This window comes from Pseudomonas sp. Sample_11, assembly GCF_004307505.1.
Lineage (GTDB): Bacteria > Pseudomonadota > Gammaproteobacteria > Pseudomonadales > Pseudomonadaceae > Aquipseudomonas > Aquipseudomonas atacamensis.
Map to the genome: position 1 here is coordinate 57672 of NZ_RCOD01000064.1, position 46230 is coordinate 103901.

Below are 46230 nucleotides of genomic sequence, written 5' to 3' on the forward strand. Positions count from 1 at the left end.
CGGCGCCGCCGTCTCAACCGGCTCCATCTCCAGGTCGACAAAAAAATCATCCGGCAGATGCTCAGCCCGCACCGGTTGTTCCTCGGCCATGGCCAGCGCTACCTGCATCACGCTGCTGACCTGACGCAAATTCCCCGGCCACGGGTGCTTTTCAAACAGCTCCAATACCTCCGGGCTCAGCCCCGCCCATTGCGTCGGCTCGCGATGTTGCTCCCACAGCCGTTTGAACAGCGCCTGCTTGTCACTGCGTTCGCGTAACGGCGGCAGCTCCAGGGTCAGGCCGCCGATGCGGTAGTACAAGTCTTCGCGAAAGCGGCCCAGTTGTACCTGCTCGCGCAACGATCGGTTAGTCGCGGAAATGATCCGCAAGTCCACCGGAAACAACTCGCTGCTGCCCACCGGCTGCACGCAGCGCTCCTGCAACACGCGCAACAAACGCGCCTGAGTTGGCAGCGGCATGTCACCGATCTCGTCGAGAAACAGCGTGCCTTTGTCGGCCTTGCGGATCAGGCCGATGCTGCCTTTCTGGTTGGCCCCGGTGAACGCGCCTTTCTCGTAACCGAACAACTCGGACTCGACCAGTTCAGCGGGGATCGCTGCGCAGTTCACCGCGATGAATGCCTGTTTTTGCCGTGAGCTGGCCTGATGCAAGGCTTTGACGAAGACTTCCTTGCCGACGCCGGTTTCACCGTGAATCAGTAGCGGAATGTCTTTTTCCAGCAAGCGCTCGGCCTGGCGCACGGCTTTTTCCACGCGACTGTCGCCGAAATGCAGCGTATTGAGGCTGATCGCGCTGGCTGGCGCAGGCTTGTCCTCGGCGACAAATACCCGCGCCTGCACCGGCGCCTGTTTCGGCCGTTTCAGCAAGCACTGGAAACGGTTGCGTCCAGAGGTCTGCAAGGCAAACGGCAGACCCTCGGGCTGGTTGATCAACTCCAGCAGCGACACCTTGAACAGGCTTTCAACGCTGACGCGGGACAAACGCACACCGAGCAAATTGTCGGCGCGGCGATTGGCCGACAGCACCTGTCCGCTCTCATCGAAAATCAACAACCCGGCCCACTGGCTGTCGAGGTTGTTCAACCCGGTGTTGAAGGTCAGTTGAAAATGCTGGCCATGGAACAGGTTGAGGATCAGCCGGTTCTCCACGGTCTGGCTCATCATCTTGACCATGCCCAGGGTGTGCGAGGGCGGCAGGTAGCTGTCGCTGGAGACATCGAGCACGGCGATGACCTTGCGCTCGGCGTCGAAAATCGGCGCGGCGGAGCCGGTCATGAAGCGGTTGGCCTTGAGAAAGTGTTCGTCGTGTTCGATGTGCACCGCCTGCTCACAGGCCAGTGCGGTGCCGATCGCGTTGGTACCGCTGCTGCGCTCCATCCAGCTCGCCCCGGCCTGAAAGCCCCGGGCCAGATTCGGCTCGATAAAGCGCTGTGTGCCCCACGAGGTCAGCACCTGGCCCTGATTGTCGGCGAGCATGATCAGGCAGTTGGAGTTGCTGAGGATGTTTTCGTAGTAGGGCAGGACTTCCTGATGCGTGGTCTGCACCAGCGAATGATGGCTGTCGAGCAACCGCGCAATGCCGGCGGCGGGCAGTTGATCGAAGGCCGGGGCGCTCTGGTGGTCGAGGCCGAACGCGCGGCAACGTTGCCAGGAGGTCTGGACGATCGTGTCGTGGGACAGCGGCGAAGCAGGTGCGGCCATGGGGGCGAGCCTCTGAGTGCAGCGATTTTATTATTGTTATGAACCCGATCTTCAAAACTCCACAAACCCCCTGTGGGAGCGAGCCTGCTCGCGAAAGCGTCGGTTCAGTCAATGGATTCATTGAATGACACACCGCTTTCGCGAGCAGGCTCGCTCCCACAGGGGATCCATTTGCATTGAGGATTGGGCAAAAGCGTGCATAGAGTGTTGTTCACTATTGTTCATTGTCAATCACTCCGACTGTTCAAAAGTGTTCAGCTGTGAACGCCATTTCCCCGCGTAATAACGATTTTTACGGAAAATCAACCACTTGCCACTTTTGGCACGAATGTCGCTCTGTTGCTCCGGTCGCTTGACTCCAAAAATAATAAAGGCCGAGCCATGTCACTCACCCTGGAGCACGTCAGCCGTACCGTCGAGGGCCAGATCTGGATCGACGATGCGTGCCTGAAATTCGAACCCGGATCCTTCAACGTTCTGCTCGGGCGCACGCTGTCCGGCAAGACCAGCCTCATGCGCCTGATGGCCGGCCTCGACAAGCCCGACAGCGGCCGCGTGCTGATGAACGGCGTCGACGTCACCCAGCGCCCGGTGCGGCTGCGCAACGTGTCGATGGTCTATCAGCAGTTCATCAATTACCCGACCATGACCGTGTTCGAGAACATCGCCTCGCCATTGCGTCAGGCCGGCATCTCGAAAGAGATCATCCACAGCAAGGTGCAGGAAACCGCACGCATGCTGCGCATCGAGAAGTTCTTGCAGCGCTATCCGCTGGAGCTCTCCGGTGGGCAGCAGCAGCGCACGGCCATGGCCCGCGCACTGGTCAAGGACGCCGAACTGATCCTCTTCGACGAGCCGCTGGTCAACCTTGACTACAAGCTGCGCGAAGAGCTGCGTCAGGAAATGCGCGAGCTGTTCAAGGCCCGCCACACCATCGCCATCTACGCCACCACCGAACCCAACGAAGCGCTGGCGCTCGGCGGCACCACGACCATTCTTCACGAAGGCCGGGTGATTCAGAGTGGCCAGTCGACTTCGGTGTACCACCAGCCGCAAACCGTGTTGGCGGCGGAATTGTTCTCCGAACCACCGATCAACCTGATGCCAGGACGCATTGCCGGCAACGAAGTCAGCTTCGCCAATTTTGTGCACTTCCCGCTGAACGTCGATCTGCGCCCGGTGGGCGAGGGTGAGTTCCGCTTCGGCGTGCGCCCAAGTCATATCTCGCTGGTGCCGAGCAACGATGACGACCTCGAACTGGCGGTGACCGTCGAGGTCGCCGAAATCAGCGGCTCGGAAACCTTCCTGCATGTGCGCAACGAGCATTTCCTGCTGGTGCTGCACTTGCCGGGTGTTCACGAATACGACGTCGATGCGCCGATCCGCATCTATATCCCGACCCATAAACTGTTCGTTTTCGATGCGCAGGGCCGTCTGGTGCAAGCACCGGGCCGGCGTGTCGCGAGGGTTGCCTGATGGCCGAAATCCGTTTGCAACACCTCGCCCACAGCTACAGCAAAACCCCGAGCGGCGCCGAGGATTATGCGATCCGCGAGATGGATCACGTCTGGGAGCAGGGCGGCGCCTATGCTTTGCTCGGCCCGTCCGGTTGCGGCAAGTCGACCTTGCTCAACATCATTTCCGGCCTGCTCAGCCCGTCCCAGGGCCATGTGTTGTTTGACGGCAAAGCGGTCAATGACCTCACGCCGGAGAAGCGCAACATCGCCCAGGTTTTCCAGTTTCCGGTGGTCTACGACACCATGACCGTGTTCGACAACCTCGCTTTCCCGCTGCGAAACCAGGGCATGGCCGAGGCGAAAGTGCACAGCAAGGTGCAGGAAATTGCCGAAGTGCTCGATCTGCAGAATCTGCTGAGCAAAAAAGCGCGCAATCTCACCGCCGACGAAAAGCAGAAAGTCTCCATGGGCCGTGGTCTGGTGCGCGATGACGTCTCGGCGATCCTCTTCGATGAGCCGCTGACGGTGATCGACCCGCACTTGAAGTGGAAACTGCGGCGCAAGCTCAAGCAGATCCACGAGCAGTTCAATATCACTATGGTCTACGTCACCCACGATCAACTGGAAGCTTCGACGTTCGCCGACAAGATCGCGGTGATGTACGGCGGCCAGATCGTCCAGTTCGGCACGCCTCGGGAATTGTTCGAGCGCCCCAGCCACACCTTTGTCGGCTATTTCATCGGCAGCCCCGGCATGAACCTGATCGAGGTACAGCCGCAGCCCGGTGGCGTCGGTTTCGCCTCGACGCACCTGCCGTTATCCGACGCCTTGCAGCGCCATATCGAACACGGCCAGTGGAAAAATCTCAAGGTCGGCATCCGCCCCGAATTCATTCATGTGTGGGACGAGCCGTTTGACGATGCGATGCAGGCCAAAGTCGTACACGTCGAAGACCTCGGCACCTACAAGATCATGACCCTCAACCTCGACGGCGCGCCGTTGAAGGTGCGCCTGGCTGAAGACAAACCGGTGCCGCAGGGCACCGCGTACATCAGTTTTCCGGCGCAATGGCTGATGGTCTATGCCGACGAATTTCTCCTGGAAGTCAGCGACGAGGAGGTGCAGCCATGAACAAGGTGCAGAACAACAAGGCCTGGTGGCTGGTGTTGCCGGTGTTCCTGCTGGTGGCGTTCAGTGCGGTGATCCCGATGATGACCGTGGTCAACTATTCGGTGCAGGACATCTTCGACCAGTCCAGCCGCTACTTCGTCGGTGCCGATTGGTACAAACAAGTGTTGCTCGATTCGCGTCTGCACGACTCGCTGCTGCGCCAGTTCATCTATTCGGCCTGCGTGCTGCTGATCGAAATCCCGCTGGGCATCGCCGTCGCGCTGACCATGCCGACCAAGGGCCGCTGGTCCTCGGTGGTGCTGATCATTCTGGCGATTCCGCTGCTGATTCCGTGGAACGTGGTCGGCACCATCTGGCAGATCTTCGGCCGCGCCGATATCGGCCTGCTCGGTTCCAGCCTCAACGCGATGGGCATCAGTTACAACTACGCGGCCAACACCATGGACGCCTGGGTGACGGTGCTGGTGATGGACGTCTGGCACTGGACTTCGCTCGTCGCGCTGCTGTGTTTCTCCGGTTTGCGAGCAATTCCCGACGTCTATTACCAGGCGGCGCGGATCGACCGCGCCTCGGCCTGGGCGGTGTTCCGCCACATTCAATTGCCCAAGTTGAAAAGCGTGTTGCTGATCGCGGTGATGCTGCGCTTCATGGACAGTTTCATGATCTACACCGAGCCGTTCGTGCTCACCGGTGGCGGGCCGGGCAATGCCACGACGTTCTTGAGTCAGACGTTGACGCAGATGGCTGTAGGGCAATTCGACCTCGGTCCGGCAGCGGCGTTTTCGCTGGTGTACTTCCTGATCATCCTGTTGGTGTCGTGGCTGTTCTATACCGCCATGACGCACTCCGACGCCAACCGCTGAGGCCCGGCCATGAGCAAGAAAAAGCTTATTCCGTTGCTGGTCTACATCCTGTTCCTGCTGGTGCCGATCTACTGGCTGCTGAACATGTCGTTCAAGAGCAACACCGAAATCCTCGGCGGCCTGACACTTTTCCCACAGGAATTCACGCTGGCGAACTACAAGGTGATCTTCACTGATCCGAGCTGGTACACCGGCTATCTGAACTCGCTGTATTACGTCAGCCTCAACACGGTGATTTCCCTGAGCGTGGCGTTACCGGCGGCTTACGCGTTTTCACGCTATCGTTTCCTCGGCGACAAACACTTGTTCTTCTGGCTGCTGACCAATCGCATGGCGCCGCCGGCGGTGTTCTTGCTGCCGTTCTTCCAGTTGTATTCGTCGATCGGCCTTTTCGACACGCATATCGCCGTGGCTTTGGCGCACTGCCTGTTCAACGTGCCGCTGGCGGTGTGGATTCTCGAAGGCTTCATGTCCGGCGTGCCCAAGGAGATCGACGAAACGGCCTACATCGACGGCTACAGTTTCCCCAAGTTTTTCGTGAAGATTTTCATCCCGTTGATCGGCTCCGGTATCGGCGTCACGGCGTTTTTCTGCTTCATGTTTTCCTGGGTCGAACTGCTGCTGGCGCGCACGCTGACCTCGGTCAACGCCAAGCCGATTGCGGCGGTGATGACGCGCACGGTGTCGGCGTCGGGGATCGATTGGGGCGTGCTGGCAGCGGCGGGGGTGTTGACCATCCTGCCGGGCATGCTGGTGATCTGGTTTGTACGCAACCACGTGGCCAAGGGCTTTGCCCTCGGTCGAGTCTGAGGAGCTGATGATGGAATGGATGAGCTGGACGACACCGACCGCCGCGTTCTTCATCGGCATCGGTCTGATTCTGGTGGGCATGACCACCTGGGAATTGCGCTCGCCGAGCATTCTGCGGCGCGGGTTTCTGCCGATTGCCACCACCCGTGGCGATCGCTTGTTTATCGGTCTTCTCGGCAGCGCCTACCTGCATTTGCTGGTAATCGGCGTCACCGACTGGAGCATCTGGGTGGCGTCCGCGTTGTCCCTGGTGTGGCTGTTGGCTGTGATGCGTTGGGGCTAGTCGAATCGTTCGGCAACGCGGCTCCACAACTTAAACAGGAGGTCTCTATGTTCGATAAAAACAATAAGCTGCGACATAGCATTTCATTGGCAGCCATGCTGGCACTCAGCGGTTTGAGCGCATCTGCCTGGGCCGACGCCTACGAAGATGCTGCAAAAAAATGGATCGGCAGCGAGTTCAAGCCCTCGACCCTGACGGCCGAACAGCAGCTTGAAGAATTGAAGTGGTTCATCAAGGCCGCCGAGCCGTTTCGCGGCATGGACATCAAGGTCGTTTCCGAAACCCTGACCACTCACGAATACGAGTCCAAGGTGCTGGCCAAGGCCTTCAGCGAAATCACCGGGATCAAACTCACCCACGACCTGCTGCAGGAAGGCGACGTGGTCGAGAAAATGCAGACGGTGATGCAGTCGGACAAGAACATCTACGACGGCTGGGTCAACGACTCCGACCTGATCGGCACGCACTTTCGCTACGGCAAGACCGAATCGATCACCGACCTGATGGCCAACGAGGGCAAGAACTTCACTTCGCCGACCCTCGACATCAAGGACTTCATCGGCATCTCCTTCACCACCGCGCCCGACGGCAAGATCTATCAACTGCCCGACCAGCAGTTCGCCAACCTGTACTGGTTCCGCGCCGACTGGTTCGAGCGCGCCGATCTGAAAGCCAAGTTCAAGGAGAAGTACGGTTACGAGCTGGGCGTGCCGGTGAATTGGTCGGCCTATGAAGACATCGCCAAATTCTTCAGCGAAGACGTCAAGGAAATCGACGGCAAACGCGTCTACGGCCACATGGATTACGGCAAGAAAGACCCGTCGCTGGGCTGGCGCTTCACCGATGCCTGGTTCTCCATGGCCGGTGGCGGCGACAAGGGACTGCCCAACGGCTTGCCGGTGGACGAGTGGGGCATCCGCGTCGAGGACTGCCACCCGGTCGGCTCCAGCGTGACCCGTGGCGGCGACACCAACGGCCCGGCGGCGGTGTTTGCCACCACCAAATACGTCGACTGGCTGAAGAAATACGCGCCACCGGAAGCGGCCGGCATGACTTTCTCCGAGTCCGGCCCGGTGCCGTCGCAGGGCAACATCGCCCAGCAGATCTTTTGGTACACCGCGTTCACCGCCGACATGACCAAACCCGGCCTGCCGGTGGTCAACGCCGACGGCACGCCGAAATGGCGCATGGCGCCGTCGCCTAAAGGCCCGTATTGGGAAGAGGGCATGAAGCTTGGCTATCAGGATGTGGGGTCGTGGACGTTCATGAAATCCACGCCTGAGAAACAGAAACTCGCGGCGTGGCTGTACGCGCAGTTCGTCACGTCGAAAACTGTTTCGCTGAAGAAAACCATCGTCGGTCTGACACCTATTCGCGAGTCGGACATCAACTCGCAGGCCATGACCGATCTGGCGCCGAAACTCGGTGGTCTGGTCGAGTTCTATCGCAGCCCGGCCCGCGTGCAATGGTCGCCGACCGGTACCAACGTGCCGGACTATCCACGTCTCGCTCAGCTGTGGTGGAGCCATATCGCCGAAGCCGCCAGCGGCGAGAAAACACCGCAACAAGCGCTCGATGGCCTGGCCAAGGATCAGGACCGCATCATGGAACGCCTCGAACGCTCCAAGGCCCAGGCCACTTGCGCACCGAAGATGAACCCGGAACGCGATGCGCAATACTGGTTCGATCAACCGGGCGCACCGAAGCCGAAACTGGCCAACGAGAAGCCGAAAGGTGAAACCGTGAGCTATAGCGAACTGCTGAAATCCTGGGCGGATGCGCGCAAATGATGTTGGAAATGTGAGAAGCGAACGGCACCGGAAGGTGCCGTTTTTTTTGCTGCCGGATCTGCCGCCATCGCGAGCAGGCTCACTCCTGCTGGGTGTGCGATGCACCCGGATGCTATGAGCGACACACACACCTGTGGGAGCGGGCTTGCCCGCGATGACGCTTGCATAAACGCCGGCGGTATCGACTTCTGCTACAAACAAAAAACGGCACCCGAAGGTGCCGTTTCCATTCCAGCCAGATCAGCCGAGCAATCAGCCCGCCAGACCCGCCTGCTGTACCAGCACCAGCAATGGCTGCGGGTACACGCCCAGGAAGAATGCGACCAGGGCGATGGCCAGCAGCATCACGCCGCCTGCCTTCTGTTCCCAGTGCAGCTGGGCGTCGTGGCGACGCAGGTTAGGCTCGATCAGGTACAGGGTGACCATCACGCGCAGGTAGTAGAAGACGCCGATGGCGCTGCCCAGTACCAGTGCGCCGACCAGCCACCACTGACGCGTTTCGACGCCGCTGGCGATGATGTAGAACTTGCCGATGAAGCCGGCGGTCAGCGGGATGCCGGCCAGGGACAGCATCATCACGGTCAGCACGGCGGTCAGGTACGGACGGCGCCAGAACAGGCCGCGGTACTCGTACAGGGCGTCGGCGTCGCGGCCGTTGTACGGCGACGACATCAGGGTGATCACGCCGAACGCGCCGAGGCTGGTGATGACATAAGTCACCAGATAGACGCCGATGGCTTCCACCGCCAGACCCTTGCTCGCCACCAGCGCGATCAGCAGATAGCCGAAGTGCGCAATCGACGAGTAACCGAGCAGACGCTTGAGGTTGCTCTGGGTCAGGGCCAGCAGGTTACCGAACAGGATCGAGGCGACCGCGATCACGCTCAGCACATCGCTCAGCACGCCACTGCTGGCGGCAGGGGAGAGCTGGAACAGACGCACCATCACCGCAAACACCGCGACCTTCGAAGCGGTGGCGAGGAACGCCGCCACCGGTGCCGGAGCACCTTCGTAGACGTCCGGCGTCCACAGGTGAAACGGTACCAGCGACAGCTTGAACGCCAGACCGATCAGCATCATGCCCAGGCCCAGTTGCGCCAGCGGGCTTGGCAGGCCGGTCGCGGCCAGGGCCTGACCGATGCCGACGAAGCTCAGCGAACCGGCGTCGGCGTAGAGCAGCGCCATACCGAACAGCAGGAACGCGGAACCGGCAGCCGACAGCACCATGTACTTGATGCCAGCTTCCAGCGAACGCTTGTTGAAGAAGGCGTAAGCCACCAGACCGTAGACCGGTACCGAGAGCAGTTCCAGACCGATGAATAACCCGGCCAGGTGCTGCGCGCTGACCAGGACCAGACCACCGGCGGCGGCCATCAGGATCAGCAGGTACAGTTCTTCGCGATTGCCCGGGTAGCCCGAACCGCCATCACCCAAATAGGCGTGGGCGAGGGTGACGCAGGCGAGGGTGGCGACCAGGATCATCGCCATGTACAGGCAGGCAAACGCGTCGATCTGCAGCAACGGGGTCACGGCCAGAGGCGCGACTTTCAACGCAGGCAGGATCGACAGCAGGGCCAGGTTCAGACCCGCCACCGAAATCAGGAAGGTCTGCGAGTGGTTGCGGCGCCAGGCGATTGCCAGCATCACCACGATAATGGTGAGGCTGGTGATCAACAGTGGCGCAAGCGCAATAAAGTGTTGAATCGTGAATTCCATAGCGCTCTTACCGGGCCGAAGCGAGTTGAGAGAAGGCGGTGCCGAGCCACTGCTGCACGCCATGCATGGTGGCGGCAGAGGTGTCCAGGAACGGTTGCGGGTAGACGCCGAGGTAAATCAGCAATACCGCCAGACCGAGCACCATGATCAGTTCGCGCGCGTCCATGCCGTGCAGCACCGCGTCGGATTTCGACGGGCCGAAGTAGGCACGGTGAATCATGATCAGCGAGTAGACCGAACCGAACACCAGACCGGAAGTGGCAATCGCCGTGACCCATGGAGCGCTGGCGAAGGAGCCGATCAGGATCAGGAACTCGCCGACAAAGTTACCGGTGCCCGGCAAGCCCAGCGACGCCGCCGCGAAGAACAGGCTGATCGCCGGCAGGTAAGCGATACGCGACCACAGACCGCCCATCTCACGCATGTCACGCGTATGCAGACGCTCGTACAACTGACCGCTGAGGATAAACAGCGCCGCTGCCGACAGACCGTGCGCCAGCATCTGGATCACTGCGCCTTGCAGCGCCAGTTGGCTGCCGGAGTAGATACCGATCAACACGAAGCCCATGTGGGAAACGGAAGAGAAGGCAATCAGACGCTTGATGTCGGTTTGTGCGAACGCCAGGAACGCGCCGTAGAAGATCCCGATCAGACCCAGGGTCATGGCGATCGGCGCGAACTCGGCTGAAGCGTTCGGGAACAGCGGCAGGGCGAAACGCAGCAGACCGTAGGCCGCGGTTTTCAGCAGGATACCGGCGAGGTCGACGGAACCGGCAGTCGGTGCCTGGGCGTGAGCATCAGGCAGCCAGGAGTGGAACGGTACGACGGGCAGCTTGACCGCGAAGGCGATGAAGAAGCCGAGCATCAGAATGTACTCGGTGGTCATCGACATCTTGGTTTTCAACAGGTCGGCGTAGTTGAAGGTGATCACGCCGGTGTTGTTGAAGTTGACCAGCACCAGACCGAGGATCGCCACCAGCATGATCAGGCCGGACGCCTGAGTGAAGATGAAGAACTTGGTCGCCGCGTAGATCCGGGTTTTCTTGCCGTCCGAAGAACTGTGACCCCAGAGCGCGATGAGGAAGTACATCGGCACCAGCATCATTTCCCAGAAGAAGAAGAACATGAACAGGTCGAGGGCGAGGAACACGCCGACCACACCGCCCAGGATCCACATCAGGTTCAGGTGGAAGAAGCCAACATGACGCTGGATTTCTTTCCACGAGCAGAGTACCGAGAGGATACCCAGCAGACCGGTCAGCAGGATCATCAACAGCGACAGGCCGTCGAGGGCCAGGTGCACGTTGATGCCGAAACGCTGGATCCAGACATGCTTGAACTCAAGCGCCCAGGTCGGATCGGCGCCCGGCGCCGGTGCGAATGAATAGTCACCGTGGGCCCACAGCCAGAGGCCGAGCGCGAGTTCCAGGGTCATGGTCAACAGCGCAATCCAGCGCGGGAGGGTAGCGCCGAAGCGCTCACCCATCCAGCACAGCAGGCCGCCGATGAAGGGGATCAGGATTAGCCAAGGCAGAATCATGACGGGCTCGTTTCCTTTCGCAAATTCGCAAGGTTCATATCAGACCGCTACCAGCACGATGGCGCCGATCACCAGCACGGCACCAGCAGCCATCGAGGCGGCGTACCAACGCAGTTGACCGGTCTCGGTGCGGCTCAGGGCAGTGTGACCACCCTTGGCCATACGCGGGATCAGACCGATGGTCTGGTCGAGCGGGTCTTTGCGCAGTACATGGCTGATCGCAAGGTACGGCTTGACGAACAGTTTGTCGTAGATCCAGTCGAAGCCCCAGGCAGCGAACCACCAGGCCGAAAGGAAACGGCCGATGCCGCTGTTGGCGATCGCCGTGACGAAGCGACGCTTGCCAAGGAACAGCAGCGCTGCCAGCAGGATACCGGCCAGGGCGATGGCGCCCGAGGCGATTTCCAGACTGTGCTTGGCTTCGCCACCGGCATGGCCAACGCTTTGCGGCAGTACGCCGTGCAGCGGTGGCACGATCATCGCGCCGACGAAAGTCGACAGCACGATCAGTACCGACAGAGGCAACCAGTGGGCAATTCCGTGGCCAGCATGAGCTTCGGTCTTGGCTTCACCGTGGAACGCGATGAAGATCAGGCGGAAGGTGTACAGCGACGTCATGAACGCACCGACCAGACCTGCGTAAAGCAGACCCTGGTTGCCGCTGGCGAACGCTTCCCAGAGGATTTCGTCCTTGGAGTAGAAGCCTGCGGTAACCAGTGGCAGAGCGGCCAGTGCAGCACCGCCGACGATGAAGCTGGCGTAGGCCAGCGGCAGTTTCTTCCACAGACCGCCCATCTTGAAGATGTTCTGCTCGTGGTGGCAGGCAACGATCACCGCACCGGAAGCAAGGAACAGCAGGGCCTTGAAGAAGGCGTGGGTCATCAGGTGGAAGATCGCGCCTTCCCAGGCGCCAACGCCCAGCGCCAGGAACATGTAGCCGATCTGGCTCATGGTCGAGTAGGCGAGGATACGTTTGATGTCGGTCTGCACCAGCGCGGCGAAACCGGCCAGTACCAGGGTCACGCCACCGACGATGCCGACGAGGTGCAGGATGTCCGGCGCCAAGGCAAACAGACCATGGGTACGGGCGATCAGGTAGACACCGGCGGTGACCATGGTCGCGGCGTGGATCAGTGCCGAAACCGGGGTAGGGCCGGCCATCGCATCCGCGAGCCAGGTTTGCAGCGGCAGTTGCGCCGATTTACCGACAGCACCACCGAGCAGCATCAGGGTTGCCAGAACGATCCAGAAGTCGCCGACCTTGAAGTGCTCCGGCGCACGTACCAGCAGTTCCTGGACGTTCAGCGTGCCCAGTTGCTGGAACAGGATGAACAGGCCGATGGCCATGAACACGTCGCCGATGCGGGTGACGATGAACGCCTTGAGTGCCGCGTTACCGTTGTTGCGGTTGCTGTAGTAGAAACCGATCAACAGGTACGAGCACAGGCCCACGCCTTCCCAACCGAAGTAGATGAACAGCAGGTTATCGCCGAGGATCAGGAACAGCATGCTGGCGATGAACAGGTTGGTGTACGAGAAGAAGCGCGAGTAACCGTCTTCGCCACGCATGTACCAGGACGCGAACAGGTGGATCAGGAAGCCGACGCCGACGACCACACCGAGCATGGTCACCGACAGGCCATCCAGGTACAGCGCGAAGTTCGGCTGGAAACCTTCCACCGACATCCAGCGCCACAGCACCTGGGTGTACACGCCACCCTCCGGCGGTGCGACGTTGAATTGCCATATCACGTAAGCGGTGACGATGGCCGACAGGCCGATCGAACCGACACCGATCAGCGCCGAGAGGTTTTCCGAGAAGCGGCCGCGCGAGAACGACAGCAACAGGAACCCGATCAGAGGGAATACGAAAGTCAGAAAGAGTAGGTTCATCCGCGCATCTCACTGGCAGCGTCGATATCGAGCGTGTGGAAGCGGCGATACAGTTGCAGCAGGATCGCCAGGCCAATACTGGCCTCGGCCGCTGCAAGGCTGATCACCAGGATGAACATGATCTGTCCATCCGGCTGCGCCCAGCGGGCGCCCGCGACGATGAAGGCCAGGGCAGAGGCGTTCATCATCACTTCCAGACTCATCAACACGAACAAAATGTTGCGGCGGACCATCAGGCCGACCAGACCAAGGCAGAACAGGATGCCGGCGACGGCCAGTCCATGTTCGAGAGGGATAGCAGGCATGTCTTACTCCTTCGCCTCGTTACGGCCCAAATGGAACGCCGTGACGGCTGCGGCAAGCAGCAGCATCGAGGCGAGTTCGACCACCAGCAGGTACGGGCCGAACAGGCTGATGCCCACGGCTTTCGCGTCTACGGTGGTGTGGCCGATGGCCTGGCCGCTCTGGTGAGCGAACAGCACATACAGCAGTTCGGCCAGCAGCAGCGCGGCAAGAATCACCGGTCCTGCCCAGATGCCGGGCTTGAGCCAGGTGCGTTCCTGTTGCACCGAGGCGGGACCGAGGTTGAGCATCATCACCACGAACACGAACAGCACCATGATGGCGCCGGCGTAGGCGATCACTTCAAGGACGCCGGCGAACGGCGCGCCGAGGGCGAAGAAGGTCATGGCAACGGCGATCAACGAGATGATCAGGTAGAGCAGGGCGTGCACGGGGTTGGTGTTGGTGACCACACGCAGCGTGGACACCACAGCAATACCCGATGCGAAATAGAAAGCGAATTCCATCGTTCTTCCTTAAGGCAGCAAGCTCTTCACGTTGATCGGTTCGGCTTCGTTCTGCGCAGCGCCTTTCGGCTTGCCAGCGATTGCCATACCTGCAACACGATAGAAGTTGTAATCAGGGTTTTTGCCGGGGCCGGAGATCAAAAGATCTTCTTTCTCGTACACCAGGTCCTGACGTTTGAACTCGGCCATCTCGAAATCCGGGGTCAGCTGGATCGCGGTGGTCGGGCAGGCTTCCTCGCAGAGACCGCAGAAAATGCAGCGCGAGAAGTTGATCCGGAAGAAGTCCGGGTACCAGCGACCGTCTTCGGTTTCAGCTTTCTGCAGCGAGATGCAACCCACCGGGCAGGCCACGGCGCACAGGTTGCAGGCTACGCAGCGTTCTTCGCCATCGGGGTCGCGGGTCAGGACGATGCGGCCACGGTAACGCGGCGGCAGGTAGACCTGCTCCTCGGGGTATTGCAGGGTGTCGCGCTTGCGAAAGCCATGGCCGAAGACCATGACCAGGCTGCGCAACTGGGTACCGGTACCCTTAACGATGTCGCCAATATATTTGAACATGGGTCAAATCCTCACTGAACCGCAACCGCAGGCGTGTTCATCAACACAACCGCAGCGGTCACCAGCAAATTGATCAGGGTCAGTGGCAGGCAGAATTTCCAGCTGAAATCCATCACCTGGTCATAACGCGGACGCGGGATGGAAGCGCGCAGCAGGATGAACAGCATGATGAAGAACGCGGTCTTCAGTGCGAACCAGACGAAGGACAGTTGCGGCAGGATGCCGAACGGACCGTGCCAGCCACCGAAGAACAGGGTGACCAGCAGCGCCGAGATCAGGATGATGCCGATGTATTCACCGACGAAGAACATGCCCCATTTCATACCGGCGTATTCAATGTGGTAACCGTCGGCCAGTTCCTGTTCCGCTTCCGGCTGGTCGAACGGGTGACGGTGAGTCACGGCGACGCCGGCGATGAAGAAGGTACAGAAGCCGAAGAACTGCGGAATGATGAACCACAGGTTCTGCGCCTGGTACTCGACGATGTCGCGCATGTTGAACGAGCCGACCTGGACCACGATGCCCATCAGGGCCAGGCCCATGAACACTTCGTAGGACACGGTCTGCGCCGAGGCACGCAAGCTGCCGAGCAGGGCGAACTTGTTGTTGCTCGACCAGCCGGCGAACAGCACCGCGTAGACCGACAGACCGGCCATGGCGAAGAAGAACAGCAGGCCGATGTTCAGATCCGCCACGCCCCAGGTCGGGGTGATCGGGATGATCGCGAAGGCGATCAGCAGGGCGGACATGGCCACCACCGGCGCCAGGGTGAAGATCACCTTGTCGGCAAATGGCGGGGTCCAGTCTTCCTTGAAGAACATCTTCAGCATGTCGGCGGCGATCTGGAACATGCCGAACGGGCCAACGCGGTTCGGACCGTAACGGTCCTGCCACCAGCCCAGCAGGCGACGTTCGACAAAGCTGAGCAAGGCGCCCGCGACCACCACGGCCAGCAGGATCACGATGGCTTTGATGACCGTCAGGATCACATCGATCACTTCAGGGGTGAACCAGGTCATTGCGCTGCCTCCTGCAGACCGTCGACGGACACGCCGGCGAATGCCGGTGGAATGCCGGCGATGCCCGCAGGCAATGCCACCAGACCGGCGCCCAGTTCTTCATTGATGCGCAGCGGCAGACGCAATGTCTGACCGGCCACGTTCAGGCTCAGCAGGGCACCGTCGTTGACGCCGAGGCGATCCGCTTCGGATTTTGCCAGCGCGACGTAAGGTGCCGGGATGCGTTCCTGTACCGGGGCGGCTTTCGAAGAGTTTTCTTCGCTGCCGAACAGGTGGAAGAACGGCACGGCTTGCCAGGTACCCGGCGCCGGGTTGAACGCACGCGGCGCAGCGGCGAACCAGTTCAGCGAATCACCGGTGCTTTCGATCAGGCGCGTGCCCGGGTCGCCAGCACGCAGATGACCACCGACTTCGTCCTGGAACTTGTTCCACGCTTGTGGCGAGTTCCAGCCCGGCGACCATGCGAATGGCACCTGCTGACGCGGTTCGGCGGAGCCAGAGTAACCTTCCATGGAGAAGGCGAACGCGGTGTCCTGGTCTTGCGGGGTGCGTGGTTCGTGAACGCTGATGTCGGCGCGCATGGCGGTGCGACCGGAATAACGCAGCGGCTCACGGGCCAGTTTCAGACCCTTGATGCGGAAAGCCGCCGACGGTGCAGCATCGACGATGCGCGCCAGTTGCGCGGTGCTCGAGGCAACGGCAGCGGTGACGTGGTCGAGTTGCGTCCAGTCGATCGGCTGGTTCAGCAGGGTCGCGCGCAGGGCGTGCAGCCAGCGCCAGCCTTCGTGCACCAGAATGCTCGCGTCCAGGTATTGCGGATCGAAAACCTGGAAGAAGCGCTGGGCGCGGCCTTCCTGGCTGACCAGCGTACCGTCGCCCTCGGCGAAGCTCGCCGCTGGCAGAACCAGGTGCGCGCGATCGGTGGTGGCGGTTTTCTGATGGTCGGCAACGATCACCACTTTCGCGGCGTTCAGTGCGGCATCGACCTTGGCTTTGGCGGTGCGGGTGTACAGATCGTTTTCCAGCACGACGATAGCGTCGGCCTTGCCATCGATGACCGCTTGCAGCGCGGCGTCGACCGATTCGCCACCGAGCATGGCCAGACCGAGGCTGTTGGCTTCCGGCACGATCAGGCTGATCGAACCGTTCTTCTCGCGCAGCTTCAGGGCCTTGGCGATGTTCGCGGCAGCTTCGATCAAGGCTTTGGAGCCCAGCGAAGTACCGGCGATGATCAGCGGACGCTTGGCGGCGAGCAGGGCCTCGGCGATGCGCTGCGCCAGTTCCAGGGCTTCGGTGTCCAGACCTTCAACGGCCGGGGCACTGGCGTCCAGCGCGTGAGCCACGGCGAAACCGATGCGCGCCAGATCGTCGGGAGCTGCGTGTACGCATTCTTCAGCGACGTCGTCGAGCTTGGTTTCGGCGAGGCTGGCGATAAACAGCGGGTTCAGCGCGTGCTGGCCGATGTTCTTCACCGCCGCGTCGAGCCAAGGCTGGACGCGCATGGCTTCGGCCATGTCTTCAGCCTTGCCCTTGACCGACTGACGCAGAGCCAGAGCCATGCGCGCGGCGGTCTGGGTCAGGTCTTCGCCGAGGACGAAGATCGCGTCGTGATCTTCGATGTCGCGCATGTTCGGCACTGGCAGCGGACTGTCGTTCAGCACTTGCAGGACCAGACGGATGCGCTCCAGCTCGGAGGCTTCGATACCCGAATAGAAGTGCTCGGCACCGACCAGTTCGCGCAACGCGTAGTTGCTTTCGAGGCTGGCACGCGGCGAACCGATGCCGACGATGTTGCGCCCGCGCAGCAGGTCGGCGGCTTTGTCCAGCGCAGCGTCGAGGCCGAGCTTGGTGCCATCGGCCAGCAGCGGCTGACGTGGACGGTCGGTGCGGTTGACGTAGCCATAACCGAAACGGCCACGGTCGCAGAGGAAGTACTGGTTCACCGAACCGTTGAAACGGTTTTCGATGCGACGCAGTTCACCGTAACGCTCGCCCGGGGAGATGTTGCAACCGCTCGAGCAGCCGTGGCAGATGCTTGGTGCGAACTGCATGTCCCACTTGCGGTTGTAGCGCTCGGAGTGAGTCTTGTCGGTGAACACACCGGTCGGGCAGACCTCGGTGAGGTTGCCGGAGAACTCGCTTTCGAGGGTGCCGTCTTCAACGCGACCGAAGTACACGTTGTCGTGGGCGCCAAACACACCGAGGTCGGTGCCGCCGGCGTAGTCCTTGTAGAAACGCACGCAGCGGTAGCAAGCGATGCAGCGGTTCATTTCGTGGGAAATGAACGGGCCGAGTTGCTGGTTCTGGTGGGTGCGTTTGCTGAAGCGATAACGGCGCTCGTTGTGGCCGGTCATCACTGTCATGTCTTGCAGGTGGCAGTGACCGCCTTCCTCGCACACCGGGCAGTCGTGCGGGTGGTTGGTCATCAGCCATTCGACAACACTGGCGCGGAACGCCTTGGATTCTTCATCGTCGATGGAGATCCAGGTGTTGTCGGTGGCTGGGGTCATGCAGGACATGACGATGCGACCACGGGTGTCGTTCTCGTCGGTGTACTGCTTGACCGCGCACTGGCGGCAGGCCCCGACGCTACCAAGCGCGGGGTGCCAGCAGAAATATGGAATGTCGAGGCCCAGCGACAGACATGCCTGTAACAGGTTGTCTGCCCCGTCGACTTCGAGCGCTTTGCCGTCTACGTGGATAGTGGCCATGGTTCAAAGGTCTTCGTTGGCCCGGTGTCAGCGGGCGTGGCTAATGGAATCTTGTTATGCGTCCGAATCCAAACAGCCCCGAAGGGCGTCATCGGACGAAAGGCGAAGGGCACGGACCCTTCGCCTTTTTAAGCGTTTACGCGCCGACTACGATCGGCCTTGCCAGAGGCGGGACGGCGGCGCTGACAGGCGCGATACCGGCTTCGAACTCTGGACGGAAGTATTTGATGGCGCTGCCCAATGGCTCCACGGCACCCGGTGCGTGAGCACAGAAGGTCTTGCCCGGGCCGAGGAAACCGACCAGACCCAGCAGGGTCTCGATGTCGCCCGGCTGGCCCTTGCCCTGTTCGATGGCCATCAGGAGCTTGACGCTCCATGGCAGACCATCGCGGCACGGGGTGCAGAAACCGCAGGATTCGCGTGCGAAGAACTGCTCCATGTTGCGCAGCAGCGAGACCATGTTGACGCTGTCATCCACCGCCATCGCCAGACCGGTACCCATACGGGTGCCCACTTTGGCGATGCCGCCGGCGTACATTTGTGCGTCGAGGTGCTCGGGCAGGAGGAAACCGGTACCGGCACCGCCTGGCTGCCAGGCCTTGAGCTTGAAGCCGTCGCGCATGCCGCCGGCGTAGTCTTCGAACAGTTCACGACCGGTGACGCCGAAGGGCAGTTCCCACAGGCCCGGGTTCTTGACCTTGCCGGAGAAGCCCATGAGCTTGGTGCCCATGTCTTCGCTACCTTCGCGGGACAACGATTTGTACCAGTCCACGCCGTCGGCAATGATCGCCGGCACGTTGCACAGGGTTTCGACGTTGTTCACGCAGGTCGGCTTGCCCCACACGCCCACGGCGGCAGGGAAGGGCGGCTTGGAGCGCGGGTTGGCGCGGCGGCCTTCGAGGGAGTTGATCAGTGCGGTTTCTTCACCGCAGATGTAACGTCCGGCGCCGGTGTGGACGAACAGCTCGAAATCGAAACCCGAACCGAGAATGTTCTTGCCCAGCAGGCCGGCCGCCTTGGCTTCTTCCACGGCACGGTTCAGGTGCTTGGCGGCGGTGGTGTATTCGCCGCGCAGGAAGATGTAGCCACGGTAGGTTTTCAGCGCACGGGCACTGATCAGCATGCCTTCGATCAGCAGATGGGGCAGTTGCTCCATCAGCATGCGGTCTTTCCAGGTGTTCGGCTCCATTTCATCCGCGTTGCACAGCAGGTAGCGGATGTTGATGGATTCGTCCTTGGGCATCAGGCCCCACTTCACGCCAGTGGGGAAGCCCGCGCCGCCGCGACCCTTGAGGCCAGCGTCTTTGACGGTCTGGACGATCGCGTCCTGATCCATCTCGGCGAAGGCCTTGCGTGCAGCGGCGTAACCGTTCTTGGCCTGGTACTCGTCGAGCCACACGGCTTCGCCGTCATCACGCAGACGCCAGGTCAGCGGGTGTGTCTCGGCCGAACGCTGGATGCGGTTGGCTGGACCAAAAGATGTCAGGGTCATACGTAGCCCTCGAGCAGTTTGGCCACGCCAGCAGGCTGCACGTCGCCAAAGGTGTCGTCGTCGATCATCAGCGCCGGTGCCTTGTCGCAGTTGCCGAGGCAGCAGACAGGCAGCAGGGTGAAACGACCGTCGGCGGTGGTCTGACCCAGGCCGATGCCCAGATTGTTCTGGATTTCGCTGACCACCGACTCGTGGCCACCGATGTAGCAGACCATGCTGTCGCAGACGCGAATGATGTGGCGGCCGACCGGTTGACGGAAGATCTGGCTGTAGAACGTCGCCACGCCTTCAACGTCGCTGGCCGGGATGCCGAGGATCTCGCCGATCGCGTACAGGGCGCCATCCGGCACCCAGCCGCGTTCCTTCTGCACGATCTTCAGGGCTTCGATCGACGCCGCGCGCGGGTCTTCGTAGTGATGCAGCTCGTGCTCGATGGCCGAGCGCTCGGTTTCACTCAAGGTGAAACGGTCTGTCTGGATAAGCGTGCTGTTCATGCTTAGCGGTCCACGTCGGCCATAACGAAGTCGATACTACCCAGGTACGCAATCAAGTCCGCGACCATGCTGCCTTTGATCACCGAAGGGATCTGCTGCAGATGCGGGAAGCTTGGAGTACGGATCCGGGTACGGTAGCTCATGGTGCCGCCGTCGCTCGTCAGGTAATAACTGTTGATGCCCTTGGTCGCTTCGATCATCTGGAAGGATTCGTTGGCCGGCATGACCGGGCCCCACGAAACCTGCAGGAAGTGCGTGATCAGGGTTTCGATGTGCTGCAGCGTGCGTTCTTTCGGCGGCGGCGTGGTCAGCGGGTGATCCGCCTTGTACGGGCCTTCCGGCATGTTGCGCATGCATTGATCGATGATCTTGATGCTCTGGCGCATCTCTTCGACGCGGACCATGCAGCGGTCGTAGGCATCGCCGTTGACGGCCAGCGGCACTTCGAATTCGAAGTTCTCGTAGCCCGAGTACGGACGCGCTTTACGCAGGTCGAAATCGCAACCGGTAGAACGCAGGCCGGCACCGGTGACGCCCCATTCCAGGGCTTCTTTGGTGTTGTAGGCGGCAACGCCGATGGTACGACCCTTGAGGATGCTGTTCTGCAGGGCGGCCTTGGTGTATTCGTCCAGACGCTTGGGCATCCACTCGACGAAATCCTTGACCAGTTTTTCCCAGCCGCGCGGCAGGTCGTGGGCGACGCCGCCGATGCGGTACCAGGCCGGGTGCAGACGGAAACCGGTGATGGCTTCGATCACCGTGTACGCCTTCTGGCGGTCGGTGAAAGTGAAGAACACCGGGGTCATGGCGCCGACGTCCTGGATATAGGTACCCAGGAACAGCAGGTGACTGGTGATCCGGAAGAACTCGGCCATCATGATGCGGATGACGTCGACCTTCTGCGGCACCTTGATGCCGGCGAGCTTCTCGACCGAGAGCACGTACGGCAGGTTGTTCATCACGCCGCCGAGGTAGTCGATGCGGTCGGTGTACGGGATGTAGCTGTGCCAGGACTGACGCTCGCCCATCTTCTCGGCGCCACGGTGGTGGTAACCGATGTCCGGGACGCAATCGACGATCTCTTCGCCGTCCAGCTGCAGGATGATGCGGAACGCACCGTGCGCCGAAGGGTGGTTCGGGCCGAGGTTGAGGAACATGTAGTCCTCATTGGCACCGGAACGCTTCATGCCCCAGTCTTCCGGACGGAAACGCGCGGCTTCCTCTTCCAGCTGCTGCTTGGCGAGGTTGAGGCTGTACGGATCGAATTCGGTGGCGCGCGCCGGGAAGTCCTTGCGCAGCGGGTGACCTTCCCAGGTCGGCGGCATCATGATGCGCGACAGGTGCGGGTGGCCTTTGAAGTCGATGCCGAACATGTCCCAGACTTCGCGCTCGTACCAGTTGGCGTTGGGCCAGATGCTGGTGACGGAAGGCATGCTGAGGTCGCCTTCGGACAAGGCCACCTTGATCATCACGTCACTATTACGCTCCAGCGACATGAGGTGATAGAACACGGTGAAATCGGCGCCGGTCGGCAGCCCTTGACGCTTGGTGCGCAGACGCTCGTCCACGCCGTGCAGGTCATAGAGCATGACGTACGGCTTGGGCAGGTTGCGCAGGAAAGTCAGGACTTCAACCAGTTTGGCACGGGCCACCCACAGCACCGGCATGCCGGTGCGGGTTGCCTGCGCGGTGAACGCTTCGGCGCCAAAACGGTTGTTCAGTTCGACGACCACATCCTGGTCGTCTGCCTTGTAAGGCGGGATGTACAGAGCACTGCCTGTAGTCATGGTTATTTTTTCGCTTTCGGTCAACGTAAAGAATGAAGCCAGCTTCTCGTTACTTGGAACAGAACTGGATCAGACTTCGTCAGGGCTGCGCAGATTGGTGACTGCGATTCGCTGTTCGCGGCGCTGTTCCTTCTGCGATGGCATGTCGGCGCGATACACGCCTTGATCACCAACGACCCAGGAAAGCGGACGACGCTCCTGTCCAATCGATTCCTGCAACAGCATCAAGCCTTGCAGAAATGCTTCCGGACGGGGCGGGCAGCCAGGTACGTAGACGTCCACGGGCAGGAACTTGTCCACCCCTTGAACCACGGAGTAGATGTCGTACATGCCGCCGGAGTTGGCGCACGAACCCATGGAGATAACCCATTTCGGCTCGAGCATTTGCTCGTAGAGACGCTGGATGATCGGCGCCATCTTGATGAAGCAGGTACCGGCGATAACCATGAAGTCGGCCTGACGCGGCGAGGCCCGGATCACTTCGGCGCCAAAGCGCGCGATGTCGTGGGGCGCCGTGAAGGCGGTGGTCATTTCCACGTAGCAGCACGACAGGCCGAAGTTGTACGGCCACAGGGAGTTCTTACGTCCCCAGTTGACCGCGCCACTCAGCACGTCTTCCAGCTTGCCCATGAAAATGTTTTTGTGGACTTGATCTTCTAACGGATCGGCAACGGTTTCCCGCTGGCCAATCGGATACTGCTCGTTAGGAGCATCGGGGTCGATCCTGGTGAGATTGTATTGCATTGCCAAAGCCTCATTGTTTCAGCTTCGCCTGCCGCTTGCGACGAGCTTCCGGAGCCCAGTCAAGGGCGCCCACTCGGAACAGGTAGACAAGACCTGCCAACAGAATTGCTATGAAAACGAGAGCTTCGACGAATCCGGTCCAGCCGCTTTCGCGGACGGACACAGACCATGCAAAGAGAAAGAGGGCTTCGATATCGAAGATCACGAAGAGCATCGCGACCAGATAGAATTTGGCTGAGAGCCGCAAGCGGGCGCCACCGGTAGGTAGCATGCCCGACTCGAACGGTTCGTTTTTGCTGCGACCCCAGGCTTTTGACCCGAGGAGGCTGGAGACGCCAAGCATGAAGGCACACAGGCCGACGACACCCAGAAGGAAAATGGCAAAGCCCCAGTTGTGGGCCATGAGTCCTGTCGCTTCGGGCATGCTGGTAATCCTTAACAGAGAGCAAAGGTCTCTGAGCTTGATAAAGAAATAAGGCAGTGACGATATGTCGCAGCAATCAATCGGGCTGATTTTATGGCTAAACACCCGGCAAGTAAAATTCCAAAGGCGAAATTATTTACCGGATTAAGGACATAGCGTCTCCTGAAGGCGCTGCGGCCCATGCGTTGCGGGCATTAGCCGGGTTTCCATCAATTATGTTTTGTAGAGTTTGTAACGAACATAGTTGCGGCTAAATGATAATTGATATCGTTTGGCGTGGTTTTGTAACTGTTTAACGAGTGAGTGACTGGGAAGTTGTCTTACTTGCGCGTTACTGCAAGTAGCGAAGCCTACCGTTTTAACGGAAATTTCTGACGCTTGTAGCGCTTCAGATCAATGTTTTGCGCTGACGCCACAGATCCCCTGTAGGAGCTGCCGAAGGCTGCGATCTTTAGATTTTGCTTTTGAGGGGCAAGATCAAAAGATCGCAGCCTTCGGCAGCTCCTACACAGCGCGAATCGATTTCCCCAGGCAAAAAAACGCCCCGATCCAGTCGGGGCGTCAGTCTTGCGGCTCTGCGGTTAGCTTTTTATCCGACCCGCAAAGGCCGTTTGCTCAGGTGTAGCCGAATCAGTGGAACTGTTCTTCTTCGGTCGAACCGGTCAGCGCGGTCACCGAGGACGAGCCGCCCTGGATCACGGTGGTCATGTCGTCGAAGTAGCCAGTGCCCACTTCCTGCTGGTGCGCAACGAAGGTGTAACCCTTGGCGGCGTCAGCGAATTCCTGCTCTTGCAGCTTCACGTAGGCAGTCATGTCGTTGCGGGCGTAGTCGTGCGCCAGGTTGAACATGCTGTGCCACATGTTGTGAATGCCGGCCAGGGTGATGAACTGATGCTTGTAGCCCATGGCGGACAGTTCGCGCTGGAACTTGGCGATGGTTGCGTCGTCCAGGTTCTTCTTCCAGTTGAAGGAAGGCGAGCAGTTGTACGACAGCAGCTGGTCCGGGTATTCCTTCTTGATCGCTTCAGCGAAGCGACGTGCTTCTTCCAGATCCGGCTTGGCGGTTTCGCACCAGATCAGGTCGGCGTACGGTGCGTAAGCCAGGCCACGGGCGATCGCTTGATCCAGGCCGGCACGTACCTTGTAGAAACCTTCCTGAGTACGCTCGCCGGTCACGAATGGCTGATCGTACGGGTCGCAGTCGGAAGTCAGCAGGTCAGCCGCGTTGGCGTCGGTGCGGGCCAGAATGATGGTCGGCGTGCCGGCAACGTCAGCGGCCAGACGGGCAGCGGTCAGCTTCTGCACGGCTTCCTGGGTTGGCACCAGAACCTTGCCGCCCATGTGGCCGCATTTCTTCACCGAAGCCAGTTGGTCTTCGAAGTGAACGCCAGCGGCGCCGGCTTCGATCATGCTTTTCATCAGCTCGTAGGCGTTGAGTACACCGCCGAAACCGGCTTCAGCGTCCGCTACGATTGGCGCGAAGTAGTCGATGTAGCCTTCGTCGCCCGGGTTCTTGCCGGCTTTCCACTGGATCTGGTCAGCACGACGGAACGAGTTGTTGATGCGCTTGACCACGGTTGGCACCGAGTCCACCGGGTACAGCGACTGGTCCGGGTACATGGACTCTGCGGAGTTGTTGTCCGCAGCCACCTGCCAGCCGGACAGGTAGATCGCCTGGATGCCGGCCTTGACCTGCTGAACAGCCTGGCCGCCAGTCAGGGCGCCCATGCAGTTGACGAAATCTTTCTCTGGACGGAAGGACGGCTTGGCACCCTGGGTGACCAGGTTCCACAGCTTCTCGGCGCCCATCTTCGCGAAGGTGTGCTCTGGCTGAACCGAGCCACGCAGGCGGACCACGTCGGCAGCGGAGTAAGTGCGAGTCACGCCTTTCCAGCGCGGGTTCTCGGCCCAGTCTTTTTCGAGGGCTGCAATTTGCTGTTCGCGTGTCAGTGCCATGGAGATAAACCTCGTCGCGTCTTTTATGAAAAGTTGTTCTGCGGTGGAAAATTCCTGCGCTCGCTGACCAGAAGCTTAGGTGGTCAAGTCGGATTCGGCGGGGTAGGCGACGGGATGAACGATGGGCTCGAGGGGAAGTGAGCAGGTAGTGGCGGACTGCGGGGCGCATGCGGGCGTCGTGGGCCTTTATACGGACAACAGCGTGAAGCCGGGTTACCTAAATACGCTTCCGTCCCTCGGGACAACTTCGTTCCAGTCGGCAACCTCGTCAAACACACCTTGTGGGCGGTACAGACACGAAACGGCTCGCGGGGTAGGTGCGAGCGGCGCTTCGAAGGCCCTTGCCAGGGCCTCTGATTAGCGGGAGCGAGGCCATCATGCCTTCGCTTTTTTTTCGCGTCAAACGTTTTGTAGTGCTTTTTTTCAAGCACTACATCTTTCGTCTAATACGACTAATCAGTCAGTTTTCGGTGCTTTAGTCCAGCGTGTCGACTTTCACCCGCAAGGTCATGTCATCGCGGCCTTGAGTCGAGTAGCTGCGGGTCAGGCCCTGTTTATCGGCCTGAGTCTGGCTGTTGACGCCCGCCAGAGTGATCCATTCACCGAGGCGACCGGTGACGGTTGTGTCGGTGCTTTGCACGTTCACTACATCGGGACGTTCCTGGCTCATGCGGTCACGGTTGGTACTGATCGCCAGATGAACGGTCTCGCCGGTGACGCTGGCGGTGACGTAGAAACCCTGGGTGACGTTGCGGTATTGGGTCTCGCTGCTGTAACCGCCGTAGGAATCGCTTTGGGTGTTGGTGATCGGCACGCTCTGGCCAACCTGAATCAGCGCCGGAGTGCCTTCACTGGTCTGCACTTGCTGAACGCCGCCGTTGCGGCTGGTGGTGCTGCGGCTGATGATCCGGGTCTGGCTCGGCTGGGTGCCATTGACCGCATAACCTTCGTCGCCACGGCCGTTGTTTTCGTTGGTGTCGACGGTGATCAGCAAGCGCTTCGGTGCGGTATCGAGTTGCGCCAGCAGATCCTTCAACTCCTGAATCTTGCCCGGCTCGGCTTTGACGATCAGCTGATTGCCGTAAGCGCTGACCTGACCGTCCTGGCCGATGAAATCCTGCGCCACTGGCAACATGTCAGCGCTGGTGTGGTATTTGAGGGGGACGATTTCTGTGGCTGCCAGCACCGAAAAACTGCAGCCGAGCAGCAGGGTGGTTAGCAGGGTGCGTAGGGACATGTCCGTTATCTCCGCGTTCGAAAAGCTTGATATTGCCAGTTTGTCGGCCCGGGGTGGGGCAAGTTGAATCGTAGACAGCAAAACGCCCCGGCATCGGTGGATGGCGGGGCGTGATCGTTCCCACGCTCTGCGTGGGAATGCAGCCAGTGACGCTCTGCGTCACATGCCGCAAGGGACGCGGAGCGTCCCGAGAGGCATTCCCACGCAGAGCGTGGGAACGATCAGGGCGGGGCTCAGGCCGAATGCCGAACCATGTCGACATGCGGAATCCCGGCCTCGAGAAACTCCTCGCTGACCAGGCTGAAGCCCAGGCGTTCATAGAACGCCGTGGCTTGCACCTGAGCGCTGAGCTTCTGCTGTTTCAGCCCGCGTGCTTCAGCTTCGGCGATGACCGCTTGCATCAGCGCGTCACCGACCTTCATTCCGCGCCAGTCTTTGAGTACTGAAACGCGGCCGATGTGCCCGTCGGGCAACAGCCGCGCCGTGCCGATCGGGAAGTCGCCTTCGAACGCCAGAAAATGCACGGCGGTCGCGTCATCGGCGTCCCACTCAAGCTCGGGTGGCACCGATTGTTCGGCGATGAACACCGTTTCACGAATGCGCCGGATCTCGGCGATATCCTTCTGCCAGTCTGCGACACGAACGCGAATTTTATTCATCGGCGAACCCCAGGCTTCCTTGCTTGACCAGTTCGCAGAGCAGGCTGCGGCCGTCTTCATCGCTCAGCCATTGGCCCAGGTTGTCGGCGTGCAGGGCGTCAGCGGCGCAGATCAGCTTCAACAGTTCGCGCAGCTTGCCCGGCAGGTAGCGGCTCTGGCCACTGGCGAACAGCAGGAGATCGTCGTCGACTTCCGACCAGGCCAGGCGCGCGCTCGGGTTGCGGATCAGCACGGCGCCGTCCTGCAGGGCGGCGAGGAAGTCTTCTTCTTCGACGTCTTCCGGGCCGACCACCAGTTCCGGGTAGCGCGGCTCGGTCATGTACTGGCCGAACCAGGTCAGCAGCAGACGTTCGTCGCTCATGTGCTCGGCGAGCAGGCTTTTCAAGCGATCCAGCGCATCGTGTTGAATCTGGTGCGGATCGACCGCCGGCTTGGCATCGGCATCGGTGTAGCGCTCTTCGTCAGTCAGGAACTGGCTGAGGAAGTCGGTGAAGTGGGTCAGCACTTCAGCGGCACTCGGCGCGCGGAAGCCGACCGAATAGGTCATGCAGTTGTCGACCGCGACACCGCAATGGGCCAGGCGCGGCGGCAGGTAGAGCATGTCGCCCGGTTCCAGCACCCATTCTTCGGTTTCGTGGAATTCAGCGAGGATGCGCAGGTCGGCGTGTTGCAGCAGCGGGCTCTCGGAATCGCACATCTGGCCGATTTTCCAGTTGCGCTTGCCGTGGCCCTGCAGCAGGAAAACATCGTAATTGTCGAAATGCGGGCCGACGCTGCCACCCGGTGCGGCAAAGCTGATCATCACGTCGTCGACGCGCCAGCTCGGCAGGAAGCGGAAATTTTCCAGCAGTTCGCTGACTTCCGGCACGAACTGATCAACCGCCTGCACCAGCAGGGTCCACTCTTTCTCTGGCAATTTGCTGAACTCGTCTTCGGCAAACGGGCCGCGACGCAGTTCCCATGGGCGCTCGCCGTGCTCGATGACCAGGCGCGATTCGACTTCTTCTTCCAGGGCCAGGCCGGCCAGTTCGTCGGCGTCGATCGGGCTTTCGAAGTCAGGAATCGCCTGACGGATCAGCAGCGGTTTTTTCTGCCAGTAGTCACGCAGGAATTCGCGTGCTGTGAGGCCGCCCAGAAGTTGAAGAGGAATATCGGAATTCATATGTAACCTATTGAAAAAAAGCACTTTTCAGACGGGAATAAAAACGCCCGGCGCGGCCGGGCGTCTCAAACGGGGCAAACGGTCGATCAGATGCGTTTGGCTTGTGCCACAGCGTTGCCGATGTAGTTGGCCGGAGTCAGTTGCTTGAGCTCGGCTTTGGCTTCGGCTGGCATGTCCAGGCCATCGATGAAAGTCTGCAGCGCTTCAGGGCTGATGCCCTTGCCACGGGTCAGTTCTTTCAGCTTTTCGTACGGGTTTTCGATGTTGTAGCGACGCATCACGGTCTGGATCGGCTCGGCCAATACTTCCCAGCAAGCGTCGAGGTCAGCGGCAATCTTCTGCTCGTTGAGCTCGAGTTTGCTGATGCCTTTGAGGCTGGCTTCGTATGCGATCACGCTGTGGGCGAAGCCGACACCGAGGTTGCGCAGGACGGTGGAGTCGGTCAGGTCGCGCTGCCAGCGGGAAATCGGTAGCTTGCTCGCCAGGTGCTGGAACAGTGCGTTGGCGATACCCAGGTTGCCTTCGGAGTTTTCGAAGTCGATCGGGTTGACCTTGTGCGGCATGGTCGACGAACCGATTTCGCCAGCGATGGTGCGCTGCTTGAAATAACCCAGGGAAATGTAGCCCCAGATGTCGCGGTCGAAGTCGATCAGGATGGTGTTGAAGCGCGCAATGGCGTCGAACAGCTCGGCGATGTAGTCGTGCGGTTCGATCTGCGTGGTGTACGGGTTGAAGCCCAGACCCAGCTCGTCTTCGATGAAGGCGCGGGCATTGGCTTCCCAGTCGATCTGCGGGTAGGCCGACAGGTGCGCGTTGTAGTTGCCGACGGCGCCGTTGATCTTGCCCAGCAGCGGCACGGCAGCGACCTGAGCGATCTGACGCTCGAGACGGTAAACCACGTTGGCCAGCTCTTTACCCAGAGTGGTCGGCGAAGCCGGCTGACCGTGGGTGCGCGACAGCATCGGCACGTCGGCGAAACGGATGGCCAGTTCGCGGATGGCGTTGGCGGTCTGGCGCATCAGCGGCAGCATCACGTCGTCACGGCCTTCGCGCAGCATCAGGGCGTGGGACAGGTTGTTGATGTCTTCGCTGGTGCAGGCAAAGTGGATGAATTCGCTGACCTTGGCCAGCTCCGGCAGCTTGGCCGCCTGCTCTTTGAGCAGGTATTCGATCGCTTTGACGTCGTGGTTGGTGGTGCGCTCGATCTCTTTGACGCGCTCGGCGTGCTCCAGCGAGAAGTTTTCAGCCAGTTCGTTGAGAACGGCGTTGGCCTCGGCGGAGAAGGCTGGCACTTCAGGGATGCCAGCGTGGGCGGCCAGGCGCTGGAGCCAGCGCACTTCAACCAGAACGCGGGCACGGATCAGGCCGTACTCGCTGAAAATCGGGCGCAGGGCCTGGGTTTTGCCGGCGTAGCGGCCGTCAACAGGGGAAACCGCAGTGAGCGAAGAGAGCTGCATGGGGTGTTCTCGGACAGTCGGGCAACGAAATGGGGCGCGTATCATACATGAAAAAATCCGCCGGTCCGTCGCCAACTGACCGGCGTATTACGCGTTACAGACTACAAAGCCTTCGTGACGCGGCGTTTACTCGCTGCGCATCAACGGATAAAGCTCTTTGAGCAGCTTGCGGCGGCTGATTACCAACTGCCAGCGATGACCACCGAGCTGACGCCACAGGCGCGCCGAGCGGATACCCGCGAGGAGCAGGGCGCGGATTTTCGAGGCGTTGCTCGGCTGCTGCAGGTTGCGCATGTCGCCGTGCACCTGAATGCGCTGGCGCAGGGTGCTTAACGTGTCCTGATACAACGCACCGCAAGCGGCGACGACGTTTTCGTGCGCAGGGCCAAAATGCTCCACCTGCGACTGAATCTGCGGCAGGCGTTTGGCAATCGTCTCAAGCATGTCGTCACGCTTGGCCAGTTGCCGCTCCAGACCGAGCATCGACAGCGCGTAGCGCAACGGCTCGCGCTGCAAGGTGCTCGGATCGCGCTCCAGCGCGCCGATCAATGCGCGGTAACCCTCGCGCAGATTGATGTCGTCGCCGCCGTATACATCCAGCGTATCTTTTGGGTCGCGGACCAGCAGGCTGCCGAGCATGCAACTCAGGCCGGCCTCGTTGGTCTGGCCAGTCTTGGCGATGCGATCGACCAGCACGGCGGCGAGAAACACACCGCCCAGCGCTGTCAGTTGTTCCTGAGTCGGGCTCATGCCTGGCCGCTCCACGGCTCGGCCACTTCGATCACGCCGCCGCCGAGGCAGATTTCACCGTCATAGAAAACCACCGACTGGCCCGGCGTCACCGCACGTTGCGGTTCGTCGAACACGGCGCGATAGCCGCTGGCGGTTTTTTCCAGGGTGCAGGCCTGATCGCTCTGGCGATAGCGCACTTTCGCCGTCAGGCGCAGCGGCTGACTCAGATCGATCGGATTGACCCAGTAGATTTCCGAAGCGAGCAGGGCGCTGGAGAACAGCCATGGATGGTTGTTGCCCTGACCGACGATCAGCTCGTTGGTCTGCAGATCCTTGCGCAGCACGTACCACGGCTCATCGCCAGCATCCTTCAAGCCGCCAATGCCGAGGCCCTGACGCTGGCCGATGGTGTGGTACATCAAGCCGTGGTGACGGCCGATGACTTCGCCTTCGGTAGTCTTGATCTCACCCGGTTGTGCCGGCAGGTACTGCTTGAGGAAATCGCTGAAACGGCGCTCGCCGATGAAGCAGATCCCGGTGGAATCCTTCTTCTTGGCGGTGGCCAGTTCGTATTTCTCGGCAATCGCGCGGACTTCAGGCTTTTCCAGTTCGCCGACCGGGAACAGGGTCTTGGCGATCTGTTCGCCACCAACGGCGTGCAGGAAGTAGCTCTGATCCTTGTTCGGATCGAGGCCCTTGAGCAGTTCGGTGCGGCCGTCGATATCGCGGCGGCGCACGTAGTGACCGGTGGCGATCAGGTCGGCGCCGAGCACCATCGCGTAGTCGAGAAACGCTTTGAACTTGATCTCGCGGTTGCACAGGATGTCCGGGTTCGGCGTGCGCCCCGCCTTGTATTCGGCGAGAAAGTGCTCGAACACGTTGTCCCAGTACTCGGCGGCAAAGTTGGCGGTGTGCAGCTTGATGCCGATCTTGTCGCAGACAGCCTGAGCATCCGCCAGGTCGTCCATGGCGGTGCAGTATTCCGTTCCGTCGTCTTCTTCCCAGTTCTTCATGAACAGGCCTTCCACTTCATAACCCTGCTCGATCAGCAGAAGGGCGGAAACGGAAGAGTCCACGCCGCCGGACATGCCGACAATGACGCGCTTCTTGGATGTGTCAGAAGGGGCTGGATCACGCATAGGGATTCAATGAGTGTCTTGGAAAAGGGCGCGATTCTATCAGGCTCGCGGCCGCAAGGCTAAAGAGAAGGGCGGATCAGTTCGAGGCTGAAGTGATGACCGGCCAGATAATCGTCGATGCAGCGGATGATCAGCTCGCTGCGCCAGTTGTCACGCTGGGCGATTAATTCGTCGCGGGTCAGCCACTTGGCGCCGACAATGCCGTCGTCGAGTTGGTAATCCGGGTGATGCTGCACGGCTTTGGCGCTGAAGCATATGCGCTGGTAAGTCACGCCGTTGCTCGGTGCGGTGTACAGATAAATGCCGATCACGCCGGTGGGTTCGACGTCCCAACCGGTTTCTTCGAGGGTTTCGCGAATCGCCGCGTCGATCAGGGTTTCATCCGGATCGAGGTGACCAGCGGGCTGGTTGAGCACATTGCGCCCGCCCTTGTGTTCTTCGACCATCAGGAAGCGGCCGTTGTCCTCGACGATGGTGGCGACGGTGATGTGGGGGAGCCATTCCATAAAACCTTCCTCAATCTATTGGTTAAACCCCAATCCCTGTGGGAGCTGGCTTGTCGGAACGCAGCATCGCAGCGATAGCGGTGGTTCAGTCACCATCCATGCTGGATGATAAACCGCCATCGCTGGCAAGCCAGCTCCCACAAAGTTTTGTGGTGATCACAAAACCCGGAAACACAAACCCCGGCACAAGGCCGGGGTTTGTGATGTTCCCATTACAACCTTAAACCAGCGCAGCAATCGCCGCGTTGAAGGTTGCGCTTGGGCGCATGGCCTTGCTGATCAGCTCGGCGTCGGCGTGGTAGTAACCGCCGATGTCGACTGGCTTGCCCTGCACGGCGTTGAGCTCGGCAACGATGGTCGCTTCGTTCTCGGTCAGGGTTTTGGCCAGAGTCGCGAACTGCGCTTGCAGTGCAGCGTCTTCGGTCTGGGCAGCCAGGGCCTGAGCCCAGTACATCGCCAGGTAGAAGTGGCTGCCACGGTTGTCGATGTTGCCGACTTTGCGCGATGGCGACTTGTTGTTGTCGAGGAACTGACCGGTGGCCTGGTCCAGGGTTTTCGACAGCACCAGTGCTTTCGGGTTGTTGTAGTTCACACCCAGGTGCTCAAGGGAAGCGGCGAGGGCAAGGAACTCACCCAGCGAATCCCAGCGCAGGAAGTTCTCTTCAACCAGTTGCTGCACGTGCTTCGGCGCCGAACCGCCGGCGCCGGTTTCGAACAGGCCACCGCCGTTCATCAGCGGCACGATCGACAGCATCTTGGCGCTGGTGCCCAGTTCCATGATCGGGAACAGGTCGGTCAGGTAGTCGCGCAGTACGTTGCCGGTCACCGAAATGGTGTCCTTGCCTTCGCGGGTGCGCTGCAGGGTGTATTTCATCGCGTCGACCGGCGCCATGATCTGGATGTCCAGACCGCTGGTGTCGTGATCCTTCAGGTACGCCTGAACCTTCTCGATCACTACGCCATCGTGAGCGCGCATCGGGTCGAGCCAGAAGATCGCCGGCGTGCTGCTCGCGCGAGCACGGTTGACGGCCAGCTTGACCCAGTCCTGGATCGGCGCGTCTTTGGTCTGGCACATGCGGAAGATGTCGCCGGCTTCGACAGCCTGTTCCATCAACAGCTTGCCTTTGCTGTCGGTGACGCGAACAACGCCGTCAGCCTTGATCTGGAAGGTCTTGTCGTGGGAGCCGTACTCTTCGGCTTTCTTCGCCATCAGGCCGACGTTCGGCACGCTGCCCATGGTGGTCGGATCGAAAGCGCCATTGGCTTTGCAATCTTCGATCACCGCCTGGTAGATGGTCGCGTAGCAACGATCCGGGATTACAGCCTTGGTGTCGTGCAGCTGACCGTCGGTGCCCCACATCTTGCCGGAGTCACGGATCATCGCTGGCATCGAGGCGTCAACGATGACGTCGCTCGGCACGTGCAGGTTGGTGATGCCTTTGTCGGAGTTGACCATCGCCAGCGACGGACGAACGGCGTAGACCGCTGCGATATCGGCTTCGATCTGCGCTTGCTGCTCGGCCGGCAGGGCCTTGATGCGCGCGTACAGATCGCCGATGCCGTTGTTCAGGTTGAAGCCGATCTGGTTCAGCACTTCGGCGTGCTTGGTCAGTGCGTCTTTATAGAACTCGGCAACGATCTGGCCGAACATGATTGGGTCCGAGACCTTCATCATGGTCGCTTTCAAGTGAACCGAGAGCAGCACGCCCTGGGCTTTGGCGCTTTCGATCTCGGCAGCGATGAACGCACGCAGGGCGTTTTTGCTCATCACGGCGCAGTCGAGGATCTCGCCAGCCTGAACGGTGGTTTTTTCTTTCAGAACGGTGGCAGCACCGTCCTTGGCGATCAGTTCGATCTTCACAGCGTCAGCGGCGTCGATCAGGACAGCTTTTTCGCTGCCGTAGAAATCGCCGGTGCTCATGTGTGCGACGTGGGACTTGGAGTCCTTGGCCCAGGCGCCCATTTTGTGCGGGTGCTTGCGCGCGTAGTTCTTCACCGACAGCGGAGCGCGGCGGTCGGAGTTGCCTTCACGCAGAACCGGGTTCACGGCGCTGCCCTTGACCTTGTCGTAACGCGCCTTGGCGTCTTTGTCGGCGTCGCTGGTCACGGTTTCCGGGTAGTCCGGCAGGTTGTAGCCCTGCGCCTGCAGCTCTTTGATCGCGGCTTGCAGCTGTGGCACCGAAGCACTGATGTTCGGCAGCTTGATGATGTTGGCTTCAGGCGTAACGGCCAGGTCGCCCAGTTCGGCGAGGTGGTCGGCTACGGCTTTGTCGCCCAGTTGCTCGGGGAAGCTTGCCAGGATGCGCGCTGCAAGAGAGATATCGCGGGTTTCCACGGCGATATCGGCCGAGGCGGTGTAAGCCTCGATGATCGGCAGCAGGGAATAGGTGGCGAGGGCAGGAGCTTCGTCGGTGAAGGTATAGATGATCTTCGAGCGGGTGGGCATATTCGGATTAACTCTCTCTTCTTTGCTAAAGCGTGCGCAGAAACTCGAGGGGCGCCGGGTAAGCGCGTTCGTTCAAAGTCATCCATGAACCGAATGTCGAGATTCTTCGCGGTGATGTTGGGTGCATCAGTAGAGCGTCAAGCAGTCAGGCTGCGGTAACAACCCGACCAATCAGGCGGAAAGTCTCGTGCTAGAGAGGCCAGCCGTCGTGACCCTGTGGTCAGCGGGCGGCATTATACATAGGTAGCTGGCAATCTGCCGATGGTTCATATGCAACGATTCTCGTCCATTGGTCTAAAGGTCGCAGGGCGCGACCGGGCAAACACTCGTTACGAATGCTGGAGTTTGGCGCTTTTCCCTTTGCTTTCAGGCTTGTACGAAACGAGATGTGCGCGGCGCAGGAACATAGGGTTTGCGTGTTGATTCAACTGGGTTACGCTCGAAGCAAGCCAGGTGTTCAATCCAAACAATGGAGTTCAGCATGGGTTACAAGAAGATTCAGGTTCCAGCCGTCGGTGACAAAATCACTGTCAATGCAGACCATTCTCTCAATGTTCCTGATAACCCGATCATCCCCTTCATCGAAGGTGACGGTATTGGTGTCGACATCAGTCCGGTGATGATCAAGGTTGTCGATGCTGCTGTTGAAAAGGCTTACGGCGGCAAGCGCAAGATTTCCTGGATGGAAGTCTACGCCGGCGAAAAGGCCACTCAGGTTTATGACCAGGACACCTGGCTGCCGCAGGAAACCCTCGACGCGGTCAAGGATTACGTGGTCTCCATCAAAGGCCCGCTGACCACTCCGGTCGGTGGCGGCATCCGCTCGCTGAACGTGGCCCTGCGTCAGCAGCTCGACCTGTACGTCTGCCTGCGCCCGGTGCGCTGGTTCGAGGGTGTGCCAAGCCCGGTGAAAAAGCCCGGCGACGTCGACATGACCATCTTCCGCGAGAACTCCGAAGACATCTACGCGGGTATCGAATGGAAGGCCGGTTCGCCGGAAGCCACCAAGGTCATCAAATTCCTTAAAGAAGAAATGGGCGTCACCAAGATCCGTTTCGATGAAAACTGCGGCATCGGCGTCAAGCCGGTATCGCGTGAAGGCACCAAGCGTCTGGCGCGCAAGGCCCTGCAATATGTGGTCGACAATGACCGCGATTCGCTGACCATCGTGCACAAAGGCAACATCATGAAGTTCACCGAAGGTGCCTTCAAGGAATGGGCCTACGAAGTGGCGGCCGAAGAGTTCGGCGCCACCCTGCTGGACGGCGGTCCGTGGATGCAGTTCAAGAACCCGAAAACCGGCAAGAACGTCGTGGTCAAGGACGCCATCGCCGACGCCATGCTTCAGCAGATCCTGCTGCGCCCGGCCGAATACGATGTGATCGCTACTCTCAACCTCAATGGTGACTACCTGTCGGACGCCCTGGCGGCGGAGGTGGGTGGTATCGGTATTGCGCCGGGCGCCAACCTTTCCGACACCGTGGCGATGTTCGAAGCGACCCACGGCACCGCGCCGAAATATGCCGGCAAGGACCAGGTCAACCCGGGCTCGCTGATTCTCTCGGCCGAGATGATGTTGCGTCATATGGGCTGGACCGAAGCGGCGGACCTGATCATCAAGGGCACCAACGGTGCGATCGGCGCCAAGACTGTTACTTATGATTTCGAGCGCTTGATGGATGGCGCGAAGCTGGTGTCGTCTTCCGGGTTCGGGGATGCGTTGATTTCGCATATGTAAAAGTTGCAGCCACGCAAAAACCGCCTGACTCGATGGGTTGAGTCTGGCGGTTTTTTATGACCGAATGTTTTGAGGCTTCAACTGGTTGCCGTTTGTTTTTTCGTGGCAATCGAGCTTGGCGTCGAAGCTGCTTCGACCGGAGTTATCTTCACGGCATGCAAGCCTTTGGGGCCTTGAACGATGTCGAATGTGACTGCCTGACCGGCTTTCAGGGTCTTGTACCCTTCCATTTCAATGGCCGAGTAGTGGGCAAAGAAATCAATGTCCTTGCCATCCTCATCGCGACCTTCCCGGGCGTCGGTATTGATAAAGCCGAATCCCTTGGCATTGTTGAACCATTTCACCTTGCCGACAGCCATGCTCAAATCCCTCTGCAACAGACTCCATCGCTGGAGTATCATCCACGACATCCGCAATCGAATTCGATAAAAGAATTGACTCCGCGGATCTTTTTTACCCACTGTGGGCTCTATTGGTTGTAACACCGTTTTCCCGATAGTCAAGGTGACCGGGCAGTCGTAGTTGAAAACGTGTGCAACCGCCCCCACCACTGTATTCGCACAACTGACGAACCTTTTTTTCCATGCATGCAATCAGCCAGATTCGACTAACATTCAATCAGGATCGCCCGCTTCTCCAAAAGGATCTTCCACAGGAGCACGACGACGATTCGGCAGGCGTTGCTGTTCAGGAAGCAAAGCCCGCGTTACAGGCGCCGCCGATGTACAAGGTGGTTTTGTTCAACGATGACTACACACCGATGGATTTCGTCGTCGAAGTGCTCGAGGTGTTTTTTAACCTGAATCGCGAGCTGGCGACCAAGGTCATGCTGGCCGTCCATACAGAAGGACGGGCAGTATGTGGAGTGTTTACCCGCGACATCGCCGAGACAAAGGCCATGCAGGTCAACCAGTACGCCAGGGAAAGCCAGCATCCGCTACTCTGTGAAATCGAGAAGGACGGTTAATCGCCGACCACTTGGGTATGAGGTGAAGCTATGTTAAACCGCGAGCTCGAAGTCACCCTCAATCTTGCCTTCAAGGAGGCTCGTTCGAAGCGTCATGAGTTCATGACCGTCGAACATCTCCTGCTGGCCCTATTGGATAATGAGGCTGCCGCCACCGTTTTGCGTGCCTGCGGCGCAAACCTCGACAAACTCAAGCATGATCTGCAGGAGTTCATCGACTCCACCACGCCATTGATCCCCGTGCATGACGAGGATCGCGAAACCCAGCCAACCCTGGGCTTCCAGCGTGTCCTGCAGCGTGCTGTTTTTCACGTACAGAGCTCGGGCAAACGCGAAGTGACCGGCGCCAACGTGCTGGTCGCCATCTTCAGTGAGCAAGAGAGTCAGGCAGTGTTCCTGCTGAAACAGCAGAGCGTTGCGCGCATCGATGTCGTCAACTACATCGCCCACGGCATTTCCAAAGTACCGGGGCACGGCGATCATTCTGAAGGTGAACAAGATATGCAGGACGACGAGGGCGGTGAGTCTTCTTCTTCAGGCAATCCTCTGGATGCTTATGCCAGCAACCTCAACGAACTCGCGCGCCAGGGTCGCATCGATCCGCTGGTCGGCCGTGAATCGGAGGTCGAGCGTGTCGCGCAGATCCTCGCGCGCCGGCGCAAGAACAATCCGCTGCTGGTGGGTGAGGCAGGCGTGGGTAAGACCGCAATTGCCGAAGGCCTGGCCAAGCGCATCGTCGACAATCAGGTGCCGGATCTGCTGGCCAATGCGGTGGTTTATTCGCTCGATCTTGGCGCTCTGCTCGCGGGTACCAAGTATCGCGGTGATTTCGAGAAGCGCTTCAAGGCGCTGCTCAATGAGCTGAAAAAGCGTCCGCAGGCGATCCTGTTCATCGACGAAATCCACACCATCATCGGTGCGGGTGCTGCTTCCGGTGGCGTGATGGATGCGTCCAACCTGCTCAAGCCGCTGCTGTCGTCTGGCGACATTCGCTGCATCGGTTCGACCACATTCCAGGAATTTCGCGGCATCTTCGAGAAGGATCGTGCCTTGGCGCGTCGCTTCCAGAAGGTCGATGTCGTCGAGCCATCGGTGGAAGACACCATTGGCATCCTGCGTGGCCTGAAAGGACGTTTCGAGCAGCATCACAATATCGAATACAGCGATGAGTCGTTGCGTGCCGCTGCCGAACTGGCGTCGCGCTACATCAATGACCGGCACATGCCGGACAAGGCCATCGACGTGATCGACGAAGCGGGCGCCTACCAGCGTCTGCAACCGGTAGAGATGCGCGTCAAGCGAATCGAAGTGCCACAGGTCGAGGACATCGTCGCGAAAATCGCGCGGATTCCGCCAAAGCACGTCACCAGTTCCGACAAAGAGTTGCTGCGTAACCTGGAGCGTGACCTGAAGCTGACGGTGTTTGGTCAGGACGCGGCGATCGATTCGCTGTCGACTGCGATCAAACTGTCCCGCGCCGGCCTCAAATCGCCGGACAAGCCAGTCGGTTCGTTCCTGTTTGCCGGGCCTACCGGTGTCGGTAAAACCGAGGCCGCGCGACAACTGGCCAAGGCCTTGGGCATTGAACTGGTGCGTTTCGACATGTCCGAGTACATGGAGCGTCACACCGTATCGCGTCTGATCGGTGCGCCTCCTGGCTATGTCGGTTTCGATCAGGGCGGTCTGTTGACCGAAGCGATCACCAAGCAGCCGCATTGCGTATTGCTCCTCGATGAAATCGAGAAGGCGCATCCGGAAGTCTTCAACCTGCTGTTGCAGGTCATGGACCACGGCACGCTGACCGACAACAACGGGCGCAAGGCGGATTTCCGCAACGTGATCGTGATCATGACCACCAACGCCGGTGCCGAGACGGCCGCGCGGGCTTCGATCGGTTTCACCCATCAGGACCACTCGTCCGATGCGATGGAAGTGATCAAGAAGAGCTTCACGCCGGAATTCCGTAACCGTCTGGACACCATTATCCAGTTTGGTCGCCTCAGTCATGAGGTCATCAAGAGTGTGGTGGACAAGTTCCTCACCGAGCTTCAGGCGCAGCTGGAAGACAAACGTGTGTTGCTTGAAGTTACCGATGCGGCGCGCAGCTGGCTGGCAGCGGGTGGTTACGACTCGGCGATGGGCGCACGTCCGATGGCGCGTCTGATCCAGGACAAGATCAAGCGTCCGCTGGCGGAGGAGATTCTGTTTGGCGAACTGGCCGAGCATGGCGGTGTGGTGCACATCGACATCAAGGATGGGGAGTTGACGTTTGACTTCGAAACTACTGCGGAAATGGCCTGACGGCTGTGGATCAAGAGGGCGCCTTCGGGCGCCTTTTTGTTGCTCGTTGCTTGATGGTTTTGGGTGTATATCCGTTGCTGCGGTTACGGCTGCTTAGGGTTTCGCCCTTACGGCGACTCACTTTTTTTACAAACGCCTAAAAAAAGTAAGCAAAAAAACGCTTGCTCCTACGTTCGGCCCTCGCAGGCTCGGGTTCCTTCGCTGCGGGACTGATCCGGGCGCAGCGGCTACGGTTTGCTTCGCTGCACCTCCTTCCGCTGTGTCTGGCTGCGCCAGACGGTCGCTGCGCTCCCACCCCCGGATCAATCCCTCCGCTCAGCCTTCCGACGTCGCCGGTGGATCAACAGCAAGATCAAAAGCACTCGAGCTTGCGCTCATTGTGTAGGAGCTGCCGAAGGCTGCGATCTTTTGCTTTTGCCTTTCTGTGGGAGCGAGCCTGCTCGCGAAGGCGGCCCGCAGGTCAGCCCGTTTCTGTCGAATTCGCGCGATCCAACCGTAGGGGCTGCCGAAGGCTGCGATCTTTTGATTTGCATGCTGTAAGCGCGAAACCGCCAGCCCCAAAACCTCAAAACGCAGACACAAAAACGCCCGGCATTACCCGGGCGTTCTGTATTGACTTGATTAACGAGCGCGGTAAGTGATCCGCCCTTTGCTCAAGTCATAGGGCGTCAGCTCGACGCGCACTTTGTCACCGGTAAGAATACGAATGTAGTTCTTGCGCATCTTGCCGGAAATATGCGCGGTTACGACGTGCCCATTTTCCAACTCCACACGAAACATGGTGTTGGGCAGGGTGTCGACGACAGTGCCTTCCATTTCGAAGCTGTCTTCTTTCGACATGCAGTAAAGCCCTCGGTATCCAATGAATGGCCCGGTGCAACTGCGCCAGGCAAAAGCGGCGTGCATTGTGCCCGAAAAATGGTGTTTACGCCAAGGGGTTTAGGCCGCAGGTTCAGTTCAGGATGACCCAGCGCTGATTGATCAGCAATTCGATGGGCCGATATTGCGTCTTGTAATTCATCTTTTTGCAGTTCTTGATCCAGTAACCCAGGTACACGGCCTCAAGTCCCAGGCGCTGGCTCTCGGCGATTTGCCAGAGGATTGCGTAACGGCCGAGGCTGCGGCGTTCTTCGTTCGGTTCGTAGAAGGTGTACACCGCCGACAGGCCGTTGGGTAGCAGATCGGTGACCGCCACCGCGAGCAACCGTCCGTCGAGTCGAAATTCGTAGAAGCGCGAGAAGGGCAGGTCACGCACCAGGAACGTCGAGAACTGATCACGGCTTGGCGGGTACATGTCGCCGTCGGCATGGCGCTGTTCGATATAGCGCTGATACAGGTCGAAATATTCTTCGCTGAAGTGCGGTTTGACCGGTTGCACTTGCAGGTCAGTGTTGCGTTTGTAGATACGCTTCTGCTGGCGATTGGCGATGAACTGGGCGGAAGGAATGCGCGCAGGCACGCACGCATTGCAATTCTGGCAATGCGGCCGGTACAGATGATCGCCGCTGCGACGAAAGCCCATTTCCGACAGGTCTGCGTAGACATGCACATCCATGGGCTGACTCGGGTCGAGAAACAGCGTCGTGGCCTGCTCCTCGGGCAGATAACTGCAAGAGTGGGGCTGAGTGGCATAAAACTTCAAACGCGCCAACTCGGTCATGAATCAACCCTCGGGATAAGCTGGTGGATTAAGTGTAAGCCACCTGCGCAAAAGTCGCTCAGCAAACCCAGGTCGCCGAATTCGGTTGGTCGAGATGGCGTTGCAGATAGTCGGCGAATTCGCTGCGCGGAATAGATCGCGCTCCCAGGCTGTGCAGGTGATCGGTCGGCATCTGGCAGTCGATCAGCACAAACCCGGCGGCTTTCAAATGCTGGACCAGCGTGGCAAAGCCGTATTTGGACGCGTTGTCGGCACGGCTGAACATCGACTCGCCAAAAAACAGTTGGCCCATTGCCAGGCCATACAGGCCGCCGACCAGCTGTCCCTCGTCCCAGACCTCAACCGAATGAGCGAAACCGCGCCGATGCAATTCTACGTAAGCATCCTGCATGGCCTCGGTGATCCAGGTGCCGTCGGCGTAGTCACGCGGGGCAGCGCAGGCGCGGATGACGGCGTCGAAATCCTGATCGACCGTCACGCGGTAGCGTTGCTTGCGCAGCAGCTTGCCGAGACTGCGCGAGACGTGCAGTTCGTCGGGAAACAGCACGGTGCGAGGGTCTGGCGACCACCAGAGAATGGGTTGGCCTTCGGAGAACCAGGGAAAGCAGCCATGGCGATAGGCCTGGATCAGGCGGTCGGCGGACAGATCGCCGCCGGCGGCGAGCAATCCGTTCGGCTCGCGCATGGCTTTTTCCAGTGGCGGAAAGGTCAGGGAATTACGTTGTAACCAAGTCAGCATGGCATCCGGGCTTGCAGAAGGGGAGGGCGGTCAGGGGGCGTGCAGACCCCGCGAAAGAGTTTGCCGCGAAACGGCGCCGGTGTCCTGCACAGTTGTCTGGTGCAGTGAGCATTGAGCTGCAACTTGATGTGTCGCCCGTGGTCGTAAGCGTCGTCGTGTCGATGCTGTTGAGCATTCCTGTGAGCCCGATCCGGCCAGGTTCCCTACGTTCATCAAATACAGCTCATAAGCCTTTGTCACAAAAGGCAATGCATGCTCCAATTGCAAGGCGTTGCGTGTGCGATTGGCTATGCTCAAGGCTGGGGTCTGAAACATGGCGTCGGGCGCACAAACCCGTACAATGCCGGGTTGTGACGGCCTTTTCGCTGCGCACAGTGTTTATGGCTGTGTTTATAAAACCAGTGGCACAGTGTTAAAAGTAGTCCCAGTTGAGCTTTTCACCTTTTTTACCTGCCTGGATTGGGCAGTTTTTTATCGTCATTCAATAGATGGACGCGCCTCGGGCGCAGGAAAAGAAGCGTTTTGAAGAAGACCACCGAAGCACCCAAAACAGTCGTTCCGCTCTGGCGCCAGCAACTGCACTACCGGCTCAAGGAAGGTGCATTGATCGCCATCGGCGCCTTGTGCCTGTTCCTGATGATGGCTTTGCTGACTTACGGCAAGGACGACCCGGGCTGGAGCCATAACAGCAAGATCGACGATGTGCAGAACTTCGGCGGCCCGGCCGGCTCGTACAGCGCCGATATCCTGTTCATGGTGCTCGGCTACTTCGCCTATATTTTTCCGTTGCTGCTGGCGGTCAAGGCGTACCAGATATTCCGTCAACGCCACGAACCATGGCAGTGGAGCGGCTGGCTGTTTTCCTGGCGCCTGATCGGTCTGGTGTTCCTCGTACTGTCCGGTGCTGCGCTTGCGCACATTCATTTCCATGCCGCGACCGGTCTGCCGGCCGGCGCTGGCGGTGCCCTGGGCGAAAGCCTTGGCGATCTGGCGAAGAATGCGCTGAACATTCAGGGCAGCACGTTGCTGTTCATCGCTCTGTTCCTGTTCGGCCTGACCGTATTCACCGATCTGTCGTGGTTCAAGGTGATGGACGTCACCGGCAAGATCACCCTCGATCTGTTCGAGCTGTTCCAGGGCGCGCTCAACCGCTGGTGGTCGGCGCGCACCGAGCGCAAGCAACTGGTCGCGCAACTGCGTGAGGTTGATGACCGCGTCCACGATGTGGTCGCACCGACTGTCACCGACAAGCGTGAACAGGCCAAGGTCAAGGAACGCCTGATCGAGCGTGAGCAAGCGCTGAGCAAGCACATGTCCGACCGCGAGAAGCAGGTGCCACCGGTGATCGCGCCGGCACCGGCCAAGGCCCCAGAGCCGAGCAAGCGCGTGCAGAAAGAGAAGCAGGCGCCGTTGTTCGTCGACAGCGCGGTCGAAGGCACCTTGCCGCCGATCTCCATTCTTGATCCTGCGGAAAAGAAACAGCTCAACTATTCGCCTGAATCCTTGGCAGCGGTCGGCCACTTGCTGGAAATCAAGCTCAAGGAATTCGGCGTCGAAGTCACCGTTGACTCGATCCACCCGGGCCCGGTGATTACCCGTTACGAAATCCAGCCTGCCGCCGGGGTAAAAGTCAGCCGTATCGCCAACCTGGCGAAAGACCTGGCGCGTTCGCTGGCGGTGACCAGTGTGCGGGTCGTCGAGGTGATTCCGGGCAAGACCACCGTCGGTATCGAGATTCCCAACGAAGACCGCCAGATCGTGCGTTTCTCCGAGGTGCTGTCGACCCCCGAGTACGACAACTTCAAATCGCCGGTCACCCTGGCGCTCGGTCATGACATCGGCGGCAAGCCGGTCATCACCGACCTGGCGAAGATGCCGCACTTGCTGGTGGCCGGCACCACCGGTTCCGGTAAGTCGGTGGGCGTGAACGCGATGATCCTGTCGATCCTGTTCAAGTCCGGCCCGGACGACGCCAAGCTGATCATGATCGACCCGAAAATGCTTGAGCTGTCGATCTACGAAGGCATTCCGCACCTGCTCTGCCCGGTTGTGACCGACATGAAGGACGCCGCCAACGCCTTGCGCTGGAGCGTTGCCGAGATGGAGCGTCGCTACAAGCTGATGGCGAAAATGGGCGTGCGTAACCTCTCCGGCTTCAACGCCAAGGTCAAGGAAGCCCAGGATGCCGGCGAGCCGTTGAGCGATCCGCTGTACAAGCGCGAAAGCATTCACGACGAAGCGCCGCTGCTGCAGAAACTGCCGACCATCGTCGTAGTGGTGGACGAATTCGCCGACATGATGATGATCGTCGGCAAGAAGGTTGAAGAACTGATCGCCCGTATTGCGCAAAAGGCGCGTGCGGCGGGGATTCACTTGATTCTCGCGACCCAGCGCCCGTCGGTGGACGTGATCACCGGTCTGATCAAGGCCAACATCCCGACACGTATGGCGTTCCAGGTATCGAGCAAGATCGACTCGCGGACCATCATCGACCAGGGTGGCGCCGAGCAACTGCTCGGTCACGGTGACATGCTTTACATGCCGCCGGGCACCAGTCTGCCGATCCGCGTCCACGGCGCATTCGTCTCCGACGATGAGGTTCACCGCGTGGTCGAAGCGTGGAAGCTGCGCGGCGCGCCGGAATACAACGACGATATCCTCAACGGTGTCGAAGAGGCAGGCAGCGGCTTTGAAGGCAGCAGTGGCGGTGGCGACGGGGATGATCCGGAAGCCGACGCGCTGTATGACGAAGCGGTGCAGTTCGTCCTCGAAAGCCGTCGCGCGTCGATTTCCGCTGTGCAGCGCAAGCTGAAGATCGGCTACAACCGCGCCGCGCGGATGATCGAGGCGATGGAGATGGCCGGCGTTGTTACCTCAATGAACACCAACGGTTCGCGTGAAGTCCTGGCCCCGGGCCCGGTACGCGACTGAAACGCAACGACGCGGGTGGCGCAATGACGCACCACCCGCTCTCCCACGATTATTCAAGAGGACTCTCATGCGCCTTATCCGCATGCTGTTGCCAGTACTGGCGCTGACCACACTCACGGCCCACGCCGATGAAAAGGACGTGGCGCGTCTGACCCAATTGCTCGAAACATCGAAAACCCTGTCGGCGAACTTTTCGCAGTTGACCCTCGACGGCACCGGCACCCAGTTGCAGGAAACCACCGGCAACATGACCCTGCAGCGTCCGGGCCTGTTCTACTGGCACACCAACGCGCCGGCCGAGCAGACCATGGTCTCCGATGGCAAGAAAGTCACCCTGTGGGACCCGGATCTGGAGCAGGCAACCATCAAGAAGCTCGACGAGCGTCTGACCCAGACGCCGGCGCTGCTGCTGTCCGGCGATGTCTCGAAGATCAGCCAGAGCTTCGATATCAGCGCGAAAGAGGCGGGCGGCGTGATCGACTTCACTCTCAAGCCGAAAGCCAAGGACACCCTGTTCGACAACCTGCGCCTGTCGTTCCGCAACGGCCTGCTCAATGACATGCAACTGATTGACAGCGTCGGCCAGCGCACCAATATCCTGTTTACCATGGTCAAGGCCAACGAAGCGGTGCCTGCGTCCAAGTTCAAATTCGACATTCCCAAGGGTGCCGACGTTATCCAGGAATAAACACCGGGCCTTTGTGGTGAGGGCCTGCTATTGAGGAGCTATTGTGGCGATGGGATTTATCCCCGTTGGGCTGCGCAGCAGTCGTCGCTTTTGGGGCCGCTTCGCAGCCCAACGGGGATAAATCCCCTCACCACAGGTTCTTCAGCAGATTTCAGAAAATCAGAGGTTTCAACGCTACGTGATGGATCTGTTTCGCAGTGCACCGATTGCCCAACCCTTGGCCGCCCGTCTGCGTGCGGCCAATCTGGATGAGTACGTCGGTCAGGAACACGTGCTCGCTCGCGGCAAGCCTCTGCGTGAGGCGCTGGAGCAGGGCGCGCTGCATTCGATGATCTTCTGGGGGCCGCCGGGCGTGGGCAAGACCACCCTGGCGCGCTTGCTCGCAGAAGTCTCCGATGCGCACTTCGAAACGGTCTCGGCGGTGCTCGCCGGGGTCAAGGAAATCCGCCAGGCCGTTGAAATCGCCAAGCAGCAGGCCGGCCAGTACGGCAAGCGCACGATCCTGTTTGTCGATGAAGTGCACCGCTTCAACAAGTCGCAGCAGGACGCGTTTCTGCCCTACGTTGAAGACGGCACGCTGATCTTCATCGGCGCCACCACCGAAAACCCTTCGTTCGAACTGAACAACGCTTTGTTATCGCGTGCCCGCGTCTACGTGCTGAAAAGCCTCGACGAAGCGGCGCTGCGCAA

The 46230-nt window shown here is 59.9% G+C and carries 39 protein-coding genes and 1 pseudogene (1 of these 40 cut by a window edge); 13 read left to right on the forward strand and 27 right to left on the reverse strand.

Features of this window, described 5'->3' with window-relative positions; all coding sequences use genetic code 11:
• Positions 1-1701, reverse strand: the 5' portion of a protein-coding gene (locus D8U60_RS17940; protein WP_130900623.1) for a sigma-54-dependent Fis family transcriptional regulator. 135 nt of this gene lie to the left of the window's left edge; only the first 1701 of its 1836 coding nucleotides appear in the window; its start codon is at positions 1699-1701; its stop codon lies beyond the left edge, outside the window.
• Positions 1702-1773: 72 nt separating this feature from the next.
• On the opposite strand from D8U60_RS17940, the pseudogene D8U60_RS27930 reads away from it, so the two are divergent.
• From D8U60_RS27930 to D8U60_RS17970, 7 genes and pseudogenes are all read left to right on the forward strand, one after another.
• Positions 1774-1863 (forward strand): annotated as a pseudogene (locus tag D8U60_RS27930) (metal ABC transporter ATP-binding protein); the annotation flags it as partial.
• A gap of 219 nt (positions 1864-2082) precedes the next feature.
• A complete protein-coding gene (locus tag D8U60_RS17945; protein ID WP_122508090.1) occupies positions 2083-3177 on the forward strand; it encodes an ABC transporter ATP-binding protein in 1095 nt (364 codons plus the stop codon).
• The gene (locus tag D8U60_RS17950; protein WP_041477087.1) at positions 3177-4289 is read left to right on the forward strand and encodes an ABC transporter ATP-binding protein; all 1113 of its coding nucleotides are present in this window, start codon (positions 3177-3179) and stop codon (positions 4287-4289) included. Before D8U60_RS17945 ends, D8U60_RS17950 begins: the two co-directional genes overlap by 1 nt.
• Positions 4286-5152: a sugar ABC transporter permease gene (locus D8U60_RS17955; RefSeq protein WP_130900624.1), complete on the forward strand. Its 867-nt coding sequence runs from the start codon at positions 4286-4288 to the stop codon at positions 5150-5152. Before D8U60_RS17950 ends, D8U60_RS17955 begins: the two co-directional genes overlap by 4 nt.
• A gap of 9 nt (positions 5153-5161) precedes the next feature.
• Positions 5162-5962: a carbohydrate ABC transporter permease gene (locus tag D8U60_RS17960; RefSeq protein ID WP_073471306.1), complete on the forward strand. Its 801-nt coding sequence runs from the start codon at positions 5162-5164 to the stop codon at positions 5960-5962.
• Between the two features lie 10 nt (positions 5963-5972).
• A complete protein-coding gene (locus D8U60_RS17965; RefSeq protein ID WP_038861868.1) occupies positions 5973-6245 on the forward strand; it encodes a DUF2160 domain-containing protein in 273 nt (90 codons plus the stop codon).
• A 47-nt stretch (positions 6246-6292) separates the two neighbouring features.
• A complete protein-coding gene (locus D8U60_RS17970) occupies positions 6293-8035 on the forward strand; it encodes an ABC transporter substrate-binding protein (protein ID WP_016775286.1) in 1743 nt (580 codons plus the stop codon).
• 252 nt (positions 8036-8287) lie between these two features.
• Here the strand turns inward: D8U60_RS17970 and nuoN are convergent, their stop codons facing one another.
• The 22 genes from nuoN to D8U60_RS18085 form a co-directional block, all read right to left on the reverse strand.
• Positions 8288-9751 (reverse strand): NADH-quinone oxidoreductase subunit NuoN, encoded by a 1464-nt coding sequence (nuoN, locus tag D8U60_RS17975; protein ID WP_024013420.1) that lies wholly within the window; start codon positions 9749-9751, stop codon positions 8288-8290.
• A gap of 7 nt (positions 9752-9758) precedes the next feature.
• Positions 9759-11291 carry an NADH-quinone oxidoreductase subunit M gene (nuoM, locus tag D8U60_RS17980; protein WP_016775285.1) on the reverse strand — a complete coding sequence of 511 codons (1533 nt, stop codon included), beginning with the start codon at positions 11289-11291 and terminating at the stop codon, positions 9759-9761.
• A 39-nt stretch (positions 11292-11330) separates the two neighbouring features.
• Entirely contained in the window at positions 11331-13184 is a 1854-nt protein-coding gene (nuoL, locus tag D8U60_RS17985; RefSeq protein ID WP_024013419.1) for an NADH-quinone oxidoreductase subunit L, read from the reverse strand.
• Positions 13181-13489 (reverse strand): NADH-quinone oxidoreductase subunit NuoK, encoded by a 309-nt coding sequence (gene nuoK / locus D8U60_RS17990; RefSeq protein WP_003180046.1) that lies wholly within the window; start codon positions 13487-13489, stop codon positions 13181-13183. The genes nuoL and nuoK overlap by 4 nt, the downstream gene beginning before the upstream one ends.
• A gap of 3 nt (positions 13490-13492) precedes the next feature.
• Positions 13493-13993 (reverse strand): NADH-quinone oxidoreductase subunit J, encoded by a 501-nt coding sequence (gene nuoJ, locus D8U60_RS17995; RefSeq protein ID WP_007951462.1) that lies wholly within the window; start codon positions 13991-13993, stop codon positions 13493-13495.
• Between the two features lie 9 nt (positions 13994-14002).
• Positions 14003-14551 carry an NADH-quinone oxidoreductase subunit NuoI gene (nuoI, locus tag D8U60_RS18000; protein ID WP_016775283.1) on the reverse strand — a complete coding sequence of 183 codons (549 nt, stop codon included), beginning with the start codon at positions 14549-14551 and terminating at the stop codon, positions 14003-14005.
• An 11-nt stretch (positions 14552-14562) separates the two neighbouring features.
• Entirely contained in the window at positions 14563-15570 is a 1008-nt protein-coding gene (nuoH, locus tag D8U60_RS18005; RefSeq protein ID WP_016775282.1) for an NADH-quinone oxidoreductase subunit NuoH, read from the reverse strand.
• Positions 15567-18281, reverse strand: coding sequence for an NADH-quinone oxidoreductase subunit NuoG (nuoG, locus tag D8U60_RS18010; protein WP_130900625.1), 2715 nt, complete (start codon positions 18279-18281; stop codon positions 15567-15569). Before nuoG ends, nuoH begins: the two co-directional genes overlap by 4 nt.
• A gap of 136 nt (positions 18282-18417) precedes the next feature.
• Positions 18418-19773: an NADH-quinone oxidoreductase subunit NuoF gene (gene nuoF / locus D8U60_RS18015; protein WP_130900626.1), complete on the reverse strand. Its 1356-nt coding sequence runs from the start codon at positions 19771-19773 to the stop codon at positions 18418-18420.
• Positions 19770-20267 carry an NADH-quinone oxidoreductase subunit NuoE gene (gene nuoE, locus D8U60_RS18020; protein ID WP_003223804.1) on the reverse strand — a complete coding sequence of 166 codons (498 nt, stop codon included), beginning with the start codon at positions 20265-20267 and terminating at the stop codon, positions 19770-19772. The genes nuoF and nuoE overlap by 4 nt, the downstream gene beginning before the upstream one ends.
• Before the next feature lie 2 nt (positions 20268-20269).
• Positions 20270-22054: an NADH-quinone oxidoreductase subunit C/D gene (gene nuoC / locus D8U60_RS18025; RefSeq protein ID WP_122612132.1), complete on the reverse strand. Its 1785-nt coding sequence runs from the start codon at positions 22052-22054 to the stop codon at positions 20270-20272.
• Between the two features lie 69 nt (positions 22055-22123).
• On the reverse strand, positions 22124-22798 hold the full coding sequence (locus D8U60_RS18030; RefSeq protein WP_016775278.1) for an NADH-quinone oxidoreductase subunit B: 675 nt from the start codon (positions 22796-22798) through the stop codon (positions 22124-22126).
• A gap of 10 nt (positions 22799-22808) precedes the next feature.
• The gene (locus D8U60_RS18035; protein WP_003223812.1) at positions 22809-23222 is read right to left on the reverse strand and encodes an NADH-quinone oxidoreductase subunit A; all 414 of its coding nucleotides are present in this window, start codon (positions 23220-23222) and stop codon (positions 22809-22811) included.
• 630 nt (positions 23223-23852) lie between these two features.
• The gene (gene aceA / locus D8U60_RS18045; protein WP_003223815.1) at positions 23853-25178 is read right to left on the reverse strand and encodes an isocitrate lyase; all 1326 of its coding nucleotides are present in this window, start codon (positions 25176-25178) and stop codon (positions 23853-23855) included.
• A 475-nt stretch (positions 25179-25653) separates the two neighbouring features.
• Positions 25654-26415, reverse strand: a complete 762-nt coding sequence (locus D8U60_RS18050) for a secretin N-terminal domain-containing protein (RefSeq protein WP_122698417.1) — start codon at positions 26413-26415, stop codon at positions 25654-25656.
• Positions 26416-26648: 233 nt separating this feature from the next.
• Positions 26649-27074 carry a GNAT family N-acetyltransferase gene (locus D8U60_RS18055; RefSeq protein ID WP_016775275.1) on the reverse strand — a complete coding sequence of 142 codons (426 nt, stop codon included), beginning with the start codon at positions 27072-27074 and terminating at the stop codon, positions 26649-26651.
• Positions 27067-28236, reverse strand: coding sequence for a cupin domain-containing protein (locus D8U60_RS18060; RefSeq protein WP_130900627.1), 1170 nt, complete (start codon positions 28234-28236; stop codon positions 27067-27069). Before D8U60_RS18060 ends, D8U60_RS18055 begins: the two co-directional genes overlap by 8 nt.
• Positions 28237-28322: 86 nt before the next feature.
• Complete coding sequence (gene purB, locus D8U60_RS18065; protein ID WP_003223822.1) at positions 28323-29693, reverse strand: adenylosuccinate lyase; 1371 nt, start codon at positions 29691-29693, stop codon at positions 28323-28325.
• A gap of 126 nt (positions 29694-29819) precedes the next feature.
• Positions 29820-30443: a high frequency lysogenization protein HflD gene (gene hflD, locus D8U60_RS18070; protein WP_039763308.1), complete on the reverse strand. Its 624-nt coding sequence runs from the start codon at positions 30441-30443 to the stop codon at positions 29820-29822.
• A complete protein-coding gene (mnmA, locus tag D8U60_RS18075; RefSeq protein WP_122612133.1) occupies positions 30440-31564 on the reverse strand; it encodes a tRNA 2-thiouridine(34) synthase MnmA in 1125 nt (374 codons plus the stop codon). The genes hflD and mnmA overlap by 4 nt, the downstream gene beginning before the upstream one ends.
• Before the next feature lie 59 nt (positions 31565-31623).
• Positions 31624-32070, reverse strand: a complete 447-nt coding sequence (locus tag D8U60_RS18080) for an NUDIX hydrolase (RefSeq protein ID WP_016775271.1) — start codon at positions 32068-32070, stop codon at positions 31624-31626.
• A gap of 220 nt (positions 32071-32290) precedes the next feature.
• Positions 32291-34516, reverse strand: coding sequence for an NADP-dependent isocitrate dehydrogenase (locus D8U60_RS18085; RefSeq protein WP_130900628.1), 2226 nt, complete (start codon positions 34514-34516; stop codon positions 32291-32293).
• Between the two features lie 481 nt (positions 34517-34997).
• Between D8U60_RS18085 and icd the strand changes: the two genes are divergently transcribed.
• Positions 34998-36254: an NADP-dependent isocitrate dehydrogenase gene (gene icd, locus D8U60_RS18090; RefSeq protein WP_024013414.1), complete on the forward strand. Its 1257-nt coding sequence runs from the start codon at positions 34998-35000 to the stop codon at positions 36252-36254.
• A 77-nt stretch (positions 36255-36331) separates the two neighbouring features.
• Here the strand turns inward: icd and D8U60_RS18095 are convergent, their stop codons facing one another.
• Positions 36332-36613 (reverse strand): cold shock domain-containing protein, encoded by a 282-nt coding sequence (locus D8U60_RS18095; RefSeq protein ID WP_016775267.1) that lies wholly within the window; start codon positions 36611-36613, stop codon positions 36332-36334.
• Positions 36614-36837: 224 nt separating this feature from the next.
• Between D8U60_RS18095 and clpS the strand changes: the two genes are divergently transcribed.
• Positions 36838-37221, forward strand: coding sequence for an ATP-dependent Clp protease adapter ClpS (gene clpS / locus D8U60_RS18100; RefSeq protein WP_011334948.1), 384 nt, complete (start codon positions 36838-36840; stop codon positions 37219-37221).
• A gap of 30 nt (positions 37222-37251) precedes the next feature.
• Positions 37252-39522, forward strand: coding sequence for an ATP-dependent Clp protease ATP-binding subunit ClpA (gene clpA / locus D8U60_RS18105; RefSeq protein ID WP_016775266.1), 2271 nt, complete (start codon positions 37252-37254; stop codon positions 39520-39522).
• A 621-nt stretch (positions 39523-40143) separates the two neighbouring features.
• On the opposite strand, the gene infA is transcribed toward clpA, so the two are convergent.
• The 3 genes from infA to aat form a co-directional block, all read right to left on the reverse strand.
• Entirely contained in the window at positions 40144-40362 is a 219-nt protein-coding gene (gene infA, locus D8U60_RS18110; RefSeq protein ID WP_002553999.1) for a translation initiation factor IF-1, read from the reverse strand.
• A 112-nt stretch (positions 40363-40474) separates the two neighbouring features.
• Positions 40475-41182, reverse strand: a complete 708-nt coding sequence (locus tag D8U60_RS18115; RefSeq protein ID WP_110600808.1) for an arginyltransferase — start codon at positions 41180-41182, stop codon at positions 40475-40477.
• A gap of 58 nt (positions 41183-41240) precedes the next feature.
• Entirely contained in the window at positions 41241-41921 is a 681-nt protein-coding gene (gene aat, locus D8U60_RS18120; RefSeq protein ID WP_130900629.1) for a leucyl/phenylalanyl-tRNA--protein transferase, read from the reverse strand.
• Between the two features lie 522 nt (positions 41922-42443).
• Here aat and ftsK point away from each other — a divergent pair.
• The 3 genes from ftsK to D8U60_RS18135 form a co-directional block, all read left to right on the forward strand.
• On the forward strand, positions 42444-44852 hold the full coding sequence (ftsK, locus tag D8U60_RS18125; RefSeq protein ID WP_041477069.1) for a DNA translocase FtsK: 2409 nt from the start codon (positions 42444-42446) through the stop codon (positions 44850-44852).
• A 67-nt stretch (positions 44853-44919) separates the two neighbouring features.
• Positions 44920-45540: an outer membrane lipoprotein chaperone LolA gene (gene lolA / locus D8U60_RS18130; RefSeq protein WP_130900630.1), complete on the forward strand. Its 621-nt coding sequence runs from the start codon at positions 44920-44922 to the stop codon at positions 45538-45540.
• Positions 45541-45721: 181 nt separating this feature from the next.
• Positions 45722-46230: AAA family ATPase (locus tag D8U60_RS18135; protein ID WP_130900631.1), on the forward strand; the 509-nt coding region annotated here is incomplete at its 3' end.

Excerpts from the sequence above, each read along its gene's own strand:
- nuoC (WP_122612132.1), bottom strand. The coding sequence starts at position 22,054 with ATGACTACAGGCAGTGCTCTGTACATCCCGCCTTACAAGGCAGACGAC.
- nuoL (WP_024013419.1), bottom strand. The coding sequence starts at position 13,184 with ATGAACCTACTCTTTCTGACTTTCGTATTCCCTCTGATCGGGTTCCTG.
- mnmA (WP_122612133.1), bottom strand. The coding sequence starts at position 31,564 with ATGCGTGATCCAGCCCCTTCTGACACATCCAAGAAGCGCGTCATTGTC.
- D8U60_RS17950 (WP_041477087.1), top strand. The coding sequence starts at position 3,177 with ATGGCCGAAATCCGTTTGCAACACCTCGCCCACAGCTACAGCAAAACC.
- D8U60_RS18030 (WP_016775278.1), bottom strand. The coding sequence starts at position 22,798 with ATGCAATACAATCTCACCAGGATCGACCCCGATGCTCCTAACGAGCAG.
- clpS (WP_011334948.1), top strand. The coding sequence starts at position 36,838 with ATGCATGCAATCAGCCAGATTCGACTAACATTCAATCAGGATCGCCCG.
- purB (WP_003223822.1), bottom strand. The coding sequence starts at position 29,693 with ATGCAGCTCTCTTCGCTCACTGCGGTTTCCCCTGTTGACGGCCGCTAC.
- D8U60_RS18080 (WP_016775271.1), bottom strand. The coding sequence starts at position 32,070 with ATGGAATGGCTCCCCCACATCACCGTCGCCACCATCGTCGAGGACAAC.
- D8U60_RS18085 (WP_130900628.1), bottom strand. The coding sequence starts at position 34,516 with ATGCCCACCCGCTCGAAGATCATCTATACCTTCACCGACGAAGCTCCT.
- D8U60_RS18035 (WP_003223812.1), bottom strand. The coding sequence starts at position 23,222 with ATGCCCGAAGCGACAGGACTCATGGCCCACAACTGGGGCTTTGCCATT.
- D8U60_RS17955 (WP_130900624.1), top strand. The coding sequence starts at position 4,286 with ATGAACAAGGTGCAGAACAACAAGGCCTGGTGGCTGGTGTTGCCGGTG.
- D8U60_RS18115 (WP_110600808.1), bottom strand. The coding sequence starts at position 41,182 with ATGACCGAGTTGGCGCGTTTGAAGTTTTATGCCACTCAGCCCCACTCT.
- nuoE (WP_003223804.1), bottom strand. The coding sequence starts at position 20,267 with ATGAACAGCACGCTTATCCAGACAGACCGTTTCACCTTGAGTGAAACC.
- nuoM (WP_016775285.1), bottom strand. The coding sequence starts at position 11,291 with ATGATTCTGCCTTGGCTAATCCTGATCCCCTTCATCGGCGGCCTGCTG.
- nuoF (WP_130900626.1), bottom strand. The coding sequence starts at position 19,773 with ATGACCCTGACATCTTTTGGTCCAGCCAACCGCATCCAGCGTTCGGCC.
- D8U60_RS18055 (WP_016775275.1), bottom strand. The coding sequence starts at position 27,074 with ATGAATAAAATTCGCGTTCGTGTCGCAGACTGGCAGAAGGATATCGCC.
- D8U60_RS18095 (WP_016775267.1), bottom strand. The coding sequence starts at position 36,613 with ATGGCTGTCGGCAAGGTGAAATGGTTCAACAATGCCAAGGGATTCGGC.
- infA (WP_002553999.1), bottom strand. The coding sequence starts at position 40,362 with ATGTCGAAAGAAGACAGCTTCGAAATGGAAGGCACTGTCGTCGACACC.
- nuoK (WP_003180046.1), bottom strand. The coding sequence starts at position 13,489 with ATGCCTGCTATCCCTCTCGAACATGGACTGGCCGTCGCCGGCATCCTG.
- hflD (WP_039763308.1), bottom strand. The coding sequence starts at position 30,443 with ATGAGCCCGACTCAGGAACAACTGACAGCGCTGGGCGGTGTGTTTCTC.
- aceA (WP_003223815.1), bottom strand. The coding sequence starts at position 25,178 with ATGGCACTGACACGCGAACAGCAAATTGCAGCCCTCGAAAAAGACTGG.
- nuoG (WP_130900625.1), bottom strand. The coding sequence starts at position 18,281 with ATGGCCACTATCCACGTAGACGGCAAAGCGCTCGAAGTCGACGGGGCA.
- nuoN (WP_024013420.1), bottom strand. The coding sequence starts at position 9,751 with ATGGAATTCACGATTCAACACTTTATTGCGCTTGCGCCACTGTTGATC.
- nuoI (WP_016775283.1), bottom strand. The coding sequence starts at position 14,551 with ATGTTCAAATATATTGGCGACATCGTTAAGGGTACCGGTACCCAGTTG.
- clpA (WP_016775266.1), top strand. The coding sequence starts at position 37,252 with ATGTTAAACCGCGAGCTCGAAGTCACCCTCAATCTTGCCTTCAAGGAG.
- aat (WP_130900629.1), bottom strand. The coding sequence starts at position 41,921 with ATGCTGACTTGGTTACAACGTAATTCCCTGACCTTTCCGCCACTGGAA.
- D8U60_RS17945 (WP_122508090.1), top strand. The coding sequence starts at position 2,083 with ATGTCACTCACCCTGGAGCACGTCAGCCGTACCGTCGAGGGCCAGATC.
- D8U60_RS17960 (WP_073471306.1), top strand. The coding sequence starts at position 5,162 with ATGAGCAAGAAAAAGCTTATTCCGTTGCTGGTCTACATCCTGTTCCTG.
- nuoH (WP_016775282.1), bottom strand. The coding sequence starts at position 15,570 with ATGACCTGGTTCACCCCTGAAGTGATCGATGTGATCCTGACGGTCATC.
- D8U60_RS17965 (WP_038861868.1), top strand. The coding sequence starts at position 5,973 with ATGGAATGGATGAGCTGGACGACACCGACCGCCGCGTTCTTCATCGGC.
- D8U60_RS18050 (WP_122698417.1), bottom strand. The coding sequence starts at position 26,415 with ATGTCCCTACGCACCCTGCTAACCACCCTGCTGCTCGGCTGCAGTTTT.
- D8U60_RS17970 (WP_016775286.1), top strand. The coding sequence starts at position 6,293 with ATGTTCGATAAAAACAATAAGCTGCGACATAGCATTTCATTGGCAGCC.
- icd (WP_024013414.1), top strand. The coding sequence starts at position 34,998 with ATGGGTTACAAGAAGATTCAGGTTCCAGCCGTCGGTGACAAAATCACT.
- nuoJ (WP_007951462.1), bottom strand. The coding sequence starts at position 13,993 with ATGGAATTCGCTTTCTATTTCGCATCGGGTATTGCTGTGGTGTCCACG.
- lolA (WP_130900630.1), top strand. The coding sequence starts at position 44,920 with ATGCGCCTTATCCGCATGCTGTTGCCAGTACTGGCGCTGACCACACTC.
- D8U60_RS18060 (WP_130900627.1), bottom strand. The coding sequence starts at position 28,236 with ATGAATTCCGATATTCCTCTTCAACTTCTGGGCGGCCTCACAGCACGC.